Genomic DNA, 57,671 nt, shown 5'->3' on the forward strand with positions numbered 1-57,671 from the left:
GGATTTTCGGCGACGCCCAGGTTGACACCCAAGGAGGGAATGTCAAGGGCAGAGGAATTACCGGAAAAGCTTCCTTGTCCACCCTCGTTGGCGATATTACGCTGACGGAGGCGCAGGACGCGATTAAAACGAACACGAAAAACGGGAATATTCGCGTGGACGGCGTGCCGTCCGAGCTTCAGGCCGAATCCTTGAACGGCAAAGTGCATATTTCTTCCTCGTCGGTGGGGGGAGACTGGGACGTGTACAGCGCGGTCGGGGAAATACGCTTCGATCTTCCGGAGGTTGGCGACTACACTTTGGAAGGTTCCAGCGGATATGGGGATATTTTTACCGAAATGCCGTTTACCGTAGAGGATAAGGAAATTAAAGGAGCCGTCGGCACCGGCAAATACCGGGTGAAAGTCGATGGGAACAGCAATTTGATCGTGAACCGGAACTGAAGATTTTGCAAAATAGTTCTTTTGTTCGGGAAGGCCTGGTTTATACTGCGTTGACAAAAGTTTTATCCTAAACGTACAATAAAATTACAGATTCTTGGAAAGTTGCTTGATCTGGAATGAGCTTATTTAAAGGCGGTGGACCTATTGACAACGCGCGTACAGCATGCTTTGGAGCAGCTGAAAAATAACGGTGTCCGCATTACGCCGCAGCGTCACGCCATACTCACTTATCTTATGGAATCGCTGAGCCATCCTACTGCGGATGAAATCTACCGCTCCTTGGAACCCCGTTTTCCGAACATGAGCGTGGCGACGGTATATAATAATTTGAAAATGTTAATGGAAGCAGGTATGGTCCGCGAGCTGACCTATGGTGACAATTCGAGCCGCTTTGATGCCGATGTATCCGACCATTACCATGTGATTTGCGAACGATGCGGCAAAATCAAGGATTTCAGCTACCCTTCGCTGGAGGATGTGGAGCGCAAAGCGGAGGAAGCGACCGGGTTTCAAATCCGCGGCCATCGGCTGGAGCTGTACGGTGTTTGCAGCGAATGCCGGATGGAACATTGATATAGCGAGTTGTTTGCCTGCGGGTTTTGTATAACGTGCGGGATTCCTTGGGGAATTCTTCACGTTTTTATTTTTAGCAAGCAGCGGGGAAATCTAGTATGCGGAGGTAGGGCATTGAGGAGCAGGAAAAGCACTTATCGCAGAAAAAGACGCGGCGGCAAGCTGAAATGGTGGTTTGGACTTGTAATTGTGATTGCAGGCATCTATTGGGCGGCTACGGCATTGCTGCCTAACCGCAGCCATGTCAACCCGGAATGGTACGGGAAGGTGGAGAAACCGATATTCCTCGGCGGGGAGCTGTTGGACGGTTCGGCCTTGGGTGAGGGGGACGGTTTGAAGCTGCCGCTCCCTGTCATTCAATCGGCCATTGATCCGAATGTTAGGTATGAAGAGGGGACGAAATCCGTTATTCTGACCACGCCGCGGAAGCTGGTTTTCCTTAAGGCGAATGAAAAGATCGCCAAAATCAACAACAAGCCGACGGAGCTGCTGTTTGCTCCGGAGGAGAAGGACGGGGTTCTGTACCTGCCGGCTCATCTGCTTGCGGAGATTTACGGAGCCGAAGTGCAGGAAGACCCGGAATCGGGAGCCGTCTTGCTGGCCAAAGCGGGGGAGAGCGTGCAGCAGGCCAGCGTGCAGACGTCATCGCGGGACAAGGATGCCACGGTGCCGCTGCGCACGGGGCCGAACATTCAACAGCCGATCCTGGCGGATATGAAGCCGGATACCGAGCTGCGCATCCTGCAGTCGGCCGATGATTGGTATTATGTCCAGATGAACAACGGCTATACGGGATATGTACGCCATAAGAACGTGCTCGTCGGGGAGAAGAGGACGGTTCCGGAACTGAAGCTGGAGCTCTCTGCGGACAAGCAAAAGCGCATGTCCAAGAAGATCAGCATGACCTGGGAGGCCGTATATCAAGTCGCACCCAATCCCGCCTCCATCGGCAAGCTGCCGGGCGTGAATGTGGTGAGCCCGACCTGGTTTTCGCTGGCGGACAATGAAGGGAATGTGCAAAGCAAGGCCGACATCGCGTATGTGAAATGGGCTCATGCCCAAGGGATGCAGGTGTGGGGGCTGTTCAGCAACAGCTTTGATCCGGACCGGACGACGGAAGCGCTGGCGAATTTCGACCGGCGGCTGACGACCATTTTGCAAATGCTTCATTACGCCCAAATTTACGATCTGGACGGAATTAATATCGACTATGAAAACGTATATACCGAGGACAAGGAAAATCTGATCCAATTCGTTCGCGAGCTGCGCCCGCTCGCCGAGGAGCAGGGACTGATCGTCTCGATCGACGTCACCCCGAAATCGAACAGCGAGATGTGGTCTGCTTTTCTGGACCGCGCGAAGCTTGGGGAAGCCGTGGACTATATGATATTAATGGCTTATGACGAGCATTGGGCGGCCAGCCCGGTTTCCGGCTCGGTTGCTTCGCTCCCGTGGGCCGAATCCTCCGCGACCCGGATTTTGCAGGAGGATGGTGTTCCTCCAGAGAAGCTGATCCTCGGCGTTCCGCTCTATACGCGGATCTGGACGGAAACCGAAAAAGACGGCAAAACGGAAGTCAGCTCGAAAGCGATCGGCATGAAGCGGGCTCAGGAAATTATCGCCGAAAAGAAGCTGAAGCCTCGTCTGGCCGAAGAAACCGGGCAGAATTATGTGGAGTACAGCGATAAGGAAGGTCTGCACCGAATATGGCTGGAGGATGCAACGTCTCTGGCCCGGCGCGTGGAGCTGGCCAAATCGCTTGATCTGGCGGGCATCGCCGCCTGGAACCGAAGTTTTGCTTCGGATGAGGCCTGGGATGTGCTTAGTGGAATCATAGAATAGTTTATAGCAAAAAAGCGGATCGCTTGGGGGGGCGATCCGCTTTTTTGCACTTAATTCTATCCGTTTTTGGCCGTAGTGGCGGTTCCTTGCTGCTCAAGTTGGTCCGCCGTGATATTGGCCTTGGCCGGGTCAAGGGTAAGCATCGTTTTGCAGAACATACAGCGGTCGGTTTTCCCGAGCATTTTGGTTAATTTATGGCATTCCGGACATTCCAGTTGAACGGCCGAGGTCGACAGCATGCCGGCCCAAAAATAGACCGCCAGGCTGCCCAGCATCGAAATTAACCCGATGACCAGGCCGATGCCGGCGACGATTTTGCCGGATTGTCCCCAAAATACGATCCCCGCGGTCCCAAGCACCATCAAACCCATGCCAAGCATGGTCAGCAGCAAACCCCAAAGCCGGAATTCATTGATTTTACTTGATTTAAAAAACATCGGGCAAACCTCGATTCCTTATAAACTGCTCCGGTATCTGTGTCCGGCGCGCTCCTGTCCAAAACCTTCGCCAGCCAAAAAAATGCAAGAAGGAAACTTTAACTAGGCGTAGAACTATATTATAACGAATTGGCAGGAATACGCCAAGGTGGGAGGCTATTCGTGGAACCAACCATTTTTTCGATAATGGACGAAGAGAAGGCCGGCCGTCAGGCGATCGGAGCGATCGGATACCGCCAGGACAACGGAAGTTCTCACGACACGCTGCTGCACGATTTCGAGTTTCTGATCCTGGTGGTGCATCATGGATTGGAGGAGCGAGGGATTCGGGTCGAGCATTGCCTAAGCGGTGACGCTCATTATCAGCTTTTGCATCTCGATTGCGGCGACATTGAAGATTGGGTCATTGCCGGAGATAACCGGGAACTGGTCAAATCCTTTTTGCATGGGGAGATTATTTGGGACATTGCCGGGGAATTGGCGGCTTTCCGTTCATATATCAATCAGTTTGAAGACGGCATTAGGGAAAAGCGCAAATTGAAAGAGTTCGCGAAATTCCTTATGATGTACAGCGAAGCCAAGAAGCTCACCGCGGCCCAGGACTTGCTGGATGCGTATTACAGCGTGCTGCAGGCGCTCAAGCATTATGCCCGGATCGAGCTGATCGAGCAGGGGATACTGCCGGAGAGCCGGGTGTGGGAACAGGTGCGGTCCTTAAACTCGGTCGTTTACAAATTGTTCGACGAGCTGACGGATAATTCGGAGACGCTGGAGCAGCGCATCCAACTCGTTCTGCTAGCTTGCGAGTTCTCTTTGACAAGCAAAATGGAAAGCTGCTGTTCGCCGCTCTTGCGCATATTAGGCAGCCGCAAGGAAGCCTGGAGCATTCAGGAACTGATGCAGCTTCCCGAACTTGTTCATGTGAAGGACGAACTTCCCCTCGTGCTTCGAAGATTGGTGTATAGGGGGCTGATAAAGGAGTCCGCCAAGACCCAAAAAGAAAGCAAAGGGGAACAACGCGAATTGCGGTATTGGGTTTAAAAAGGCCGTTTGAAGTTCCTATATAATTCCTGCAACTTAGGGGGTTGACTCCTGGCTTGAATCTGTGATACATTATATCTCGCCCTTAAAAAGGCAACGAAGTTTTGAAGCGTCAATCGGCATTATGCCGAAGATTTCTTTAAAAAAACTTCTTGACTTAATAAAGGCTGATGTGATATATTAAAAAGGTCGCTGCTGAAATGAAATTAGCGACAAAATAAGATGAGATTGAGCTCGGCGTTATGCCGAATTGAATATCATCATGAATGGTTTGATCTTTGAAAACTGAACAACGAGTGAGTATTAAATGAGAATTAAAATTCTCGTCAGTTTTTCTAAATGAGCAAGTCAAACAACCTTTATTGGAGAGTTTGATCCTGGCTCAGGACGAACGCTGGCGGCGTGCCTAATACATGCAAGTCGAGCGGAGTTAATCGGGAGCTTGCTCCTGATTAACTTAGCGGCGGACGGGTGAGTAACACGTAGGCAACCTGCCCGTAAGACCGGGATAACTACCGGAAACGGTAGCTAATACCGGATAATCAAGCTTCTCGCATGAGAGGCTTGGGAAAGGCGGTTCTGAATTTATTCAGGGCTGTCACTTACGGATGGGCCTGCGGCGCATTAGCTAGTTGGTGGGGTAACGGCTCACCAAGGCGACGATGCGTAGCCGACCTGAGAGGGTGAACGGCCACACTGGGACTGAGACACGGCCCAGACTCCTACGGGAGGCAGCAGTAGGGAATCTTCCGCAATGGACGAAAGTCTGACGGAGCAACGCCGCGTGAGTGATGAAGGTTTTCGGATCGTAAAGCTCTGTTGCCAGGGAAGAACGTCTTCTGGAGTAACTGCCAGGAGAGTGACGGTACCTGAGAAGAAAGCCCCGGCTAACTACGTGCCAGCAGCCGCGGTAATACGTAGGGGGCAAGCGTTGTCCGGAATTATTGGGCGTAAAGCGCGCGCAGGCGGCTGTTTAAGTCTGGTGTATAATCCTGGGGCTCAACTCCGGGTCGCACTGGAAACTGGACGGCTTGAGTGCAGAAGAGGAGAGTGGAATTCCACGTGTAGCGGTGAAATGCGTAGAGATGTGGAGGAACACCAGTGGCGAAGGCGACTCTCTGGGCTGTAACTGACGCTGAGGCGCGAAAGCGTGGGGAGCAAACAGGATTAGATACCCTGGTAGTCCACGCCGTAAACGATGAGTGCTAGGTGTTAGGGGTTTCGATACCCTTGGTGCCGAAGTAAACACATTAAGCACTCCGCCTGGGGAGTACGGCCGCAAGGCTGAAACTCAAAGGAATTGACGGGGACCCGCACAAGCAGTGGAGTATGTGGTTTAATTCGAAGCAACGCGAAGAACCTTACCAGGTCTTGACATCCCTCTGACCGCTGTAGAGATATGGCTTTCCTTCGGGACAGAGGAGACAGGTGGTGCATGGTTGTCGTCAGCTCGTGTCGTGAGATGTTGGGTTAAGTCCCGCAACGAGCGCAACCCTTGACTTTAGTTGCCAGCAAGTGAAGTTGGGCACTCTAGAGTGACTGCCGGTGACAAACCGGAGGAAGGTGGGGATGACGTCAAATCATCATGCCCCTTATGACCTGGGCTACACACGTACTACAATGGCCGGTACAACGGGAAGCGAAGTCGTGAGATGGAGCGAATCCTAGAAAAGCCGGTCTCAGTTCGGATTGCAGGCTGCAACTCGCCTGCATGAAGTCGGAATTGCTAGTAATCGCGGATCAGCATGCCGCGGTGAATACGTTCCCGGGTCTTGTACACACCGCCCGTCACACCACGAGAGTTTACAACACCCGAAGTCGGTGAGGTAACCGCAAGGGGCCAGCCGCCGAAGGTGGGGTAGATGATTGGGGTGAAGTCGTAACAAGGTAGCCGTATCGGAAGGTGCGGCTGGATCACCTCCTTTCTATGGAGAATCGCTTCCTGCGATGGAAGCATTCAAATAGCTAACTTAGGTTAGCGAACTTACTCACTCGTTGGTCAGTTTTGAGAGTTCAAACTCTCATGCGTTTGGTGATGATGGCGGAGGGGTTCCACGCGTACCCATCCCGAACACGACCGTTAAGCCCTCCAGCGCCGATGGTACTTGGACCGAAGGGTCCTGGGAGAGTAGGACGTCGCCAAGCGCAGCCCATTTTTGGGTGCATAAATAAATATTGTTATGGGCCCTTAGCTCAGTTGGTTAGAGCGCACCCCTGATAAGGGTGAGGTCGGTGGTTCGAGTCCACTAGGGCCCACCATAAATCCCATAACATGTGCTGCATTTTTTGGTAGAAGTCGCCGATAATTCATTCGGAATCGCCTTCACAGCAGGTGTTAATTTTGGGATAAATCTATGGGGCCATAGCTCAGCTGGGAGAGCGCCTGCCTTGCAAGCAGGAGGTCAGGAGTTCGATCCTCCTTGGCTCCACCATACTTTATTGTTTCCAACACTTACCGGTTGAACGGTAAGGCAGGAGATGATAAGATATTCTTCCGCCGGTAAAACGGCGAAGAAACTTGATCCTTGAAAACTGGATAACGAAACGAAATTTGCGTTTTAGAACAATCCTTTTAGCTGAACTTGTGTCAACACAAGTGAAGATATTAGTGGTTTGATATTTTCCTTCGGGAAAAATCATGGTTAAGCTACTAAGAGCACACGGAGGATGCCTAGGCGCTAGGAGCCGAAGAAGGACGTGGCGAACAACGAAACTGCCTCGGGGAGCTGTAAGCAAGCATCGATCCGGGGATGTCCGAATGGGGAAACCCGGCTGGGGTAATACCTAGTCACTCATCACTGAATCCATAGGTGGTGAAGAGGCATACCAGGGGAACTGAAACATCTAAGTACCCTGAGGAAGAGAAAACAATAGTGATTCCGTCAGTAGCGGCGAGCGAACGCGGATTAGCCTAAACCGAAGAGCTTGCTCTTCGGGGTTGTGGGACGTCTCACATGGAGTTACAAAGGCGGAGGTTAGACGAACAGGTCTGGAAAGGCCGGCCAGAGAAGGTAAAAGCCCTGTAATCGAAAGTCTCCGCCCTCCGAGACGGATCCCGAGTAGTGCGGGGCACGTGAAACCCCGTATGAATCCGCCAGGACCATCTGGTAAGGCTAAATACTCCCTAGCGACCGATAGTGAAGCAGTACCGTGAGGGAAAGGTGAAAAGCACCCCGGAAGGGGAGTGAAAGAGAACCTGAAACCGTGTGCTTACAAGAAGTCAGAGCCCTCTATATGGGTGATGGCGTGCCTTTTGTAGAATGAACCGGCGAGTTACGTTTGCAAGCAAGGTTAAGCTGAGAAAGCGGAGCCGCAGCGAAAGCGAGTCTGAATAGGGCGAATTTAGTTTGCAGGCGTAGACCCGAAACCGTGTGATCTACCCCTGTCCAGGGTGAAGGTGCGGTAACACGCACTGGAGGCCCGAACCCACGTACGTTGAAAAGTGCGGGGATGAGGTGGGGGTAGCGGAGAAATTCCAATCGAACTCGGAGATAGCTGGTTCTCCCCGAAATAGCTTTAGGGCTAGCCTCGGTGTGACAGTCGTGGAGGTAGAGCACTGATTGGGTGCGGGGCCCGCAAGGGTTACCAAGCTCAGTCAAACTCCGAATGCCATAGACTGATTCACCGGGAGTCAGACAGTGAGTGCTAAGATCCATTGTCAAAAGGGAAACAGCCCAGACCATCAGCTAAGGTCCCCAAGTGTGTGTTAAGTGGGAAAGGATGTGGAGTTGCACAGACAACCAGGATGTTGGCTTAGAAGCAGCCACCATTTAAAGAGTGCGTAATAGCTCACTGGTCGAGTGACTCTGCGCCGAAAATGTAACGGGGCTAAACACACCACCGAAGCTATGGCTTGAATCGACTTCACTGCTTCTTTGAGGCGGTGATAACCAGGTACATTTTTGCCGAAAGCAACCGATGAATATTGTTCAAAGGTTTCGGCCAAATGCACCTCGGGGTTAAACACAGGACTTCGAAGCAGGAGTGAAGTCGATTCAGGGGTAGGGGAGCGTTGTGTATGCGTTGAAGGTGTACCGTAAGGAGCGCTGGAGAGTACACAAGTGAGAATGCCGGTATGAGTAACGAAAAGATCAGTGAGAATCTGATCCGCCGAAAGCCTAAGGGTTCCTGAGGAAGGTTCGTCCGCTCAGGGTAAGTCGGGACCTAAGGCGAGGCCGAAAGGCGTAGTCGAAGGACAACAGGTTGAAATTCCTGTACCACCGTAATCCGCTATGAGCGATGGGGTGACGCAGGAGGGTAGTGACGCGGGGCGATGGAATGCCCCGTCCAAGCAGTGAGGCTGGTGTGTAGGCAAATCCGCACACCGTAAGGCTGGGCTGTGATGGGGAGGGAAAATTTACAGTACCGAAGGTCATGATCTCACACTGCCGAGAAAAGCCTCTAGCCAGGAGAAGGTGCCCGTACCGCAAACCGACACAGGTAGGCGAGAAGAGAATTCTAAGGCGCGCGGAAGAACTCTCGTTAAGGAACTCGGCAAAATGACCCCGTAACTTCGGGAGAAGGGGTGCCCCGGTAGGGTTTATAGCCCGAGGGGGCCGCAGTGAAAAGGCCCAAGCGACTGTTTAGCAAAAACACAGGTCTGTGCGAAGCCGCAAGGCGAAGTATACGGGCTGACGCCTGCCCGGTGCTGGAAGGTTAAGGGGAGCGGTTAGGGGTTAAACCCGAAGCTGTGAACCGAAGCCCCAGTAAACGGCGGCCGTAACTATAACGGTCCTAAGGTAGCGAAATTCCTTGTCAGGTAAATTCTGACCCGCACGAATGGCGTAACGACTTGGGCGCTGTCTCAACGAGAGATCCGGTGAAATTTTAATACCTGTGAAGATGCAGGTTACCCGCGACAAGACGGAAAGACCCCATGGAGCTTTACTGCAGCTTGATATTGGACTTTGATACGATTTGTACAGGATAGGTGGGAGCCTAAGAAGTGGGAGCGCAAGCTTCCATGGAGGCGCCGTTGGGATACCACCCTGATCGTATCGGAGTTCTAACCCGGTACCGTAAGCCGGTACGGGGACCGTGTCAGGCGGGCAGTTTGACTGGGGCGGTCGCCTCCTAAAGAGTAACGGAGGCGCCCCAAGGTTCCCTCAGAATGGTTGGAAATCATTCGCAGAGTGCAAAGGCAAAAGGGAGCTTGACTGCGAGACTGACAAGTCGAGCAGGGACGAAAGTCGGGCTTAGTGATCCGGTGGTACCGCATGGAAGGGCCATCGCTCAACGGATAAAAGCTACCCTGGGGATAACAGGCTTATCTCCCCCAAGAGTCCACATCGACGGGGAGGTTTGGCACCTCGATGTCGGCTCATCGCATCCTGGGGCTGAAGTAGGTCCCAAGGGTTGGGCTGTTCGCCCATTAAAGCGGTACGCGAGCTGGGTTCAGAACGTCGTGAGACAGTTCGGTCCCTATCTGTCGTGGGCGCAGGAAATTTGAGAGGAGCTGTCCTTAGTACGAGAGGACCGGGATGGACGCACCGCTGGTGTACCAGTTGTTCCGCCAGGAGCACAGCTGGGTAGCTAAGTGCGGACGGGATAAGCGCTGAAAGCATCTAAGCGTGAAGCCCCCCTCAAGATGAGATTTCCCAATTAGTAAGACCCCTTGAAGACGACGAGGTTGATAGGCCTGAGGTGGAAGTGCAGCAATGCATGGAGCTGACAGGTACTAATCGGTCGAGGGCTTATCCAAAACTCTACCCACCAAAGTGACGTGAAGCTTCGAAGCTGAGTCCGAGTACTTTGGCGGGGCCCAAAAATATACCCCAAAAAGTGACGCGAGGCTTCGTAGGTAATTCCGATTACTTTTCGGGGACCCCGGGAACTGAATAGGGGCTAACACGCAAATCAAGTTTCGTATCCAGTTTTCAAGGATTAACGCCTTGAAAACTTAATTAATGTTCCCTGATAGCTCAGTCGGTAGAGCACTCGACTGTTAATCGAGTTGTCACAGGTTCGAGTCCTGTTCGGGGAGTCATAGTCCCCAGAAAGTGTGGGTTTGCTTCTAAACTTATACCGATTACTTTCTGGGGGCCCAAAAACACGTGGAGAGGTGTCCGAGTTGGCCGAAGGAGCACGATTGGAAATCGTGTAGGCGTCACAAGCGTCTCGAGGGTTCGAATCCCTCTCTCTCCGCCATAACACCCAAAAAGTGAAGTTATGGCTATGATGGAGTTTCCGATTACTTTTCGGGGGCCCGGCATAAATCATACGGCCCGTTGGTCAAGGGGTTAAGACACCTCCCTTTCACGGAGGTAACAGGGGTTCGAATCCCCTACGGGTCATTGCTTTCTTAATATGTTTCAAATGGGGTTAAGAACCCCTTGGGAAGAGGTTTATTTACAGAAGTACTTGATTTGTTGCTATGTTATCTGGTACAATAAGATTTGTCTTTTCCATGGAGGCTTAGCTCAGCTGGGAGAGCATCTGCCTTACAAGCAGAGGGTCGGGGGTTCGATCCCCTCAGCCTCCACCATATTGTATATAACGACGCGGGGTGGAGCAGCCCGGTAGCTCGTCGGGCTCATAACCCGAAGGCCGCAGGTTCAAATCCTGCCCCCGCAATTAACTCCATAATTAGTAATGAGGAGCTTAGGCTTGCTCGAATCGGTTTGTGGAGTTGGCAATTTATCAGTGTGGAGCCGTGGTGTAGAGGCCTAACATGCCTGCCTGTCACGCAGGAGACCGCGGGTTCGAATCCCGTCGGCTCCGCCATTTATAACTAATTGCAAGGCTCGGTAGCTCAGTCGGTAGAGCAGAGGACTGAAAATCCTCGTGTCGGCGGTTCGATTCCGTCCCGAGCCACCATTAAAAAACAAAAATTAAAAGCCGGTGTAGCTCAATTGGTAGAGCAACTGACTTGTAATCAGTAGGTTGGGGGTTCAAGTCCTCTCGCCGGCACCACGTGGAGGCTTAGCGAAGTGGCCAAACGCAGCAGACTGTAAATCTGTTCTCTGACGAGTTCGGTGGTTCGAATCCATCAGCCTCCACCAGTTTTATCTAATAGGGGCATAGTTTAAAGGTAGAACAGCGGTCTCCAAAACCGTTAGTGTGGGTTCAATTCCTGCTGCCCCTGCCAGTTTTGAAACTTGAATAATATGGCGGTCGTGGCGAAGTGGTTAACGCACCGGATTGTGGCTCCGGCATTCGTGGGTTCGATCCCCATCGATCGCCCCATATTTCAACTTTATTGGGGATTAGCCAAGCGGTAAGGCAACGGACTTTGACTCCGTCATGCATAGGTTCGAATCCTATATCCCCAGCCATTTATAAGCGGACGTGGCTCAGCGGTAGAGCATCGCCTTGCCAAGGCGAGGGTCGCGGGTTCGATTCCCGTCGTCCGCTCCATTTTTATCTTTGGCGCCATAGCCAAGTGGTAAGGCACAGCTCTGCAAAAGCTTTATCCCCAGTTCGAATCTGGGTGGCGCCTCCATATTTTTATTTGCGGGAGTGGCGGAATCGGCAGACGCACAGGACTTAAAATCCTGCGGTAGGTGACTACCGTACCAGTTCAAGTCTGGTCTTCCGCACTTTGTATATATTTTATATTTGCCGGTGTGGCGGAATTGGCAGACGCGCGCGACTCAAAATCGTGAGGGAAACCGTGGAGGTTCGAGTCCTCTCACCGGCATCAATAACGTATTGGAAGTCCTCTGGAGATTCATCCTGAGGACTTTTTGCATATCGAGACATTCACAGCATAAAGCTAAAGCCTCCAATGAGCGTCCATTCCTTGACAGGAATATTCTGTTTTATGTATATTTTAAGCGACTGATGCAATAAAATATTGGAGTTAGGAGGTAGCCATACAGTGCGATTTCGGGTCTTGAAAGAAGCCCGAGTCGGTGATAACTAGAGAAATGACCACCTTTTATTTTAAGAAAAGAAACGTGCTGTATGGGAAATAGAATCATATGGACACAGCGGTATTAAGCGCACTTGCCGAATCTAACCGTTTACACATTGTTGAATTACTGCGTGAAGGCCCCCTTACTGTCGGGGGAATAACCGATCGCCTTCAGCTGCGGCAGCCTCAAGTATCCAAGCATCTCCGCGTGCTTCTTGATGCAGGAATCGTGGATATGCAGGCAGACGCGAATCGCCGGATTTATCAGCTGCGGCCGGAGCCTTTTCAGGAAATGGACGAATGGCTGGATTCCTATCGTCATATATGGAACGAGAGGTTCGATCGCTTGGATGCTTACCTTCAAGATTTGATGAATCCCAATAATAAACATTAGTAAGAGTAGAACTGGCGGCATTAGGGGTCGTTCCCTTTGCGGCCAGTTTTCCTTTAAGATTAGAAGTTGACAAACACTGAAAATTACTGTAAGTTGCGGCGGACGAGCTTGATGAGCTGATTTCCTGCTATTTGTCGGTTCTTAAACGGATTGATGGTTTTAAATATCCAGCAAGCCGGAGGTTACCGCATTCCACAGGTCGGCATGTTACTGCGGCTCATCGTTCCGCACCAATGAACGCCCCAAGTCAGCAATTTGTGAGAAACGCTCGAACGAGAGAGATGATATAGTATTCCGCAGATATTACTTTAAGTTGGGGAGTTGATCGCAAGAGATCGGGAAGATCATTTTAACTATGCAGCTGTCGCTGGATAGCGTGGTATCGGATGAACACCTGTGGATGATGCTGAGCGAAGAGATTTTAGAGGATTATTTGGAGTATTACAATACGGTAGACACAATCATGGTGGGGAAAAATAGTTACGCCTCACTGGCCGAGTATTGGCAGCAGGCGGAAAATTCGTCCAATGATCTGGAACGGGCGATAGCGCGGCGGATGAACGAAATTCCCAAAGTGGTCATCTCTCATTCCGATGTGGATTTAGTATGGAGAAACTCGGAGCAAATCCTGGTCACAGACGAGGAAACGCTCGCCCGGGAACTGGAAGCGCTGTAATCGGATTGCATTATCAAAAATAATATCAAGTTCGATTGAAACTTCACAGGCTTATCGCTAAAAGATAAGCCTGTATTATTTGTGGCATGCCTGATTAAGTCCGATTGCATTCATTCAGTTTGGGCGCCGGTTTCCGCTCCGAAATATAGGAGCCAACCAAGGCCAGCAAAGTTCCGATGATCGTGGCCCAGGTGATTTCTTCGTGTAAAAAAAGCGCTGAAGCTGCCACGGTGATCACGGGAACGATATAAATGTATACGCTCGTTTTCACCGCCCCAAGAATGCCGACCGCCAAGTTCCAGGTGACGAAGCACAAAGCGGATGCCCCCAGACCCAAGAATAGAAAGTTGGCAAGTATCGACAGATCCAGAAAACGCTGCATCCCAAACTTGAATTCGAACGGTCTCAGCAAGGGCAGCATAAATAGCAGGCCGTAGAAAAAAACTTTACGCGTGGCGCCGATTGTGGGGTGCTTCAATTCGCTGATTTTCCGCATGATGACGGAATACACCGCCCAGACCGCCGAAGCGAGCAGAGCCAAAAGGTCGCCGATCGGATGTACCTGCAGCAGGAAACGGCCGTTGAACATGATGAATGCGATCCCCGTCAGGGCAATGCCGAAACCCGCTATAAATGGCCCGGTTAAGGGTTCGTCTTTTAACAAAAAGTGAGCCAATACCGCCGTAAAAAAAGGTACGATCGATACGATGACGCCGACATTGGCGGCCAGCGTATAGGTCAATGCGACGTTTTCCAGAAGGAAATATAATGTTACGCCGCAAAGTCCAGCCGCAACGAACAGCAGTTCCTCGCTCCAAGACTTGCTTTTGACGGGATACGGGTAGAGCAGGAGGAGAAAGACGAATCCAAGGGTAAAGCGGAAAAAAAGAATCTCTATGGGAAGAAAGTCGGTCAGCAAGATTTTAGTGGAGACAAAGGTGGTCCCCCAAATGATGATCGTTGCTGCCGACAGGAGATGTCCGAACGTCATCTTACGCTGACTCCTCATACCGGAACATCCTTTGCCTGCTGCGGTGCGGTTTCGTTGTCGAAGATACGCATATACTGCTTGGGCGTCAAACCGATCAGCCGTTTAAAGAATTTAGTGAAATGGCTCTGGTCGCTAAAACCGCATTTCAAGGCAGCTTCCATCGGAGATACTCCCCGCTCCAACAGCCGTTTTGCCTGGTTGATGCGAATCGTCTCCAGGTAGCTGTATGGGGAAATCCCTTTTTGTTTGGTAAAAGATCGCAGCAAATGGTATTTGCTTAGTCCGGTCAGTTCACTGAGCCGATTTAGCGTGATGTTTTCAGGGAAGTGAGACTCCATATATTCGCATACCGTTCTGATTTCGGCACTCGGTTCATTGGCGGACAAACGGGGCGTGGCGTCCGAGTTATCCCGAAGCAGTTGCTCGATCAGAAGCAGGAGCATTTCTTCTTTATGAAAACCCGTCTCCCCTTCCATTAACAGTTGGTGCAAATCGTGCAGGTATCCGGCAAGTTCGCTGCGATAAAGAACCGTTTGGGAAAAGCGGGGCAAGTAGGCCGTTCCCGTAATTTCCTGCACGTACTGGCGCATGACTTCCGGATCAATATTAATGCAACGGTAGTCCAGCGATCTTCCGTCGACCTGTTCGCAGGCGTGGGGTTCGCGAAGGTTAAAAATAACGACATCCCCGCTATTGATGATATACTCCTTCCGATTGCACGAGAGCAGACGTTTGCCCTGTTCTATAAAGCCGATAACGTAATAATCGTGAAAATGGTTAGGAAATTTCTGCATTATTCCCACAAAGCGGTAAGCTTCCACGTTTAAATCAGGATCGAAAACAACCGTCCTGATTTCGCGCACATTGCGTGTCAACTACGTTGCACCTTCTCTCTTTACGAATGATGTTGTCATTATAATACATGAATTGAAACGATTCTTGTATGATATTGCTGCAACAGCCCCGCTAAGAAAAGCCCTTTCTTCATCCCATACGAGCAGGAAGAGAAAGGGCCTTGCTATCTCCATGTTGGTTTATGTTATTCGCTTGCTTCCATTTGCAAGCTTTCGCTTTCCAACACCCGTGGCTTGGCGGGCAGATCATACGCTTCGCGGATCAGCGAGAAGTAATGATCGCCGCGGACGGCTTCATATTCCGGCCCCAGCGCTTCGCTCATCCGGACGACGTCCGACGGCGTCATGCTCCAGGCGAGCAGGCCCAGGGAGACGAACAGCGGGGATTCGCCGTCCCAGCCGGCCTTGGCCTCCTCCAGGCTGCGCAGGCCGTCCTGGACCGTGCTGATGCCCTGGATCGTCGACACCGGCAGCGAATCGTTTAAGATCTCGACGCCGTGGCGATCTTCCCAGCTCAGGAACAGGCCGGGCGCTTTGTAATAGCGCTCGTAGGCGCGGGCGTAGGATTCGCCTAAAGGGACGTTTTCGCCGTCAATCCGGTTCAGCACGTAAGGCAGGCCCATGCCGGTTTTTTGCAGATACTTGTAGGACCGCTTCAAATAATCGGCGAAGGTCGATTCCGGCCAGGCTTCCGGATAAAAGTAGCCTGCGCCGGAAGGCCCGGCGATAATCAGGTCGTTCTCCGTCGCTGTTTTCCGGTAATAGTTCAGCATCGCCGGCGCCGCATCATACAGCAGCGGGCTCGAAGTCCAGTTGATCGGCACCTCGCCGCGGGCCGGATCGTCCCACAGATTCCGCATCTTGTGCTGGTTGTACTGGAAGTTGTCGCCCTCGCTGAACGTATAGGTGACGTAGATTTTGTTCTCCAGCTTGGGCGCCCGGGGAGCTTTCGCTTTGACCGGTTGGACTTTGGTGCCGGAAAAAACGGTCAGATTGCTGAACCAGTCGGCGGCCAGCACGTAAACCCCATAATTCGACGTCACTTCCACCGAGCTGAATTCGCCGGCAACGTCGTTGCTGAACCAGCCAAGGTAAGGCGTGCCCGGCTCGACCTCGGACAGAATTCGCTCAAACAGCGCTCTCTGCTGCGGATCGTTCACTTCGAGCCAGAACACCATCGCCTTATTGGCAACGGCATAGTCGCGCAGGTAGCCGTAAGGCTCCTTCTGCTCGGAGGACGGCGGATCAACGTTCCCGGCGGATACCTTGTATTGGTTCCACATGACAACGGAGGCGGTCAGCTCGCGCGTGCCCTCCGGGGGAGTAAAGCGGTAGACGAAATAACGCCCGTTATCGGCAAAACGGTGCCCGCCGTCTCCGGCGGAAACCTGCGAGTCCTGCCGGTCGAACAGGAACGGCTCTTCCTCCGGCGTGCCCGGAATGAACTGCGCGATCATCTCTCCGTCCGCTTTAACGACAACCTCGTGAACGGCAGAACCCCAGCCGTCCTGGGGAAAGGCGTCATCGAAACGCAGATAAACCGATTCATCCCCCAAAAATCCCGATAAATCCAAATCATACGTTCCTTTGTTGCTGGCGTCGCGGATCTGCTCGGCCTCCTCCGCGATCACTTCAAACGATTCGGGCAGCCCCGGCGGGATGCTGATCGAGGTGTTTGGGCTGAGCCCGATCAGCATGCGGTGCGTCGTTTTGCTCCATAAATTTTCGTATTGCCATGTATAGGCATCCATACGGTCCTTGAATTTGCCGCGAAGATCGTCGGCCACCTTCAAGTTATAAGGGGCCGCCTTAAGCAGCTCCGCTAGCTCGGGGCTGGCGACGACGGCGTCCTTCATCCCGGCCAAGGTTGTGGCAACGTTAATCGAGTCGGGCAGTTTAGGGTCGTAGATGATCATGCCTGTTATTTCGTTTTTGTATTTCCGAACAAGCTTCCAGTAATCGTCGTGCAGGGTATAGGGGACCTGAAGATCGTTCAGCCAGGTCAGCTTGCCTTCTTCCTGGTTCTCCAGCAGGTAAATCCTCGGTTCCGTGCGGTTAACGACCCCTTGCAAAGTGGCCAGCAGCAACCGGATGTCGCCGGGGATCTGGTACACGTCAGCGACATCGAGCCGCTTTGCCTTCGCAAAGGTTGGAAGCGCTTGCGATTTGGGCCAGCTGATGGTGTTTTTTTGCGGCTGCGCTGAGGATTGTGCGTTCGTTGAGGTGGTGCCTAGGGTTAAGGACAACGTGCATAACAATACGATACAAGTCATCGACAGCTTTCGAATCAAGCTCGTTCACCTCGGATCCTCATAATGTGGAGCCATCGTTGGCGGCCGGCCGCTCCTTCCCTCCTTCTTCGGCTTGTTCGCAAATCAAACGATAACACCTGAACAATATATTAAATATGTCTAATATTATTTGTCAAGCAAATAAAAGGGGAACGTTCACAGACGATCCAGGGCTTAACTGGCACCTCATGCGACGTTCCCCGATGTTCTTTTCGTTAGCTCGGCTTACTCTTTAACCGTTAACGTTTCGGCGGCGACAATCCGGTAAAGCTCCTCCATGCTGTTTACGACGATATCGGGATGGATTCCCGTTATCCGTTCACTAGAGGGGGTGTAAGGATTATCTACACTGCAATTTGTTATCCATACGGATTTCAAACCTGCCCGGATGCTGCCCAATATATCGGTATCCAAATTATCGCCGACCATAACGCAGTTCTCGGGAGAGACACCGCATTGCTTCATTCCGTAATGAAACATATATGGCTCCGGTTTACCGATGCACTCCACCGTGACGCCGGTTACAGCCTCAATAGCGGCCAACAGCGAGCCGGTCTCGGGAATTCGTTCCCCCGATACTCCGGGATGGTAAAGATCCCCGTTCGTGGCGATCAGACACGCTCCTTGCATAATATCCGCTGCGATTTGTTGAAGCTTCCCATAGTGGAACTCGGTATCCCGGCCAATGACCACAACATCGGCCCCCGCATCGTTCCAGGACACCGTTCGATGCCCTGCTTGTTCAACACTGCGTGCCAGACTCGCGCTTCCAATGGTTTTCACAGAGACATTTCCATACTTTTCTTTGATGTACGTTCCGGCGATATCCGTTACTGTGAAGATAGAGTCAGGGAGGACATCCATCCCCATGACCGCCAGTCGCTCCTTAATTTCTAATCCGTTCAAACGGGAATTGTTTGTCAAGAACGCATAGGAGATGCCCCTCTGCCGCAGCTGATGGAGCAGCGGGACAATCCCTTGAGATAGCCGATCGCCATGGTAAACGCAGCCATCCAGATCGAAAAAGCATACTTTGGTGTGAAAAAGAAAGCCCTGCTCCAAAACCAATCTCCTCCGCTTCTAGTTCAGCAAAGCATTTGACTGAGTCGCTGCGTCTTTGACGGCCTGGTCTACTGATTTTTGCTGCAGCAGCGCGGCCTGAATGTTATCCTGGACAATTTTGTACACTTTCGAGCCCGATGATCCCGGGAAATTATACCAAGGCACCATATCTTCGATTTGCTCATAGGTCACTTTGGCTGCCGGGTTTTCTTGCAGGAAATGGCCCATCAGCTGCTGATCTTCCAGTGCGCTATTGCGCGTTACCATGTAGCCGAAGCCCTGTGCGATCATCGAAGTCGCTTTGGGGGAAGTCGCGAATTTCACAAAATCCCAGGCCGCTTCCTGCTTTTTCGGATCTTGCGCCAAGATGACAAGGTTATTTCCACCCGCAGGAACAACGCGTTTGCCGTCCAGTGAAGGGAAGGTCGCCGTGCGGATGTCAAATTGCGATTGCTCGCGAAAGCTTGCGAGATATGCCGTCGTGGACACATACATGGAAATGTTGCCGGATTGAAAGCTTTGATTCGCTTGCTGGGTATCCAAGACCGGCATAGATTTATCCGTATTCACCAAATCAACCCAATACTCCAGCGCCTTGCGGCCGGCGTCAGAGTCGAACCCGACGGTTTTCAAATCTTTGGACATCATTTGGCCGCCGGCTGTTTCTGTCATCGCTTGATAGATCCAGTTGCCGGTAATATTATAATCGAAGTAGACACCGTATCGTCCGTTTACCGTCAGCTTCTTCGCGGCATCGCGAACATCCTGCCACGTTTTTGGCGGATTCTCGGGATCGAGTCCGGCCTCTTTGAAATGATCGGCATTGTAAAACAGAATCGGCGTGCTCACGGCAAAAGGCATGGCGTACTGCTTGCCATCATCGCCCTTGCCCAAATTCAGCATCGTTGGAAAAAAGTCGGACAAATCGGTTTTGTCCTTCTCGACAAAGGAGGAAGCGGGAACGACCGGCAGTGTGTCCAAAGCGAAACGGGTATACACGAATCCGTTCGTGAATACGTCGGGAAGCTGCTTGGCCGCTGCTTGCGTCTGAATTTTTTCAATGATGCCTTCGTAATTACCCTGTACAAATACCGGTTTGACCCTAACCTTATTCTGACTTTTGTGATATTCTTCTACCATCTTGTCGATGATGTCGCCGGCATGCATATGCAAAAATTCGATTTCCACAACCTCGTTGGACGCTTCGGAATCGTCTTGTTCACCGCTTAAGGGTTGTCCCGTTCCCGCTTCGCCGCAGGCGGACAATAGCATGATCACTGCGAACAAACAAATAATCCATTGCTTTTTCAATGTTGTCATTTTTATTTTCCTCCCTGGATTTGGAAAAAATGAGACTAGCCTTTCAACCCGCTATTCATAAAGCCTTGGATAAAATTTTTCTGCGCTGCAAGATACAGAAACAGGATCGGCAGCATGGACAAGGTTGCAACAGCCATTGTCGGCACCCATTCGAGAGCTTCTTCTTCTCGAAACTGCACGAAAGCAATCGGGAGTGTCTGCATCATTTTGTCGGTGAGCACAAGCAAGGGCCAATTGTATTCATTCCAGTTGCCTACGAAAAGAATAACCGCCAGTGCACTGATCACGGTCACCGACAGGCGCAAATACACGTGCCACATCATTCCAAGCGGAGTGCATCCGTCAATAACAGCGGCCTCCCCCAGCTCATACGGAACTGTCATGAACGATTGACGGAGCAGGAAAATGGCATAGCCGCTGGCAAGATGCGGCACGATCACGCCTGCAAAGCTGTTTAGCCATTCCAACTCGTTGACGATCATGTAAGTCGGCACCATCGTAACCTGATGCGGAATCATCATCGTAATAAGCACGAAGAAAAACAGGGCATCCCGGCCGGGGAAGCGATATCGGGCGAAGGCAAAAGCGGCCGCTACGCCTACGATAAGCTGTCCCAGCGTCTGCAAGCTGGCGGTAACCGCGCTGTTCCACGCCCAAAGTCCGATAGGGATTTCCCGCAGCACACGCAGATAGCCGTTCACATTAAACTGGTTCGCCCAGAATAAATGGCCGCTGAACACCTCCTCCGGCGCCTTAAACGAAGTGGCCAGCATCCAAATAATCGGAATTAAGCTGATTAGTGCAACGACAATCAGAAAAAGATGCTTAAACCCTTCTTCCACCAAACGCAAGGTATGGTTCATTCCACAATCCTCCTTTATTTAAAAACAAACGTTTTACTGGTAGTGGACCGTTTTTCGCGACAAGCGAAGCTGAATGACCGTAAGAGTACCGACAAGCAGAAGTAGAATGGTGGAAGAAGCCGAGGCCACCCCGATGTTGAAAAATTGGAAGGCTTCTTGATAAATCTGATATACCAACACATTGGTTGCATTGTTAGGACCGCCGCGTGTCATAATTTGGATCGTCGTGAAGACTTGGAATGACGAAATGATGCTCATGACAAGAATGAAGAAGGTAACCGGCGACAGCATAGGCAGAGTTACATGGCGGAACTGTTTCCAGCGCCCCGCACCGTCCATGGAAGCCGCTTCGTAAAGAGTGCGGTCTACGGACTTGAGTCCGGAAATATAGAGCACCATATTGTAGCCGAATCCCTTCCAGATTCCGACAATCGCAAGAGACCAAAGCGCCGTCGCCGGATCGTTCATCCAATTGGGGCCCTGAATGCCGAACATCCTGAGCAGCACGTTGATGGCGCCGACTTGCTCATTGTACATCAAGCTCCATACGATACTGATGATGCTAATAGAGGAGACAACCGGCAGGAAGAAGATCATCCGATACAGCCGCTTGCCTCTCCACAAGCTTTCCACGGCCAATGCAAGCGCAAGTCCAATCCCCATGGCAAAAGGTACCGTTAACAATACATAGAGGGCTGAGTTTTTGAGTGAAATCCAGAATACCTCATCGTGCAAGAGGCGCCTATAGTTGTCAAGTCCGACGAATTCCTTGTTAGGGCTAATCAGGTTCCACTTTTGAAAGCTCAAAATAAAGGCGAAGATAAACGGGTAGATGAAAAATACGACATAGAGGCCAAGCGCCGGCAGCAAAAAAGCGAAAGGCACCCATGACTGAAGCAGCTTGCTGCGTACGCGAACCGAAGCCTTGCTAGGCTTGTTGGCAAACGGCACCGATGATTCCAAGCTTTAATTCCTCCTTCCAAATATCATCCAACGCGCAACCATCCGTATCCGCAAGCTCTGTACGGAGAAGCCGGGCAATGGTTGGGGCGATGTCCACGATACGAATTTCCGGCAAAGTCAAACCGGAACGGATCGAGGGGCCCGCAGCCGTAAACACGGCTTTCAATTGTTCATGCTGCGGCAGATAGCCGTGCATCCCTTTAAATTTGGTTGTGTATTCGACAATTCCATCTCCACGGTGGTCGGAGTCTCCGTTGTAGTCGAAATGGACAAAGCAGTCCAGCTCGGCCTCGAAGGCAAAGTCCGGGCTGTGATCATCCAACTCGCCTTCAGCCGGAAGACCGAGGGAAGGGAAATCTTCCCGTTCAAACAGCCGGCCAACTCCCTCGCTTTCTGCAAGAACGCGGCGAACCTCGTCAATGAGTTGGGTTTTTCGGGCAGGTTCGTTCTCCAGCACATATACATATCCCGATCCTCCATTGGATACAGCGATCACCTGGCTATCCTTCGCCCCGGTATTCAGCCAGCCCTTCTGTTTGAACAGCCTGTTCGGATAGAACGTCTTGGCAGTGTTGACGAATCCATGGTCGGATACGATGAAAACGTCGGTTTGGTGCAAGATTCCCTTCTCATCTAATGCCTTCAACACCTCGCCGATTCGCTCATCTACATATTCAAGCGACCAGTAAGCTTCTTTGGAACGAACGCCGTAATCGTGTTGCATGCTGTCCGGCAGTAAATAGTGCATCTGGATCAAGTTTGGGCTGTGGCGATCGATCAAGTATTTGGCGATTTCAGTCGTCAGCCAGTCCTGCATGGGTCCGCGGGCATGATCCTTGCTCCAGTCACCATAACACTCCACCGGCAATCCGGCTGCTTTCAACTCCTTCCAAAGCGAGGCCGTACAGCAGGTCTCGAACAATTCCTGCTCGAAAAATTCAGGGATATTGAAATCGATCGTTTCTGCTCCGCGTGTAACCGGCCAACAGATGGATGCGGTAGTCCAGCCCATTCGCTTTGCAGCGTCATACCAGGTTTCTCTGCGCAGTACCTCCGTTTTGTTCCAGGTGCGGTCGGCGAAATGCTCGCCCACCCGGCGATTCGGGCGGTCTATCACCCAGTTTCCGAGCACGCCTTGCTTTCGAGGATATGTCCCGGTAACCATGCTGGCATGAATCGCCCAAGTCGCCGTCGGAAATACACTCTCCATGCCGGCCGCTGATACGCCTTCACGAATAATCCGACGTAAAGTAGGCATGCGGACATACGGATCATGCAAATAGGAATTAGCCATGCCGTCAATGCTAATAACAAGTACAAAACGTTCATTGCAATTGGATAATCGCGCCATCAGATTCATTCCTCCTTATGCATGTTGTTATATATAAGAAAAGAGAAAGCACCCAACAATAAACAAAGGGTACAAAACCCTGTTCAATGTTTGGAGCTTTCTCTCATTCTTCACTCGAAACTGGATTTATTAAATTGTTACGTTCTTAAACAGTGTAGTGCAGGTCTTGAAACGTCAGGTTCCAAAGCTCTGTATCGCTGGTTGCCAGCGATGTCGCACCGGCATACAAGCTTTCATTCGCTTCTTTTTTTGTATGAATCAAACCGCTTGCGATAATCGGGGTATCCGTCAGCGTCTCGGAGAAAGTATGAATGATTTTTGCAATAACTCCCGGCATGAGATCAATGCCATCCGGTTGAATGCTTTGAGCCAAACTTAGCCCATTCTTCAAAACCTGAGAATCAAGCACAAACAGGTGAAGAATCGCGTATAGACCCGCCCGTTTTGCTTCCTTGATCAAATGGCTTTTGGGTGTGATGATTCCGTCTGCGCCGACGTAATCCGAAATGAAATCCACACTTTCCTTGTCGGTGCTTGATAGCCCTTTAATCAAATCGAGATGGATAAAGGCACCCTTGTCCCTTTCCTTCGTCAGGCGGACGCCGCGGATGACTTCCTTTATTGTTCCGCCCATGAAGAAAATATTTTCCACCCGGCTGTCCAGCGCCAGTTCGATATCCTCCGGCTTGCGTACCGCAGCGATGATAGGGTTGTTGCCAATCTTGTGCAGTAAAGACATAGAAGTCGAATTCCTTTCCTTCCCGTTCCTGTATTCATTGTAACGACTGAATGTAAACGCTGAATTAAAAAGATGTACAAGTATTGTAAAGAGCGTCTCGCCAGTATCAATTGACTAAATGACATAAATGATATATCGTAAATGTAAAAAGAGAAAAAAATAGGAGAATCCAAGCATGCAAAACGAGCGAAAACCGTTATATATGCAGATTCAAGAGCATTTCAAAAATCAGATTTTGAGAGGCGAACTGCGGGAAAACGAAAAAATCCCCTCCGAAAAAGAGCTGATGGAGCAGTTTGACGTCAGCCGGATCACCGTCGCCAACGCGCTGACGCAGCTGGCCAAGGACAGATGGATTTATCGCATCCCGGGCAGGGGGAGCTTCGTCGGCGAGAACATTAAGGAGCTGATGGGCGGCTCCCATGTCCATGAATCGGGTTCGGGGATGCGCACGGAGAACGGCGGAGGCAGCGTCGGCGGTACGAGCGGTACGAGCGGTACGAGCGGTATGGGCGGTGCGGCAAATACGAGCCCGGTGACCGCAGCGGCGGCCACAGGGGCGGACAAAATGCCCTATCCCCCGGATACCGCGCCGCCTGGAGGCGAAGGAAGAAAGACGATCGGCCTTGTCATGCCGCTTCTCGTCGACTATTTTGGCATCCGCCTGATCCAGGGCATCAACAACGTCATCGAAAACAGCGGGTACAGCCTGCACATCGTGCTGACGTACAACTCGATCGAACGGGAAAAAGAGGCGATTCAAGACCTGCTCCGCAAAGGGGCGGCGGGGCTGATCATTTTCCCATGTGACGCGGAGACGTACAATGAGGAAATCCTGGCGTTGAAGCTCAGCGGTTTCCCGTTTGTGCTGCTCGACCGGTATTTGCCGGGGATCGCCACGAATGTGGCGCGCAGCGACGGCCTGATCGGCGGGCAGCTCGCCGTCGATTATTTGTGGAGCCTCGGGCACCGCGATATCGCCATCTGCTCCGATTCGCCGCTGCCGACGATTACGGTCGAGGACCGGATTAACGGCTATATGGAGGCTTTGAAGCAAAAAGAGGCGATGATTAATCCGGCGCTTATTCTGACCGATTTCAACGTCGACTACAGCGGCATCGACAAAACGCATCCCCTGTACCGGTTTATCAAAAACCGGATCGCCACGGCCTACATTACGCTGAACGGACGGCTGGGGCTGCATATTTATTCGATTTGCAAAGAACTCGGCCTTCAAGTTCCGGAGGACGTGTCGATTCTTACCTTTGACGATCCTTCGCCGGGCCTGCATGAGTGGGGATACTTTTCGCATATTTCCCAATCCGAAGTCGACATGGGGGAGGCGGCCGCCAACATTTTGCTGCAAATTTTCGAAAATTCCGACAATAAAGAGCCGGGTTATGCCAAGGTCATTTTGCAGCCGAAACTGATTGAAAGCCAGTCCACCGGCCCGTTGATCCACGAGAAGCGATAATCCAAGCAGCCTGCAAAGAATCCGGGCGTCTGCATGAATCACCATTGCAGGCGTCTTTTTTTACGCGAAAATTAGCGATAAATGATATATCTAATATCTTGACATAAATGACATAGTAAAATATATTTAATAACACAAACGACTAGTCAGATGTAAGCGCATACGTGCAGGTGGAATTGGGGTAAGGAGGTCAGAAGCAGGTATGGAAAAAACGGCAGAACGGGGGGGAAGTCCTTCTTTCCGGCGGGGGCGTCGGCAGGTATTCGGCAGGCATAAGGATGCTTGGATCGCTGCGGTCATCCTTGTGCCGATGTTTTTGTTTTGGCTAATAGTCTCCGGTTTTCCGACGTTGTTCGGCTTTGGGCTCGGTTTTTTTGAATGGATTGGTCTGGCGTCCTCGCCGAAATTCATCGGGTTCGATAATTTCATTAGCTTCTTTAACAACCCGGTTTATACCGGAGCTTTGTGGAGGTCGGTGTGGCTGGGCGGACTGGTCACGGTCATTACGCTGGCGGCGGGCTTTGGGGCGGCGCTGCTGATGAATATGCCGCTCATGGGCAAAGGCTTTTACCGCTCGATTTGGTATATTCCCGCCGTTACGGCGACTGTAGCGACGACGCAGGTATTCAACATTTTTTTGGATTCGAATAACGGGGTCATCAACAATTTGCTGAAAGCGCTGGGCAAGGAACCGATCGTATGGCAGTATTCCGTGTCCTGGGGCATTTTCTGGATCGTCGTTTATTCCGTCTGGAAAGGCGTCGGAGGAGCGGCGCTCATCTGGCTCGCCGGGCTCCAATCGGTCGACGTGTCGCTGTACGAGGCGGCGGAGATCGACGGGGCGGGACGCTGGGGGAAGCTGCGATATGTCACACTCCCCGGCCTGAAGCCGATCGCGACCTATATCGTGATCACCAATCTGATCGCGGCGATTCAAATCTACGAACAGGTGCTGTTCATTACGAACGGGGGGCCGTACGGGCAAACCGAAGTGCTCGTCTTCCGCATTTACCGCGACGGTTTCTGGGACTTCAATTTGGGCATGGCCGGCGCTTCGTCTTTGATTATGGCGGTCATCGTGATCGTCATCACCGTGCTGTATTACAACTGGTCAACCCGTACGGACAAACGGACGACGATTCCGATCAAACCGGTTAAAAAGGGGGCGGGAAACCATGCCGGAAACGTTAAGCGCGAAGTTTAAAAAGCAATGGAAGCCCGTATACCTGTTAGGCCATATCCTATTGCTCGGCATCGGCCTGATTTTGCTTTATCCGCTGATTTTCATGGTGCTCGCCGGATTTTTCACGAAAACGGAGTTTACCTCCACGGTGCTGGGGATTTTCCCGATTCCGAAAGCGCCGACGCTGGAAAATTTCAAGGCTCTGATCGTCGGATCGACCGACGCCGCCGTCACCACCTATTTGAAAAACTCAATCATCCGCACGGCCTACAACACGTTTTGGGCGATTCTGACTTCTTTTTTGGCCGGTTATGTATTTGCGCGGCTCCGGTTTAAAGGAAGGGATACGCTGTTTCTAATCCTGCTGGCGACGCAGATGATTCCGGGCACGCTGGCGATCATTCCGACGTACCTGGAATTTGCCCGCTTTCCTTTTGCCGGGGGCAACCATATTTTCACCGGAGGAACCGGCATTTTGGACTCGTGGTGGATTTATTTGATCGGCGGGCCCGCTATCAACATTATGGGCACGTTTTTGGTCAAGCAATCGCTCGAAAAAGTTCCGTTGGAAATCGATGAAGCGGCGATCGTCGACGGCGCCGGGACGGTCCGCCTGATTTTTCAAATCCTATTCCCGCTGCAGCTTCCTATTATGGCTTTTATCGCTATTACGACGGCACTCGGTACGTGGAACGATTTCATTACACCGTTTTTCTATACGACCAGCGACCATTTGCAAACGCTTCCGGCGGCGATTACGAGATTGTCCTCCGTCGGGGCCAGTCCGGGCGCGGTAATCAACTACCCGATGATCATCACGCTGAGCCTTGGCATTACGCTGCCCGCGCTGCTGATTTTTGCCTTCTTCCAGAAGTACATCGTCCAGGGGTTGGCCAACACGGGGATCAAAGGGTAGGTACATGCGGCCTGTCTGCTTTTTGGAGTGTATATCGATACACATGATTTCTTATAAATGGAGGGGTACGAATGCGGCTTAAAAAGATGAGCGCCATCGCGCTTACGCTTATGTTATCCATCGGTTTGGCGGCTTGTTCGTCAGGGGGGAGCGGGACGGCCGGAGGCAACGCGGGGACGGGCGAACCCGGCACGGCGCAGTCGGAAGGCGGTGGCGCAAACACGTCGGAAACGGCGGGCGGCACGACGATCACTGTACTCAATGAAGGTGCGGTCGGTATCGGCGTTGGGGTGCTGAACGATTTGCTGGAGAAAAAGAAGCAGTCCCTCATTAAGGATGAAACGCAAAATCCGCGCATTGCGGAGGAGGACTTCTCGTATACTCCCGGCCAACCTTTGAAAAAAGCCGGCGTATTCCCGTATTACTACCAATCGATCATCATCGATAAGCTCAAGAGCAAGAACATTACCGCCAAAACGGAGGATTGGGGCTGGGGCGAGCCGCTGATCCAGAAACAAACGGCCGGGTTCCTGGCGAAAAACATGCCCGACATCATCGTCGGCGAAACGCAAATGCCGGGTTTTGCCCAGCAGGGCCTGCTGGAGCCGTTCCCGGAGGAGATGGCCAAGGAGATTCGCGAAAAAACCGCCCCGGCGGCTTGGAAGCCGATGGAATACGACGGGAAAATTTACGGCTTCGCTTCCCAACCGGGCGTCAGCAGCTTGTTTTGGAACAAGAAGCTGGTGCAGGAGGCCGGCCTCGATCCGAACCAAGCGCCGGCGACCTGGGAGGAGTTTGCCGCCAATGTGCAGAAGGTGACGGAAGCCGGGGGCGGCAAGTTTTACGGGGGCGGGGTGTACGCCGGGCCGAACGCGGGCGGATATTTGCGGTACGGCACGCTGCTTGTCATTAACGGCGGCGGTTTTGCCGACGATCGGGGCCAGCCGGTGTTCAACTCGGACGCCAACGTAGAAACGGTGCAGTTCCTGAAGCGGCTGAATGCGGGCCATCCGGCCGGGCTGATGGTCAATACGAACGAAGGCACCTATTTTGACGCCTTCAAGAAAGGCCAGATCGCCTACCTGATCGATGGACCCTGGCGCGCGATCGAAAGCGCGCAGATCGGCATCGACTACGGGATGGCGCAAATTCCGCTGTCGCCGGACGGCCAGCCCGGCAACATTACGATCGGCGCGGCGTTCCACGCGGTGCCTAAAGACGCGAAAAACAAAGAGGCGGCGTTCGAATACATCCGCGCGATGTACAGCGGGGGAATTCAACAGCTGATCGCCGATACCGGAGTCCGCTCGCCGGTGCTGAAATCGATCGCCGAATCGGAAGGCTACAAGTCCGCCCATCCGGAGATGTACCAGCATTATCTGGCCATGTCCGGCAATGTGCAGGGGCTGCCGACGTTCGCGAAGGAAGATTCGAAGGTGTGGCAAATGTTCGGCGACGCGGTCACCAAATCGCTGATGACAAACGGGGACATCAAGGCGATTTTGGACGAAGCGCAGAAAAAAGCGGAGGCGGTTACGAAGTAAAACGGCGGTTAGGCGGATAGGCGGATAGGAGGACTGCAAGAGGCCAGTCCTCTTCTTTTGTAAATTTAAAGGAGAGAGTGATGCAGCATGCCGTATGAAACAAATCAGATCATGACGCAAAAGGCCAAACAGCGGCTTACCAAGCTGGAGAGCTACATATATCGTCCTGTGGAAACCTTGGCCGTGACGGCTTGGGTCACGCGGGAGCCGGTCCCTTACGCGGAGCGGAAAAGCGGAAAGCAGACGGAGCTCAAGACCGGCGGCAAATGGGGAGAACTGTGGGATTGCGCCTGGTTTCATTTTCGCGGGGAGGTACCGAAGACGCTTGCCGGCAGTAAGGTGGTGCTGCTGATCGACATTAGCGGAGAGCTATGCTTGGTGGATAAGAAGGGAGTTCCTTATCAGGGATTAACGAACGTCAGTTCCGGGTTCGACTACAGCTTGGGGCGTCCCGGCAAGCGGGTGGTGGACGTCAGTCCCGCGGCTAAAGGCGGGGAAACGATCGATTTGTGGGGCGACGGCGGCTGCAACGACCTGTTCGGAGAGTTTCGGAGCGGTACGTTGCAGGAAGCTTGCATCGCCGTCTGCAACGAGGAAGCCCGGAGTTTGTATTACGACCTGGAGGTGCTGATCGAACTGGCCGAGCAATTGCCGGAAACGAGCGCGAGAAAAGCGCGGGTGCTTCAAGCCGTATACGATGCGGCGAACCTGCTGGCCGAAATCAACGACGAGACGGTGCGCCTGGCGAAGGAGCGGGTATCCGGCGAGCTGGCGATGCGGGGCGGCGATCCCGTATTGACAGTCAGCGCGATCGGGCACGCGCATATCGATCTGGCCTGGCTGTGGCCGATCCGGGAAACGATCCGCAAAGGCGCGCGGACGTTTTCGACGGCGCTGCGCAATATGGAAAAATACCCGGACTATGTGTTTGGCGCCAGCCAGCCCCAGCTGTACCAGTGGATGAAGGAGCATTATCCGCAGCTGTACGAGCGGGTGAAGGAGCGCGTGCGGGAAGGCCGCTGGGAGGCCCAGGGAGCGATGTGGGTCGAGCCGGACACGAATATTTCCGGGGGTGAGGCGCTGGTGCGGCAAATCCTGTACGGAAAACGGTTTTTCCGCGAGGAGTTCGGCCAGGAGATGAAGGTGCTGTGGCTGCCCGACGTGTTCGGCTATACGGGAAGTCTGCCGCAGCTGCTGAAGAAATCCGGTGTCGATTACATGATGACGCAAAAATTGTCTTGGAGCACGTACAACACGCATCCGCATCACAGTTTTATGTGGGAGGGAATTGACGGGACGAAGGTGCTGACGCATCTTCCGCCGGAGGATACGTACAACAGCCCGGCCGCGCCGCGGTCGCTGGCGAAAATTGAGCGGAGCTACCTCGACCGGAACGTATCCGGGCACGCGCTGATGCTGTTCGGGATCGGCGACGGGGGCGGCGGCCCGGGCGAGGAGCATCTGGAGCGGCTGGCGCGGGAGAAGAACCTGCTCGGCCTGCCGCCGGTCGTTCAGGAGCCTGCGCTCGCGTTCTTCCGCCGGCTGGAGCAGGAGGCTGCACGTTTCCACACCTACCGCGGCGAATTGTACCTGGAAAAACATCAGGGGACGCTGACGACGCAGGCCCGGAACAAATGGTACAACCGCAAGCTGGAGAAAGCGCTGCGCGAGCTGGAGTTTGCGGCTTCGCTGCTGTGGGCGCTGGGCGGCGGGGCGTATCCGGCGGGACGGCTGGAGGCGATTTGGAAGGAAGTGCTGCTGTACCAGTTCCATGATATTTTGCCGGGGTCTTCGATCACGAGAGTTTACGACGAGTCTTTGGCGCGTTATGAGACGCTGTTTGGCGAGGTTCGGCCGATGATCGAGGAAACGTACGGCAGGGTTGCCGTTTTGGCAGGGTTGGCGAATGAGCCGGTGTTGTTTAATTCGCTGCCGTGGGAGCGGCGGGAATGGGTGGAATACGGCGGCCGGTGGCATTTTGTGAGCGTGCCGGGGATGGGCTGGCGGCCATTGCGGGAGGCGAGTTCGGAAATGCTTGAGGTTCGCCCGGAACCGGGGGCGGGGGGCGAAGTGCTCGTAGCCGAGGAGCGGCGGCTGGAAAACGGGCGGCTGGCGATTTGCTTCCATGAGGACGGCAGCATCGCTTCGGTGTACGATAAGGCGGCCGCGCGGGAGGTGCTTCGAGACGGCGCCAGGGCCAATGTGTTTACGGTGTACCACGACGACGGCGATGCCTGGGATTTCCCGCGCGATTACCGCGAGACGGTCGCGGGGGCGATGAAGCTTGTGAAGGTGTCTGCTTTCGTGCAAGGCCCGAAGGCGGTCGTCAAGCAGGAATACCGGTTTGGAGACTCCGTGCTGACGCAAAAAATCAGCCTGTTTCAAGGCGGCGGCACGCTGCAGTTTGAAACGGAGGCCGATTGGCGGGAGTCGGCGAAAATGCTGCGGGTGGCTTTTCCGGTGGACGTCGTCAGCGAGCAGGCGATCTGCGAGATTCAATTCGGCGTCATCAAGCGGCCGACGAGCCGAAACAACCGGATCGAATTCGCGCGGGACGAAATTTGCGCCCACCATTACATCGATCTGTCGCAGCCCGATTACGGCGCGGCGCTGCTGAACGACAGCAAATACGGGCACAGCGTGGACGGAAACGTGATCGATTTGAACCTGCTGCGCAGCCCGGGATATCCGGACCCGGCGGCGGACCGGGCGCACCACAAGTTTACGTATGCCTTGTACCCGCATGCGGGCGACTTTATCGAGGCCGGAGTCTACCGCAAAGGCTACGAACTGAACGTTCCGCTAACGGTGGTGGGGCCGGGGACGGTTGTGGACGGGGAGAATGCTGGGGAGAGCGGTGTCCGGACCGGCGCTGGAAATGCCGGCAACACCGGTGGCGAGACCGTCGGCAAGCACGCCGATAAGACCGCCGGCGGGCACGACGGCAAGATCGTTGGCGAGCATGACGGCAAGATCATTGGCGAGCATGAAGGCAAGATCGTCGGCGCGCACGGTGGCAAGATCAATGGCGAACTGGTCCGGCTGCGGCAATTTGTGCAAATCGATCACCCGAACGTGATGGTGGAAGCCGTCAAAAAAGCGGAAGACAGCGACCATTTGATCGTCCGCTTGTACGAGACGGCCGGAGCCGGAGCGCGGGCCGGGCTGGCGTTTGGGTTCGAGTGCTCCGCCATTGAAGAGGCCGACTTGCTGGAAAATCCGCTCCGCTTGCTGGCGGAGGGGGAAAGTCATATTAACCTGCAATTTACTCCTTTTGAAATCAAAACGATCCGCGTCCGTTTATAACGGGCGTTAAAAGAGGAGCGAAGGAGGAGCGGTGAATGCAGAGACAGGGACGGGAAGAACCGCGGACGCAAGGGCTTGAGGAAGAACGGCTAGTGCACGCCCGGGGCCGCGAGGAGGAACGGCTGGCGAACACCCGAGGGCGTGAGGAGGAGCGCACCGGGTTTCAGGAGGGGAGTTCGTACGGTCCCTCCTACGATCTCCAGACGGACTTTGTCATGGTCTACGGGATCGATGAATCGACGCCGCGGCGGATTCGCGAATGGGCGGACCGGGGCTACCGGGTGCATTTGATGACCGGCGTGTCGTGGGGCGGCTATCAGGATTATTTGAACGGCAAGGTCGACGGGCGGTCCCATTGGGATGAAGCGCAAAAATACGAGGACGGCGAAACGATCATCCACGGCACTTCGGCCGACATCCCTTACATGGTGCCGACGATCGCCTATGCCGATTTCCTGGCCGGCCGAATTCGCCCGGCCGTTGATGCCGGGGTGGACGCAATCCATCTGGAGGAACCGGAATTTTGGGTCGAAGGCGGCTACTCCGAGGCGTTTAAGCGGGAGTGGCAAAACTTTTACAACGAGCCGTGGATCGCTCCGCATGCGTCGGAGGACGCGCAGTACCGCGCCTCCAAGCTGAAGGCGTATTTGTACGCCCGCTGTCTGGACCGGATCTGCTCGGCGCTCAAGGAATATTCGCTCGTTCGCTGCAACCGGCCGCTGCGGTTTTTCGTGCCGACGCACAGCCTGATCAACTATGCGCAGTGGCGCATCGTCAGCCCGGAATCGAAGCTGCTGGATCTGCCCTCGATCAACGGCTATATCGCCCAGATTTGGACGGGAACCTCCCGCACGGCCAACGTGTACGAGGGAAAGCGGGCGGAACGCACATTTGAGACGGCGTTTCTGGAGTACGGCATCATGCAGGAGCTTGTTCGGGGAACGGACCGCCGCATGTGGTTTTTGCACGATCCGATTGAGGACGATCCGAAGCGGACCTGGGCCGATTACCGTGAAAATTACATCAAAACGCTGACCGCGTCGCTGCTTCATCCGGAGGTGTCGCGCTATGAGGCGGCTCCTTGGCCAAAGCGCGTTTTCGAGGGGCGTTATCCTTCCGAAGACGGCAGCGGGAAAGAGGGGATTCCGCGCGACTATGCCACGGTGCTGCTTACGGCGATGCATACGCTGCGCGACATGGAGCAGGCCGATGTAGAGGTGGACGGACCCGGCGTCTTGGCCGGCGTTTTGCTGGCGGATTCGGCCATGTATCAGCGCAAGCGCATCGGCGTGAAAACGGCCGGATTCCTGATGAAATACGACGGGACCAACGAAGTGGAGCTGACCGACGAGGACGCGGTGGAGCTGCTCAACTTCTCCGCTTTTTACGGCCTGACGCTGCCGCTGGTCAAGCACGGACTGCCGGTAAGGCCGGTGCAGCTCGACAACGTCCGGCGGTTTCCGGGGTATCTGGACGGGTATCGGCTGCTGGTGCTAAGCTACGAGTTTATGAAGCCGGAGTATCCGGATTTGCACAGCGCGCTGGCGCAGTGGGTTCGGGAAGGCGGGGCGCTCGTCTACGTCGGCGACGACAGCGATCCGTACTATCGGGTGCGGGAATGGTGGAACCGCGGCAAGCGGAAATATGCTTCCCCGCGCGAGCATCTGTTCGAATGCCTCGGCCTGCCCGCCGATGCGCCGGAAGGGCTGACGCCGGTTGGGGAAGGCTGCGTTTCCTATTTGCGCGTGCGTCCGGAGCGGTTTGCGGAAAGCGCCGAAGGGGCGGAACAGCTGCGGCGTGCCGTGAGGGAGGCGCTCGCGGCTCTGGATGGCGGCGAGTCCAGGGTTCGCTGGGAATCGGCGAATTATTTTAAAATCCGCCGCGGTCCGTACGTGATCGCATCCGTAATGACTGAATCCGTGAGCGATTCGCCGCTGGAGCTGAAAGGGCGGTTTGTGGATTTGCTGGATTCGGGGCTGCGCATCGCGGATCGAGTTATCGTACCACCGGGGAAACAGGCGCTGCTATACGATTTGGAATATGCGGGGGCGCCGATCAGTGAAAGGGGGGTGTCGATCGGTGAATTGAGGTTGCCGATCAGCGAAACGAGGTTGCCGATCGGCAAAGCGAGAGTGCCGGACGGCGGGGAGGGAGCGACGGCTAACGAGGCGGTAAACCCGGCTGACGGAGCACGCGCGCCAAGCAGCGAAGCAGGAACGCCGCGTTGCGGAGTAATCGCCGCTTCCTCGCGGATTGAAGATTACACCGAAGACGGCCGGACGATTTCGTTTACGGTCCGGGGGCCGCGGCCGCTGCAAGCGGTGGCCCGCGTTCGCTGCAAAGTGAAACCTGCGGCGGTGACCATGCAGGCGGGGGGCGGCGGAGATCAAGCGCCGGCGCAAGCCGGCATCCGGCTTCCCTTCGATTGGGATACGGCGTCCCAAACGCTCCTGGTGCGTTATGAGCACGGCGAAGAGAAAACACGCATTACAATCCATAAAAGTGAGTGATCAAAAGCGGCCTTTTTGAACTACCTCTAAAAAACGGATTCTACGCAGGGAGGCAGATGACTATGAATAACGTTTTACGCCCGCCGGCCGTTCCATTGGTGACGATCGATCCTTACTTCAGCGTATGGTCGATGGCGGACCGTCTCACCGATGATTTTACGCGGCACTGGACCGGCAAACGAAACGCGCTTACCGGAATCATCCGGATCGACGGCGTCCCCTGGCGCTTCGCCGGGCTGCTTGAGCCAAACGCGGAAAACTACTACACTGAGCCGGAGGCGATCCCGCAAACCGGGCTTGAAGTGACTCCGCTCTCCAGCATTTATCGTTTTGAGGCGGCGGGAGTCCGGCTTGAGGTGAAATTTACGAGCCCGCTGCTTTTGGATGATCTTGAGCTGCTGTCGCGGCCCGCTTCCTACGTGCATTTCCGCGTATGTTCCGTGGACGGCCGGCCGCATTCCGTGCGGATCTATTTTGACGCGACCGGGGAATGGTGCGTAAACACCAGCGATCAAAGCATCGTGTGGCGGCAGGAAAAAACGGACGGCTTGACGCTGCTGCAGGCCGGCCATGCCGAGCAGAACTGCCTGAACGCTTCAGGAGACGACCGGCGGATCGATTGGGGCTACTTTTATTTGGCGGCGAGAGAAGGAGCCGATACCCGCACCTTTATGGACACCGCCGCTGTCCGCAAGGCATTTGCGAGAACCGGGGAAGCGGAGCTGGAGCCCGGCGGCATCGGAAAGAACCTGTCGCGAATGCCCCAGCCGCAGCCGGTGAGGGACAGTCAGTTCGTCATGGCCTGCTTGTGGGACTGCGGGGAAGTAGCCGAAGCGGAGAAGACGAATTTGATCGTGCTCGCTTACGACGATGTTTACGCGATCGAATATTTCGGCCAGAAGCTGGAGGCTTATTGGAAAAAAGACGGCCAAACCGCTCCGGCGATGCTGGCGGAGGCGTACCGGGAGTATGCCGAAATCATGGAACGCTGCGGCTCATTCGACCGGCAGCTCCGGGCGGACGCGACTGCCGCCGGCGGTGATAAATACGCCGACATTCTGGCTTTGTCCTACCGCCAGGCCATCGCCGCGCACAAACTGGTCACAGGCCCGGAAGGCGAGTTGCTTTTCATGTCCAAGGAATGTTTCAGCAACGGCTGCATCGCGACGGTGGACGTAAGTTATCCTTCGATCCCGCTGTTTTTGCTGTACCGGCCTGAACTCGTGCGGGGAATGATGCGGCCGATTTTCCGATATGCGGCAAGTGAAGCTTGGCCGTTTGATTTCGCGCCGCATGACGTCGGACAGTACCCGCTGGCGAACGGCCAGGTGTACGGGGGAAACGCCCTGGACGGACAAATGCCGGTCGAGGAATGCGGCAACATGCTCATCATGGCCGCCGCGGTCAGCTTGGCCGACCGGAACATGGAGTTCGTGCGGAAGCATCGGGAGCTGTTGAAAGGGTGGGCGGACTATTTGCTGGAACATGGGCTGGACCCGGAAAACCAGCTTTGCACGGATGATTTTGCCGGGCATTTGGCCCGCAACGCCAATCTTTCGGCGAAGGCGGTCATGGGGGTGGCCGGCTATTCGCTGCTGCTCGGTCTGCTTGACCAGCCGGAAGAAGCAGAGCGCTATAAGGCCGCGGCCAAAGAGATGGCCGTACGCTGGGCGGAACTGGCCGAGGAGCGGAGCGGCGGAAAAAATGGAGACAGCGGAGCTCGCAGCCATACCGTGCTGGCGTTTGGCCAAGAGGGCACGTGGAGCCTGAAATACAATTTGATCTGGGACTTTTTGTTTGGCACCCGCTTATTTGACGAGGAGATCGTCCGGCGGGAAGCGGCCTGGTATGTGTCGCAGGGGGACCGGTACGGCGTGCCGCTGGATAGCCGCGAGCATTACACGAAGGCCGATTGGCTCGTTTGGGCCGCCTCGCTGGCGGAGAACCGGGACGATTTCCTCCGGTTGATCGAGCCGCTTTGGGATTTCCTGAACGAAACGCGCGATCGCGTGCCCTTTTCGGATTGGTATGACACCCGGACGGCCCGGCAGATGAACTTTCAGCACCGCAGTGTGGTCGGCGGGATGTTTATCAAGCTGCTGCAGGAGAAAGGCTTAGGTTCGGCCGTTTCTCAAGTGACCCAATAGCCTGATTGGAAATATCCAATAGAATTGGAAATCTAATGGTAAATACAGCTGCTAGATTGGATATTTCCAATAGATTGGGGTCGGCGGGGCCCCAAACGGGCGATTTGAGTGAAATCTATTGGTTTTTTTCCAATGAGAGCTCAAAATTCCGTTCGATTACCGCCGATCGATTGGAATTTTTCCAATGAGCCTTGAATGGTGGCGTACCTCCCCCTAATGGCACGCCGGCAGGGATACCGCCTCGACCCGGAGATCGCCGTACAGGCTGGTCTGCGCGGTTGAGCAGGAATAGGCCGTGCCGCCGGTGAGGTCGAGCAGGGTCAGCCGCTCGCCGTGTTTGGCCCCGGTGTCGATGCCGAGGCGTCCGGCGGCCTGCCAGATTGCGCCGGGTTTGGCGCCCAGTTTGTAGGTCGGCGTGTGGCCGAATACGACGGTGTATCCGCAGTCCGGCGCGGCGTTCCAAAAGTCTTCGCGAATCCCGGTAAGGTCTTCGGGGGATTGGCGTTCCAGGGAGCGGCCCGGACGGATACCCGCGTGCACGAACAGCCAAGGGCCTACGGTCGTATAAAAAGGCAGCCCGCTTAACCAATCCAGCCGGGCATGCGGGACAAGCGCCTCGGGAATTGGGCCGGCCTGTTTCAACAGGTTCATTTCCAAATTCCCGAGCAGAGCCGTCGCCCCGTCCAAGGCGAGCTGCTGAATCTGCTCCAGCGTTCCCCAGGTATCCGGGTCCGCGTTAATGTAATCGCCCAGCAGAATCAGGCGATCCCGCCGGGCATCGTAAGCGGAAGCGGCCAGCAGCAGCTTCAGTCCTTCCCCGTGGCCGTGAATGTCGGAGATCGCCAGCAAGCGCGATCGATGGGTGAGTGGGTTCATTTTGCCGTAACCTTTCGTTCTTCGTTTTGACGCGCAGCATAAATATACGCGTTTGCCTTGGGCAGCATGACGGTGTGCCGGGTGTTCACCGGAAGCGGCGACGCGCTTAGCACGTACAGCTTGTGCCCTGTGTCCGTTTCGGCCATGACCCGCCAGCGCGTCCCTTCGAAGGTGCAGTGAACCACGTTTACGGGCAGAAGGTTTTCTCCTTCCCGGCTCTCCGCGGCAACGCCGCCTTCGATCAGCCGCAATTGCTCCGGCCGGAACAGCAGCTCGGCTGCGGCGCCGTCCGGCAGACCGGAGCACTCCGGCCCCGCGGCGCCTTCGATACGGGTTGCACCTTCCATGCGGGGAACGTCATTTCCGCTCCCCGCGCCGCCGATGCGGATCGCGTACCCGCCGCTTCGCTCCAGCAGCCCGGGCAGGCGGTTGATGGCGCCGAGCAGGGAGGCGACCCACGGGCTGGCCGGGCGGGTAAAGCACTCCTGCGGCGTTCCGATCTGGTCGATAGCGCCGCCGCGCAAAATGAGCAGCCTGTCGGCCATCGAAAAAGCTTCCTCCGGGTCGTGCGTGACATGGAAAACGCTCATGCCCAGCTTGCGGAACAAATAGGCCATCTCCGCGCGCATTTCGATGCGCAGGCGCATGTCGAGATTGGATAAGGGCTCGTCCAGCAAAATCAGCTTTGGACGGGTGGCCAGGGCGCGGGCGATGGCCACGCGCTGCTGTTGTCCGCCCGACAGCTGCGGAGGCAAGCGGCGCTCCAGACCGCCCAGATGCAGCAGTTCCAGCAGCTCGCCGACCCGCGCGGCCTTTTCCTCGCGCCCCAGCTTCCTCAGCCCGTAGGCCACATTGTCGAACACGTTCATATGCGGCCAGAGGGCGTAATCCTGAAACACCATGTTGACGTTTCGTCTCTCGGGCGGGACCATCCCGCCGGGAGAAGCGATCGTTTCGCCCTTCAGGCGGATTTCCCCGTCATCGGGGCGGGACAATCCGGCGATCAGCTGCAGCAGCGTCGACTTTCCGCACCCGGAGGGGCCCAGCACACTGATAATTTCGCCTTCCTTCATATCGAAAGAGACGCCGCCGAGCGCCTGAAACGAACCGTACCGTTTCGTCAGCCCGCGAATTTCCAGCAACGTGCCGGCCGAGGGAGTTTCGGTCGAAAAAGTTCCGGCTGAGGACGTCCCGATTGAGGACGTTCCAGCCGTAGACGTTCTAACCAAGGACATGCCGGCCGAGGACGTGCCCGTCGCGGGCATGCCGATTGTGGACGTGCCCGCAGTTGTCACTCTAGTAGTCATGACTTAACCTCCTTGCGCCGCAGAAGCACTTCCAGCAGCAGAATAATCAGGACGACAATGGTTCCGCCAAAAACGGTGGCGGCCGAGGCGTACCCGAACTTCATGTCTTCAAAAGCTTTGTTGACGGATACCGGAAACGTGATGAAATTCGGCGGGAACAAAATCGAGTTGACCGCCAAATCGAACACGCCGGACCCGAACGCCGCCAGTCCGGCGGACAGCAACGCACCGTGGATCAGCGGAGCCAGCACGCGGCGGATCCGGCCCAGCCAGGTGTCCCCGTTCAACTGAGCGGCATGCAGCAGGCTGCCCGGCACCTTGGCCATCGCCCCGATCAGCACCCTCGTGATGACCGGGATCGCCCCGGCGATCGCCGCCAGCACGAGAATGGACGGTTTGCCGTAAAGCAGCAGCCCGATATTGTCCAACCAGCGCTGATTCCACACGAAGATGTAACCGATACCCAGCACGACGCCGGGCACGGCGAGCGTGACGAGCGATAAAACCTCAATGCCGCGTTTGAGGCGGAACTGGGAATAGTTCAGCACGTAAGCCGCCATCAAGCCGATCAGCAGGCCAAGCGCGGCGGCAAGCAGCGCGATCGCAAGCGAACGCTCAAGCCCGACGAGCAGTTCGGAGCCGCTGTGAAACAGGGAGCGGTAGTGCTCCAGAGTCAGGTTCCCGGGCTGCAGCCCGCCGGTCTGCGTTTTTAAAAAAGACAGCAGTACATTGGAACCGATCGGAATGCCGATGACAACCAGCAAAAAGGCCAGATTCAACGCGGCGAGCGGCCATTTGAGGCGCCCGGCCGGTTTCGGCACCGCAGGCACGGCGCGGGCCGACAAGAAGTCGAATCTGGAGCGGCGCAGCGCGTAAAACTGCACCAGCATCGCCGCGCCGATCAGCAGCACGAGGTAAAAGGACAACACCCCGGCCATGTCAAAACGGATCGGCGACGTATACAGCGCCGAGTAGATCGAATAAGGCAGCGTCGGGAAGCGGTACACGGCCGCGATCGAAGCCGGAAGCCCGAAATCGCCGACCGTGTCCATAAACACGAGCGCCGCTCCGGCTAGGAAGGCCGGAAGCAGCAGCGGGGCCTGAATCGTGCGCCAGACCCGCCACGGGGAGGCGCCGCTGAGCCTCGCCGCCTCCGCCAGCTGCTCCACCTTCCACTCCATCGCCGAGCGCACGCTTAAATAAGCGAGCGGAAATTTGCTGAGCGTCATGACCGCGATCAGGCCGGCCGGCTGAAACACCGCCGGGGTGATCCAGGTCCAGCCCAGCAGCTTCGCGGCCAGGCCGCCGCCTGCCGAAAACATCACCCAGCCCTGGGCCAAAATGAAGGAGGGCATGATCAGCAAAATCCAGACGGCGGCGTCCAGCAGCCGGGCGGTCGGGAACTGCCGGCTGGAGCGGACCATCGCCAGTCCCCCGCCGAGCAGCGTAGCCAGAACGGTCGTTCCGCTGGCGAGAACGACCGAATTTTCCAATGATTTTTGCCATAACGGGCGGCGGAAGATTTCCAGCAGCAGGCTGAGATCCCCCCGTTCCCAGTTGCCTTAAAACACGCCGGGCAGCAGCACCTGGATGAACACGGCCAGCAGGGGATACAGCACGAGCACGAACAGGATCAGGCTGACGGACCACCCGAGACGGTCTTGCGTTTGTCGCAGCATAGGCCGGTTATTTTACCGCTTTATCGGCGAACCATTGTTTGATTTCCGCCTCATGCTCCGCGGCCCAGACGGCGTCGGCGGCGACCAGCTTGGCGTTTGGATCGCGGTCTTCCTTCGGTTTGGCCCCTGCGGCGGACGGCTCGAAATAAGCTTCATCGCCGCGGTCGACCAGTTCCTGCTGCGTTTTCGGATCGAGCAAAAACTCGATGAATGCTTTGGCGGCGTTCAGGTTTTTTGTATCCTTCTGAATCGCGGCCACCCGCACGGATGCCGGCGCGCCTTCTTCCGGCCAGACGATGCCGATCGGCTCGCCGGAGGCCAACATGCTGTAGGCGTTCGATTCCTGCAGGGCGGCGATTTTCACTTCGCCCGCAGTCAGGGCTTGTACGACCTGCGGATTTTTCGGATATACGCGAAGGCCGTTGTTAAACCAGGAGTCAAAAAACGCCTTTCCCCCGTCCATGCCTTCCTGCTCAAAGAAACGGGCGACGAACGGATAGGCCGGAGCGGCGATCGCCGGGTCCGCCGTGGCGATGATGTCCTTATATTCCGGTTTGGCGAAGTCCGCCCATGATTTTGGGGCCAGGTCTTCCGTAAAGCTGTTTTTGTTGTACACGATCACCCCGGCCGCGTGGGCGCCCGTCGGGTAGTAAGCTTGGTTTTCAGGCACATAGCCGCGGTAGGTTTCCGTCAAGTTGGCGACGTTGTCGGGCGTCCAGCCCGTAAGCAGCTGCCCCTGCTGGCCGAGCCCGTTGATCGACGGCATCATGTCCGCCCAAACGACGTCCCAATGCGGATTGCCTTTCTCCGCCTCGATGCGCGACATGATTTCCGCCCCGTTCCCGGTGACGAGATTCACCTTGTACCGGGTGCTCTTCTCAAACATTTCGGCGATAATATCGTCAAAATCGTTCAAGTAGACGGTAAGCGTTCCTTCGTCCTTGACAGGTTCTTCAGTGGAACCGGCGTTGCCGCCGTCTGCGCCTTGCGCGGCTCCCGATCCATTTCCGGCGGCTTCCGCACCGGCGCCACCGGCCGTATTTTGCGCGCCGCCGCTTCCGTTTCCGCCCGCTCCTCCGCAGGCGGTCAACGCCAGCGACAACAGCAGCGTCAACAACAGTAAACCGATTCCCCGATTTCGTTTATTTTTCATCTTCATACTCCCTTCAAGGCGTATATTTCACGTCGGGGCCATTGACGCACTTGCCCTTCGGCCTCCTCGCTGCTTCAAATTTAACAACCAACAATCAGCAACATGTTAACGCAGCGTACAATTTATGTTAAATAATGTTTATATATATTGATATTAGTATAGATTTAATCTATATTTCTGTTCAGAAGGGGGAATCGCGACATGAACATTCAACAGTTAAAAGTGCTGCAGGAGATCGGCTCGGGAAAAACGCTGCGGGAGGCGGCGGAAAAGTTAGGGTTAAAGCAGCCGACGGTAAGCTTTCATTTGCGGAAGCTGGAGGAGGAGCTCGGCCTGGAACTGACCCGCAAGTCGGCCCGCAAGCTGCGTCCGAGCGAGGCTGCCGCCGATCTGCTGCCTTATGTGCGGCGCATCGTGGCCCTGACCGCAGAGATGGAGGAGCGCGCCGCCGAACATCGGGAAGGAAGGGGAGGCAAGCTGCGGCTCGGGGCGAGTTATACGCCGGCCACCTATTTCCTGCCTCCTTACTTCGCGGGATTTCAGAAGCTTCACCCGGACGTCAGGCTGCTGCTGTCGGTCAAAAAAGCCGACACCGTGCTGGCGATGCTGCGCAATTACGAAGTCGACGCGGCGATCGTCTCCTTGCCGGATACGGACCCGCAGGACATGATCATCGTCCCGCTTGTCGCCGATGAGCTGCAGTTGGTGCTTGCGCCGGCGCACCCGCTCGCCAATCAAACGGGACTGACGGCCCGCGATCTGCGGCTGGAGACGTTTTTGCTGCACGAACCGGGATCGACTTCCCGCCGGCTAACCGAAGCTTGGGCGGCGGGGATCGGCCTTCGTTTCCATGCGGTGATGGAGCTCGGAGCGATCGAAACGATGAAGGAAGCGGTGAAATGCAACATCGGGATCGCCGTGCTGCCCCGGCGGAGCGTGGTGCGGGAAACCGCGTCCGGCGAGCTGATCCGCCGCGATCTGCCGGGGTACAGCAACAGCCGGCGGATATGCCTTGTGTACCGGGAAGAAAAATCGCTGTCCCCCAGCGTCCGCAAATTTAACGAATATCTTCTGGAGCAGCTGCCGAAGCATTGATCGAAAAAAAGGATAGCCCCTCCTCTGCAAAGAGGAGGGGCTATTGCAGCCGTATAAGGCGTCAGAAGCGAAACGTAATTTTACCGTCCGCATCGTGGTCCCTGACGATCGCCCTTAAACGGAAAAGCTCCAGGCGATTGCATTCGCACTCAAGTATGCCGTGTTCTTCCCCGTTGTCCGCAGAGAAGGTCCGAAAGGCGGCGCTGAGGTTTAAATACCGCTGCAAATCCGCCTGAATTTCCCGGTAATTCCGGGTTTGGATCAGGACGGTATAGGTGAATCTAAAGCCTTGAACCGGTATCTTTACGGCCTCAAAGGCGAGTATATATGCGATCACGGAATAGATCGCCTGATTGAAACCAAAATGGAAGCCGGCTGCAATCAGGATCGTACAATTGAAGATCAGAATGATCCATTCCGGCGATATTATTCCAAAGCGCATAAACTCTGCGGCCTGTTCCGCGGTATCCAGGGCGCCGCCGAAACGAAGCGCCAGGCCGATGCCCATGCCGAGCGACAGCCCGCCGAGCAGTGCGGCAGGAAGCTGTTCGCCGGTCAGGGACGGGTAAGGGTGCAGTATGACCGTTCCCAGCGAGAAAACGAGCAGGCCCAACACGGTGAAAATTCCGAACGTGAAGTCGATTCTGTTACGTTGAAGCAGCAGAAAAGGGACGTTAAACAAGAAAAGAAACAATCCCAACCTCATTTCCGTTTTGAAAGCAAATAAAGCGGACAATCCGGTCATTCCGCCCACGACAATGCCATGGGGCATCAGGAATAATTCCAGCCCGATGGAAGCGAGCAAGGCTCCGGCGATCACGCCCAAACAGCGTATTGCCGCATGGCTCTGATGCCGCACGATGTTCATAGGGGAGCCGACGCTGCCCTTTTGTTTCAAATGAGCCCCTCCTTTCGACTAGCGTATTTTTATACGGTCTTAGGGTGGTGGCGGTCCGAAGTTATTAGGCAGTTGACAATATGATTTAATTCAACTGCTTCCACTCAATAGAATCTGTTTAATTTGCTGTTGGTGCAGCCGTTCGCCGAGAACGACAACCATCGCTTCCGCGGTCAGAAGCAAATCGGCGCCGGGGTTGACGTGTTTCGTATGGTTTTTCTCGATCACCGCGATAATGGTCGCCCCGGAGCGCTGCCGGATCCGCAGTTCGCCGATCGTTTTGCCGATCGCTTTATAGTGGGGTTCGAGTTTGTACCATTCAATGATGAGATCGCCCAGGGCCACTTCGATATTTTCCAGCGCCGTCGGCTGGTACGTTACCCCTCCGATGATGGATGACACGTATCTCGCTTCGTCGTCGTCGAGCGAAACCTTAGAGATGCTGGTATCGGGATCGTCATTGTCAAAATGATAAAGCTCGCGCCGGCCATCGTCATGGATAATAATGGTCAGTTTTTCACCGCTACGGGTTTGGATCGCAAATTTTTTACCGATTCCCGGGAGAATTGTTTCTTTGAGATTCATTTGAGTCAAGCCTCCAGTTTTATGGTCGCTTTCTGATTTTGGGTATTGCAAAACAAGCCTGAAGCTGCGGGCCGTTTGGACCGGCTTAAGGACTTTGTAAAACCGAAAAAAATGTCAAGCCGTAAACATACTTGTGAATTTAATGGGCATTAGCAGCAGCCGTTTCAAAAACAGGCAAAACAACGGGCGGAATTGAACCCAGGCGGCGATCAATACCAGCACCGCTTCGGCAGGCACTTTGAAGAAACTCTGCGCGGTTCTGTCGATGAAAAGCTTGCCGTAAGGCGAGGAAGCGTTGAGACGCAAAGGTGTTTTGTGAGAATTGTGGTAATCCGTTTCAAACGCCTCCCTTTCCGTGGTCTCCGGAACGACCGGAGCCCAGGAGAAGGAAGGGAGGAATAAGGTCAACAACAACGAGAACAGAAGCAGCGGGGAAACCGCAAGTTTGCCCAGCCCATCGATCCGCGTTTTCATGATGCCCCCTCCTCTTCGTGCAAAATGGATTATTTTAAGGATAGCATATAAAGCGTATTTAATGAAAGGAAACAGCCCGTTTTAGATCAGGAAGTAACGGATCAGCACATATGCGGCGGAAAGCGCCACCGATAAAATCATAAGCGGAAAACCGTATTTCAAAAATTTCATAAACGTAATCGGTTCGCCCTCCTTGGCGGACATGCCGGCCGCGATGAGGTTCGCGCTGGCGCCGATCAGCGTGCCGTTGCCGCCCAGGCAGGCGCCCAGCGCCAAACTCCACCAGAGCGGCTCCAGGTTGGCGATACCCATGCTCCCCATATCCTGGATCATCGGAATCATCGTGGCGACAAACGGAATGTTGTCGAGGAACGAGGAAGCGGCAGCGCTAAGCCAGAGAATCAGCATGGACGTCAGCAGCGTATCCCCTCCGGTCAGACCTATGGCCCATTCCGCAAGCCGTTTGATGGTGCCGGTATCGATCAGCCCCCCCACAAGCACGAACAGTCCGATAAAGAAAAAGATCGTCGGCCATTCTACGGTTTGGAACGCCCGTTCCATCACGTGCTCTCCGGTGATCAACAGCAGCAGGAACGCGCCGGCTAGGGCCACCGTGGCCGATTCCAGATGAAACGTCTGATGCGTAAAGAACCCCAGCAGGGTTAACCCCAAGACGACGAGGCATTTGACGAGCAGCTTTTGATCCGTGATCAGGCCGTGCAGGCTGATGTTCATAATGCTCTGTTGATGTTCCGGCGCCGTTTGCAGACTTTTGCGGAACATTAGGATGAAGATCGGCAGCGTCACGGCCATGATCAAAATCGCGATCGGTGCCAGGTTTTGCAGGAAAGCGGTGAAGGTCAGCTCTTTCACGGCGCTGCCAATCATAATGTTCGGCGGATCTCCGATCAGGGTGGCCGTGCCGCCGATATTCGAGGCGATGACCAGCGAAAACACATAAGGAAACGCCTTGACCTTCAGCTGGCGGGTAATGCTGAAGGCGACCGGAACCATCAGAATGATGGTCGTCACGTTGTCGAGAAACGCGGAGCCGATCGCCGTGATCAAAGCGAGCAGCCACAGGATCGTAACCGGGTTCCCTTTGGCCTTGCGGGCCGTCCAGATGCCGATATATTTGAAAAGCCCCGTTTCCGCAGTCGTGTTCACGATGATCATCATGCCGATGAGCAGTCCCAGCGTGTTGAAGTCGATGTGATGAACCGCCGATTCCTGATCGACGATGCCGAGCGTGATCATCAGGACCGCACCGGCCATGGCCAGCAAGGTCCGATGGATTTTTTCCGAAATAATGAGTGCGTACGTCAGCAAAAAGATGCCGATCGCCCAGATGGCTTGTTGCTCCATAAAAACCCCTCCCAGACAGTTTGCCATGATCCGAGATACCCTTAGATTTCCATGCAGGGGCCGAATTATGCCTTACAGGTCCGAAAAAAGGCAAAAAGAGCCGCAACGTGGCAGGCTCCTCCGATAACTGTCATTTTCTTTTGTATAGTTGTGCTTTTCCATTATATTATCTGCCTTTTGAATTGTAAAGACAAAACCGCCGCCGTTTGCCGGGCCGCTTTCTGCCCTATAGGCCGAAGCCTACCTCGACTTAGGTCCAGGATGAAAAACCGTCCCCGGTCCGTTTTGAAAAACCCCGGTTCCTCCTAGAATAGAGACATAAGGTTGATCAAATGAGAGGCGGTGATAATCAAATGAGAACAAATCGACCGAACGGTTTCGCACTTTTACTGATTGCCCTGGGGGTTCTGATCTTGCTTGGGAAGCTTCCGCAAATTTTCGGATTCCTGACTCCCGTTCTGGGCAGCCTTTTCGGGCTTGTGATCGCGGCGCTGATGGTAGGGCTTGGGATTTACGGCATCCGCCAAGGGAACGCGTTTTTCGGATGGATCGTACTGATCATCGGCGTCATTTCCCTGATCTCCAAGCTGGCTTGGTTGATCGTCCCGGTGCTCGGCATCGGATTAATCGTATACGGCATTTCCTCCTTGCGGGGAAGAAGGGGTTACTGATACAGGGAATAAGCATTGTCACTTGAAAAACGGATGAACCGAAAGGTTAGGAGGGAAGGCAAGCATGAGTGTATTTCGTCGGGTACGGGATATCACGGTAGCCACATTAAACGAAAGATTGGAGCAATCTCAAGATCCGGTGCGGTTGATCGACCAGTTTCTGATTGAAACCCGCCAGGAAATCGCCGAGGCGGAGAAGCTGCATTATCAATACTCCGGACACGCCAAACAGCTCAAGCAGCAGGTGGATCAGGCGAAGGTGATGCGTGACAAGCGCGAGGAACAGGCGCTGCTCGCCCTTAAAGCAGGGGAGGAGCACCTGGCCAAGCTGGCGCTTCAGGAGAAACTGCTGTATGAGGAGAAGATCGAACAGTATTCCGATTTGTATACGCAAAGCCTGGAGTCGCTGCAGGAGCTGGAAAGCCAACTTCATGAGCTGAAAACCGAATATCAGGTTGTTTACAGCAAACGCCAGTATTATTTTGCCAGAATGGAGACGCTCCGTTTGCAGCAGCGGATGAACCAGCGGATGAGCGGGTACGGCGCGGCGGATGTGCCGAAAATGTTCAACCGTTTGGAGGACCGGGTTTCCGATATGGAATGGGAGGCCCGCAGCCTTCGCGAGCTGCGCAAAGCCGGCGAGGATTTTGCCAACCAGGCCGGGTCCATGATTCAGTCGACTCTGGAACAGGAGCTCTCCCGATTGAAGCAGAAGCTGAATAAGCCAAAAGGAGAGTAAGGCTATGAACAAATTGTACCGTTCCAGAAGAGACCGTTGGATCAGCGGTTTGCTCGGCGGGCTCGGCGAGTATTTGGGCGTCAGTTCCTGGGTGCTTCGTCTGCTGATGCTGATCAGTATTCCGATTACGGGCGGAACGACGGTATTCATCTATTTTATCGCGGCGCTGGTTGTTTCCAAAGAGCCTTATGCACCGTACGATCCGTATTATAACGGCGGATGGCCGGGCGGAGGGTTCGGACCGTCTTACGGCCCCAGACGTCCCGATGATTTTAGAGATCCGCGTTTCCATGACCGTCCTCCCTATGGCGGAGGAAACGGAGGCCCCTACGGCAACCGGCCGCCGCAGTACGGTTCGGGAGCGCCGGGGGCGGGCTTTTCGGCCGGCGGGGCGTCCAACCTGGATTCGATGATGGAAGATATCGAGAAGAAAGCGATGCAAAAAGAACTGGAAGAGCTGCGCAAAAAGCTCTCCAACTACGAGAAGGGAGAAGTGTAAAACATGGGAGTATTTAAAAGAATTAAAGATATCACGAAAGCGTCGGTTAACGATTTGCTCGATAAGGTAGAAGATCCGATTGTGATGCTCAACCAATACTTGCGCGATATGGAGGCGGAAATCCGCGACGCCGAGGTGACGGTGGCGAAGCAGATGGCCAACGAGCGCAGAATGAAACAGCGTTTGGATGAGGCCGCGCGCATTTCCGCCCAGCGCGAAGCGCAGGCTGAACTGGCCCTCCGCAACGGCCAAGAGGAAGTGGCCCGCAAAATGCTGGAGGAGAAAATCCATTACGATCAAAAGCAGACCGAATTCGCCGAGCTGCACGCGGGGGCTGAAGCGCATGCCGCTGAACTGAAACAGCAATTGCACGATATGAAGGATGAATTCTACAAGCTGCGCAACAAACGCAACGAGCTGGTCAGCCGCGCGCAAATGGCCAAGGCCAGAAAGCAGATGTCGCAAATCAGCACCCTGCATTCGATCGAAAGCGGCAATGCCTCGCTTGGCTTCCACCGTATGGAGGAGAAGATCATGCAGATGGAAGCGGAGGCCGAAGTAGCCGGCGTCGCCTACCGGGGAACAACGCCTTCTACGTACATCAACCCGGCCGATGCCGAAAAACAGCTGAAGGTCGATGCCCAGCTTGATGCGCTGAAAGCCAAATTGAATGGCCTCGCAAAACCGGAGGAAAATAAGGAATAAGCTACACGTCGTTTGGGACTTGTGGTATGCTAAGTCATGGTAAAGCCATACGGCACGGATTCATGCCGTTATGGCTTTTCCGATTCTTTGAACCTGCGAAGGAGGTGCGGCATGGAAAAGCGGAAAAGGTTCTTGGCCATCGGACTTATTGGACTTGGGGTTCTGCTGATATTTGGAAAGTGGCTGAGCTTTTTTACCATCGCCGCCCTCTTCTTTTTGGTCTTTGGGATTTATTCAGTGCGCCGTGGTGAACGAGTGAAGACGGGGTATATATTCCTGGCGATCGGCGGCGGCATCATCCTGCTGGACAATTTTATGCTGGTTCTGGCGATTCTGATGATTTCGCTCGGCTTCTATTATGCCAAAATCCGCAAAACCCAGCCCCAGGGCAATTACGTGCAAAAGCAAAACATTACGTCCAGCGTTCATTGGGACCGCGATCCTTGGAGTTTGCGGAACACCAGCATGTGGCATGTGCTCGGGGAGCTGGATATCGACTTGTCGCTCGCCATCGTGGAGGGACAAAGCAATATTTTGATGTTCCAGGGGATCGTCGGCGACGTGGACCTGGTGGTGCCGGAAGATTACGGCGTCGAAATCGAAGCGTTTGTCCTGTTCGGACAAATCGACTTTGGTCCGGACAAAGAGACGGGGATGTTGAATCGGCTGTACTGGAAGTCGCCGAATTACGACGCCCGCGAACAAAAAGTTAAAATTATGATTTCCTACCTTGTAGGAGACGTTGATATACGGTTAACTTGAGACAGGAGGATCGCCCCGCATGAGAAAAAGAAAACCGAGCAATATGGTGTCCCGCGGCATGCGCGGAGGAATTCTCCTGTCCGTTATTATTGTGGCAGCCACTTTTTACGTGCTGTATACATACGGATATTTCAGGCCGCAAGCGTCCTGGCCGACGGGAATCCGGGCGGGCCTCACGCTGTTCTCGCTGCTGGTCGTGATCGGTGCCGCCTATGGCTTCTTTCAGGGGTACCGGCCGAAGCGGAAGATCGATGAGCTGCGCGACGCGCTGCTGCAATGGGAAAAGGGCAGCCAGGTCGGCATGGTTCCCCGGCTGGGCGAGGATGAAATAGGCAGGCTGGGGGAACAGCTGGAGCGTATCGGCAAACGTTGGGAAGAGCAGGTGTCTTCCCTGCAGCGGTTGTCGACGCATAACGCCCAGCTCGCCGAGCAGGCGCGGGTGTCGGCGATTGTCGAGGAGCGGCAGCGGCTGGCGCGGGAGCTGCATGACGCGGTGTCCCAGCAGCTGTTCGCCATATCGATGACCGCCACGGCCGTGAGCCGGACGCTGGAGAAGGATTTCGACAAGGCGCAGCGCCAGGTGGAGCTGATCGAGGAGATGGCCTCCGTGGCCCAATCCGAGATGCGCGCGCTGCTGCTGCATTTGCGCCCGGTTTATTTGGAGGGCAAGGAGTTGTCCCAAGGCTTGCGCGACCTTGTGCGGGAGCTGAAAACAAAGGTGCCGATGGACCTGACTCTGGAAATGGACGAAGATCTGAACCTGGGGAAAGGGATCGAAAACCACTTGTTCCGGATCATCCAGGAGGCCATGTCCAATACGCTCCGCCATGCCAAAGCGGATAAGATGGAGATTCGGATTCACCGGCGGGGCGAGGCGGTTAAGGTGACTTTGCGGGACAACGGGGTCGGTTTCCAAATGGACGGCAAAAAGCAGGCTTCGTACGGTTTGTCGACGATGCAGGAGCGCGTGCACGAGGTCGGCGGCTCGATTCAGTTCATCACCGCGCCCGGCAAGGGAACGCGGATTGAGATCACGATACCTTTAATCCATGAAGAAAGCGGGGGGACGGACAGCGATGGAGCTGGACAATGAACAGGAAATCAAAGTGCTGCTGGTCGACGATCACGAGATGGTGAGAATCGGCCTGGCGGCGGTGCTGGGAACCGAAGAAGGGATTGAGGTCGTCGGAGAGGCGAGCAGCGGGGAAGAAGGCATCCGGCTGGCGCAGGAATACAAGCCTGACGTCGTGCTGATGGATTTGGTCATGGAAGGGATGGACGGCATCGAGGCGACCCGGGAGCTGCTGAAAATGCACCCGGAATGCAAGGTGATCGTGCTGACCAGCTACCTTGACGACGAGAAGATGTATCCGGTGATCGAGGCGGGCGCGTTCAGCTATCTGCTTAAAACGTCGCGCGCGTCCGAAATCGCCGAAGCGATCCGCGCCGCGGCCCGCGGCCAATCCGTGCTCGAATCGCAAGTGGCCTCGAAAATGATGAACCGGTTCCGCCAGCCCAAGGTGGAGGCGCCGGCCCACGAGGAACTGACCGAGCGGGAGATGGACGTGCTGCGTCTGCTGGCCCAGGGCAAATCCAACCAGGATATCGCCGACGAGCTGATCATCGGCGTCAAAACGGTGAAATTCCACGTGACGAACATATTGGCGAAGCTGGGGGTCGAGGACCGCACCCAAGCGGCCATTTACGCATACAAAAACGGCTTGGCGGAGTGATGGACTTCGCCGGGCCGTTTTTGCGGTTTGCCGGGGATCGATCTGGCCGATGGGGGAACACAATGCTGCAATACGCCGTGCTATTACAGTTCGTAATACTGTACTGTAATACTGAAATAATGCAATATGCAATGCTGTACCACGGGTGTTGTATCCACGGGTGTTGTACCATATAATGCTGCAACACGGTGCAATGCCCGGCTAACGGAACCAGGGGACCTTATTGTCTAATAAAACGGCTGTGGAGTCCTTTAGAGCGGGAAATAGTCGGGAAATAACACTAGCGTTGCATTAACTTTTGCTAAAGATTTCCCAAAAAAGCTACCTGGAAATTTAACGGTTGCAGCAGCGGCTATTTTCCGAAAAAAGACCTTTTCTAATTTCTAACGGTTGTAAGCGTCGTTATTTGCCTGAATCTAAGCAAACTAAGACGGATTTCAGTGAAATAAGCGTTATGGCAACCGTTACAATTTGAAATCAACGTTTTTGGCACAAATAACGCTTGTGGCAACCGTTAGAATAATGGTGTGGCTAGAAAATGTATCTTGTCAGATTTAATGCAACGATAGTGGGGAATTAAGCAAATAGCGTCATCTGGGTCCGCTAGAAAAAAGAGGACAGGGTATGGCAGGATAAACGGCTGAGGGCTGGCGAATCTGTATATTACTAGAAATGTGTGTGCCATTCGATGGCTAGGGAGGCGAAAATGATGCAGAACCGCAAGTTGTGGAGCTATAGCCTGGTCGTTATCGTTTGCGCGCTGCTGCTGCTTGGATTACAGCGGTTTAAAAACGAACAATCCGATTTGGCCGGAGTAGGTGATCCGGTGTCTGCCGGCGATTCGCTGGAAGCCGCAGGCGGGCAATTGGAGAAGCTGCTTGCGATCGGGACGGCGTTGACGCCGGACCCTTACCTGGTTACGGTCAAGTGGCAGGGAAAGTGGAAGACGCAGCTTGCGGAGGAGGAAGCGGCCGGCGCGCTGGCCACTCGGCTGGGCCTTTCCGAACCTCAGACGGAAAATGTTCAGGGTCATAGCGTATACAAAGCGAACGGTTCCAGCGAAGGCGTTCGCCTGACGCTGGATGTTACGGCGCAGAGCGAGGGGCAGTATTACGTCGTGCTGCGGCTTGAAGGCGCCGGCGGCACGGCGGGGAGCGCGGAGCGTATGCTGGACGTTCAGCAGCTTGCCGGCGAATCCCTGGCCGATGAAGGCGTGCAAATCGCTTGGAACGCGGCCGTTCAGGGCATCGGCCTGGCAAGGGCGGGTGCGAGTACAAGGACGGAAAGCGAACCGGCAGAGAGGGAGCAGGCAGAGAACGAATCGAGCGAATCGAAGCTGGGTGCGGCAAGCGAGTCTCCGCCGGAGGTAATGGACGATTTGCCGTCGGGCGCAATGGGCAATTCCCCACCGGGCGTATCGGGCAATTCCCCGCCGGGCGTAACGAGCGATTCGCCGCAGGATGCGCCAAGCGAACCTGCACCTGCACCGGCGGGGCGGACCGTTTCCGCGGTACTTGCGGGATTGGAACAGCAGATCGAGGATGAGTTGGGCCAGAAGCTGGAACGCGTGGAAGGCTTTGAAGACGAGCTGACGGCAAGCCAATCTTACGCTGTGCCGGGGTTTCCGATTACGGCGCAAAGCGGCAAACGCCAGGTTGCGCTGCAGTTGGCCGTCCACCGCAATGCGGACACGGGCATGGACGAGATTGCGGTCGGGTCGCCGTTGTTGACGGTGGAGTATTAACGGCGGATAGGCCCGCATTGGTGATTGAGTATAAAACAACTTAGATGGCTGGAATCCGTTGTTAAGGCGGGTTCTTTTTCAAATATAGAGGGGCAAAGGATCATGAAAGAACTAAGCGGCAAGCATACAGACAACTCGAAACTGGTTCAGCGGGAAAGTGAATCTAGTCATTTCCCGGCCGACATTCCGGGCGATATTTCAGTTTATGAAACGGCGGAGCTGTATGGTGAGCGGGGGCGCTTTCGGGTGCTGCAGTTTGGCGACGGGGCTGTGCAGGGGGCGATGGATATAAATCGGCCGGAACGGATCATACTAGAATATCCGCGGGCGATGCTTCATTTGCTGGAGCATAATGTGCCGGATTGCGACAAAGTGTTTATGATCGGCCTCGGTGCGGGGACATTGGCGGCGCATTTGGAGGCAGCGGGCAAGCAGCTGCTCGTCGCGGAGATCGATGAGCGCGTTGTCGCCATAAGCCGCAGCCATTTTGGATATGCCGGGAGTTCCGTGCGGATCGGTGACGGGCGGCGGATTTTGGAGGAGCAGCAGGCCGCCGGTTTTGACGGAATGATTATTGACGCTTTTACGGAAAAAGGGACGCCGCGGCATCTTATTTCCTCGCCGTTTTTCAGGCTGTTGGCGGAGAAGCTTCGCCCCGAGGGAATCGTTCTGCTTAACGTGTTTGGCAGAGGGAAACGCGATGAACTGACGGCGGCGATCGCGGCGACGCTGCGGGAATATTTTGCTTATGTCCGAGTTTTTTCTCTGCCGGCGGAGCATACTCATGCTAAGCGGAACATGGTCATTGCGGCCAGCTGCCAGCCGATAGGTTATGACCGCCGCTATCTGGCCGGGTTTGATGAGATCGAGCTTCAAGAAGGTTATATCATTGAGGATCGAAGCTGGTAATCGGTTATCATAATCGGTTACGGTATCGGATATGTTATAGGGCAGTTACAATGGATAAATGAAAATTAGATAAAAATTAGATGAAGTTTTCTGAAAACTTAACAACTTTTGAAGCTTTTTGAGATTAAGGTGATGGCAACATTTTGCCGAATGTGCTAAAATAGCATCACATCTCGTGATGCCTTGTAAAGAGATATCCTTGATTGGGAATTGAATAAACATACACTATATTACATAGAAAGAATGAGGAGCCATGGCTGAAAATCAACATCAACAATCACCTCAGGCACCTGGGGCGGTATTTTTTATTTTCGGGGCAACCGGCGACTTGGCGCGCCGCAAGCTGTTCCCGGCGATTTATTCGCTGTATCGCGAAGGCCGGCTCGCCGAGGATTTTGCCGTGATCGGCGTCGCCCGGCGTCCGCGTTCACCGGAGGAGTTCCGCGAAGACCTGCACGCTTCGATCCAGGAGTTCTGCCGTTACAAGATCGAAGACACCGAGCAGTGGGCGCGGTTTGCCGATCATTTTGCGTATAAATCGCTGGACATCAACAACGTGGACGGCTACCACGAGCTGCGCGAACTGACCGAATCGATGGAATCCCGGTTCGGCATTCCCGGCAACCGTCTGTTCTACTTGGCGCTGGCTCCGGAGCTGTTCGGCAGCGTATCTTTAAACTTGAAAAAAGGCGGCATGCTGGACACCCGGGGCTGGTATCGCCTCGTCATCGAGAAGCCTTTCGGCTACGACTTGGAGTCGGCTCATAAGCTGAACGAAGAGCTGAACCAGGTGTTTAAGGAAGAGGAAATTTACCGGATCGACCACTACCTGGGCAAAGAGATGGTGCAAAATATAGAAGTGATCCGCTTCGCCAACGCCTTTTTCGAGCCGCTGTGGAACAACAAGCATATCGCCAACGTCCAAATTACGCTGAGCGAAACGGTCGGCGTTGAAGAGCGCGGCGGTTATTACGACCATGCGGGCGCGCTGCGCGATATGGGACAAAACCATATGCTGCAAATGCTCACGATGATCGCCATGGAGCCGCCGAGCCGGCTTTACGCGGAGGATATCCGCGACGAGAAAGTGAAGGTGCTGCGTTCCCTGCGTCCTTACGAAACGGCGGAGGAAGTCAAGGCCCATGTCGTGCGCGGCCAATATACCGCCGGAGAAGCGAGCGGGAAGAAATTGCCGGGATACCGCGAGGAAGACAAAGTCGATCCGAACTCCAACACGGAAACGTATTTTGCGGCAAAAGTATTTGTCGACAACTTCCGCTGGGCCGGCGTTCCGTTCTATATCCGGACCGGCAAGCGGCTGCCCGTCAAAACGACGGAGGTGGTCGTCGAATTCAAGCAGATGCCGACGAACGTATATCTCGGCCAAAAGCATTCGCTGGAGCCGAATCTGCTGGTTATCCGCGTCAATCCGATGGAAGGCATCTACATCAAAATCAACGCCAAAAAGCCGGGTTCGGAATCGCAAATCGAACCGCTGGCGATGGAATTTTGCCAAAGCTGCCTGGTCGGCATCAACTCGCCGGAGGCTTATGAGCGCTTGCTGCACGATGCGGCGCAAGGCGATTCCACATACTTCACCCGTTGGGACGAAGTCGCCGCCGCTTGGGCGTTCATCGACCATATCGCCGCAGCCTGGGCGCAAAACCCTGCCGACGTCAGCCCTTATCCCGCCGGTTCCTGGGGACCGAAGGAAGCGGAAGAGCTGTTGGCTAAAGACGGCTTCCACTGGTGGCCGGTCAACGGTCAAGAGGAAGACAACGTCGTTTGGATCGCTCCCGATCAGAAGTAACCCTTTTGTAACGGCGGCGCATGTTTGCGGAATATGATATATTAACCTAAAACACCTTTATGTCCCTTGATGGGGTAAAGGTGTTTTTGCGTAAACAAGGAACAAAATATGTTACAATAAAAAACGTGAATTTGTGGACGAGAGGAATGTGAGCATGAGCAAAGCATTGGAACAAGTGCTGCAGCAGGAGGTCGACAAACGGCGCACGTTTGCGATCATCTCCCACCCGGACGCCGGGAAAACAACCTTAACGGAAAAACTGCTGCTGTTCGGCGGCGCGATTCGCCTTGCCGGTTCGGTCAAAGCGCGCAAAGCGAGCAAACACGCCACCAGCGACTGGATGGAAATCGAAAAGCAGCGGGGGATTTCCGTAACTTCCTCCGTCATGCAGTTTGATTATAACGGGCACCGGGTCAACATTTTGGATACGCCGGGCCACCAGGACTTCAGTGAAGACACGTACCGCACGCTGACCGCGGCGGACAGCGCCGTGATGCTGATCGACGTCGCCAAAGGCGTCGAGGCGCAGACGATCAAGCTGTTCCAGGTATGCGCCAAGCGGGGAATTCCGATTTTTACGTTTATCAACAAGCTCGACCGCGAAGGGCGGAATCCGTTTGAATTGATGGAAGAGATCGAGCAGGTGCTGGGTATCCGCTCCGTGCCGATGAACTGGCCGATCGGGATGGGCCGGGAGCTGTCCGGGGTATACGACCGGATGAAAAACCAGGTGGAGCTGTTCCAGGGGGACGATCATTCCACCATTCAGGTGAAAAAAGTCGAGGACTACCGCGACCCGGTCATTCGTGAAATGGCTGGCGAATACCTCCATGAACAGCTGTGCCAGGACCTGGAGCTGCTGGACGTGGCGGGTGATCCGTTTGATCTGGAGAAGGTGAGACGGGGCGAATTGACCCCGGTATTTTTCGGCAGCGCGGTCAACAACTTCGGGGTGCAGACATTTCTGGAAAACTTCCTGCAGCTGGCGCCAAAGCCGGAGCCGCGCCGCAGCACGGCGGGGCTGGTCGAACCGACGAACGAGAAGTTCAGCGGATATGTTTTCAAAATCCAGGCGAACATGAACCCGGCGCACCGCGACCGGATCGCCTTCCTGCGCATCGTGTCGGGCAAATTTGAACGCGGGATGTCCGTGAAGCATGTACGGGCGGGCAAGGAGATCAAGCTGTCCCAGCCGCAGCAGTTTTTGGCGCAAGACCGGGACATTGTTACGGAAGCGTACCCGGGGGACATTATCGGGTTGTTTGACCCGGGCATTTTCCGGATCGGCGATTCACTCAGCCAAGGCAGCGAAATTGTGTTTGACGAGCTGCCGACGTTTTCACCGGAAATTTTCGCGAAGGTCACGGTCAAAAACGCGCTCAAGCACAAGCAATATCAGAAAGGCATCGATCAGTTGACCGAAGAAGGCACGATTCAGGTATTTACGACGGTTGGCTTTGAGGATACGCTGCTTGGCGTGGTCGGCCAGCTGCAGTTCGAGGTGTTCGAATACCGGATGAAAGGGGAATACGGCGTCGACGTGATGCTGCAGCGGATGCCGTTCCAGTTCGCGCGCTGGATCGTGGCGGACAAAATCGATCCGTCCAAATTCCGCATCAACTCGACGCTGGTTAAGGACAAAAAGGGTAATTATGTCGCCTTGTTCGAAAACGAATATGCGATGCGGACGGCGATGGAGAAAAATCCGGATGCGCAGTTTCTTGAGACAGCGCCTTAATCCGTCCCGGACATTTACTGCAAACAAGCCTTCTTTCGGCCGGCATGGGCCAGAAGAAGGCTTGTTTGCTTCACCCCGCGGGCCTCGTTATCTCAAAGGCTTCAGATTCAAGGCGTCGACCTGTTGCTTTAGAACGGAAACGAGCTCGTTTTGC

The 57,671-nt window shown here is 54.7% G+C and carries 44 protein-coding genes, 18 tRNA genes and 3 rRNA genes (2 of these 65 cut by a window edge); 46 read left to right on the forward strand and 19 right to left on the reverse strand.

What is annotated here, in order from left to right; translation table 11 throughout:
- From NYE74_RS08945 to NYE74_RS08955, 3 genes are all read left to right on the forward strand, one after another.
- On the forward strand, positions 1-443 hold the final stretch of the coding sequence (locus NYE74_RS08945) for a DUF4097 family beta strand repeat-containing protein (RefSeq protein ID WP_341004748.1). Its footprint begins 1,381 nt before the window's first position; 443 of the gene's 1,824 nt are visible here — the last part of the coding sequence; its start codon lies beyond the left edge, outside the window; the stop codon is at positions 441-443.
- 144 nt (positions 444-587) lie between these two features.
- Positions 588-1,016, forward strand: coding sequence for a peroxide-responsive transcriptional repressor PerR (gene perR / locus NYE74_RS08950; RefSeq protein WP_036619751.1), 429 nt, complete (start codon positions 588-590; stop codon positions 1,014-1,016).
- Positions 1,017-1,130: 114 nt separating this feature from the next.
- Positions 1,131-2,858 (forward strand): glycosyl hydrolase family 18 protein, encoded by a 1,728-nt coding sequence (locus tag NYE74_RS08955; protein WP_155621581.1) that lies wholly within the window; start codon positions 1,131-1,133, stop codon positions 2,856-2,858.
- A 56-nt stretch (positions 2,859-2,914) separates the two neighbouring features.
- Here the strand turns inward: NYE74_RS08955 and NYE74_RS08960 are convergent, their stop codons facing one another.
- Positions 2,915-3,295: a DUF2614 family zinc ribbon-containing protein gene (locus NYE74_RS08960; protein ID WP_036619754.1), complete on the reverse strand. Its 381-nt coding sequence runs from the start codon at positions 3,293-3,295 to the stop codon at positions 2,915-2,917.
- A gap of 162 nt (positions 3,296-3,457) precedes the next feature.
- Here NYE74_RS08960 and NYE74_RS08965 point away from each other — a divergent pair, with 162 nt between their 5' ends.
- The 24 genes from NYE74_RS08965 (at position 3,458) to NYE74_RS09080 (ending at position 13,261) form a co-directional block, all read left to right on the forward strand.
- Positions 3,458-4,336, forward strand: a complete 879-nt coding sequence (locus NYE74_RS08965; RefSeq protein WP_051985256.1) for a nucleotidyltransferase-like protein — start codon at positions 3,458-3,460, stop codon at positions 4,334-4,336.
- Between the two features lie 359 nt (positions 4,337-4,695).
- Positions 4,696-6,261, forward strand: a 16S ribosomal RNA gene (locus NYE74_RS08970).
- Between the two features lie 103 nt (positions 6,262-6,364).
- Positions 6,365-6,481, forward strand: a 5S ribosomal RNA gene (rrf, locus tag NYE74_RS08975).
- Between the two features lie 37 nt (positions 6,482-6,518).
- Positions 6,519-6,595 (forward strand) — tRNA-Ile (locus NYE74_RS08980).
- 97 nt (positions 6,596-6,692) lie between these two features.
- Positions 6,693-6,768, forward strand: a tRNA-Ala gene (locus NYE74_RS08985).
- Positions 6,769-6,976: 208 nt separating this feature from the next.
- Positions 6,977-10,037: ribosomal RNA gene (locus NYE74_RS08990) — 23S ribosomal RNA — on the forward strand.
- Together the 16S, 23S and 5S rRNA genes with 18 tRNA genes alongside form the textbook arrangement of a ribosomal RNA operon.
- Before the next feature lie 209 nt (positions 10,038-10,246).
- Positions 10,247-10,319: transfer RNA gene (locus NYE74_RS08995), tRNA-Asn, on the forward strand.
- Positions 10,320-10,391: 72 nt separating this feature from the next.
- Positions 10,392-10,483 (forward strand) — tRNA-Ser (locus NYE74_RS09000).
- A 74-nt stretch (positions 10,484-10,557) separates the two neighbouring features.
- Positions 10,558-10,629: transfer RNA gene (locus NYE74_RS09005), tRNA-Glu, on the forward strand.
- Between the two features lie 115 nt (positions 10,630-10,744).
- Positions 10,745-10,820: transfer RNA gene (locus tag NYE74_RS09010), tRNA-Val, on the forward strand.
- 15 nt (positions 10,821-10,835) lie between these two features.
- Positions 10,836-10,909, forward strand: a tRNA-Met gene (locus NYE74_RS09015).
- 73 nt (positions 10,910-10,982) lie between these two features.
- Positions 10,983-11,059: transfer RNA gene (locus NYE74_RS09020), tRNA-Asp, on the forward strand.
- A gap of 17 nt (positions 11,060-11,076) precedes the next feature.
- Positions 11,077-11,152, forward strand: a tRNA-Phe gene (locus tag NYE74_RS09025).
- Positions 11,153-11,172: 20 nt separating this feature from the next.
- A tRNA-Thr gene (locus NYE74_RS09030) sits at positions 11,173-11,248 on the forward strand.
- Positions 11,249-11,251: 3 nt separating this feature from the next.
- Positions 11,252-11,337: transfer RNA gene (locus tag NYE74_RS09035), tRNA-Tyr, on the forward strand.
- Between the two features lie 12 nt (positions 11,338-11,349).
- Positions 11,350-11,423, forward strand: a tRNA-Trp gene (locus tag NYE74_RS09040).
- 22 nt (positions 11,424-11,445) lie between these two features.
- A tRNA-His gene (locus tag NYE74_RS09045) sits at positions 11,446-11,521 on the forward strand.
- Between the two features lie 14 nt (positions 11,522-11,535).
- A tRNA-Gln gene (locus tag NYE74_RS09050) sits at positions 11,536-11,610 on the forward strand.
- A 7-nt stretch (positions 11,611-11,617) separates the two neighbouring features.
- A tRNA-Gly gene (locus tag NYE74_RS09055) sits at positions 11,618-11,692 on the forward strand.
- A gap of 11 nt (positions 11,693-11,703) precedes the next feature.
- A tRNA-Cys gene (locus NYE74_RS09060) sits at positions 11,704-11,777 on the forward strand.
- Positions 11,778-11,788: 11 nt separating this feature from the next.
- Positions 11,789-11,874 (forward strand) — tRNA-Leu (locus tag NYE74_RS09065).
- 21 nt (positions 11,875-11,895) lie between these two features.
- Positions 11,896-11,975 (forward strand) — tRNA-Leu (locus tag NYE74_RS09070).
- A 283-nt stretch (positions 11,976-12,258) separates the two neighbouring features.
- Positions 12,259-12,585 (forward strand): ArsR/SmtB family transcription factor, encoded by a 327-nt coding sequence (locus NYE74_RS09075; protein WP_082207673.1) that lies wholly within the window; start codon positions 12,259-12,261, stop codon positions 12,583-12,585.
- A 355-nt stretch (positions 12,586-12,940) separates the two neighbouring features.
- A complete protein-coding gene (locus NYE74_RS09080) occupies positions 12,941-13,261 on the forward strand; it encodes a hypothetical protein (protein ID WP_051985257.1) in 321 nt (106 codons plus the stop codon).
- A 94-nt stretch (positions 13,262-13,355) separates the two neighbouring features.
- Here NYE74_RS09080 and NYE74_RS09085 read toward each other — a convergent pair whose 3' ends face one another.
- The 9 genes from NYE74_RS09085 to NYE74_RS09125 all read right to left on the reverse strand — a co-directional run bounded on the left by NYE74_RS09085 (position 13,356) and on the right by NYE74_RS09125 (position 23,695).
- Complete coding sequence (locus NYE74_RS09085; protein WP_371861020.1) at positions 13,356-14,252, reverse strand: DMT family transporter; 897 nt, start codon at positions 14,250-14,252, stop codon at positions 13,356-13,358.
- Between the two features lie 14 nt (positions 14,253-14,266).
- A complete protein-coding gene (locus tag NYE74_RS09090) occupies positions 14,267-15,127 on the reverse strand; it encodes an AraC family ligand binding domain-containing protein (protein WP_051985258.1) in 861 nt (286 codons plus the stop codon).
- Between the two features lie 164 nt (positions 15,128-15,291).
- A complete protein-coding gene (locus NYE74_RS09095; protein WP_051985259.1) occupies positions 15,292-17,397 on the reverse strand; it encodes a GxGYxYP domain-containing protein in 2,106 nt (701 codons plus the stop codon).
- A 225-nt stretch (positions 17,398-17,622) separates the two neighbouring features.
- The gene (locus NYE74_RS09100; protein WP_036619758.1) at positions 17,623-18,459 is read right to left on the reverse strand and encodes an HAD-IIA family hydrolase; all 837 of its coding nucleotides are present in this window, start codon (positions 18,457-18,459) and stop codon (positions 17,623-17,625) included.
- A gap of 18 nt (positions 18,460-18,477) precedes the next feature.
- A complete protein-coding gene (locus tag NYE74_RS09105; RefSeq protein WP_213510570.1) occupies positions 18,478-19,779 on the reverse strand; it encodes an ABC transporter substrate-binding protein in 1,302 nt (433 codons plus the stop codon).
- 35 nt (positions 19,780-19,814) lie between these two features.
- A complete protein-coding gene (locus NYE74_RS09110) occupies positions 19,815-20,642 on the reverse strand; it encodes a carbohydrate ABC transporter permease (RefSeq protein ID WP_036619759.1) in 828 nt (275 codons plus the stop codon).
- Positions 20,643-20,675: 33 nt separating this feature from the next.
- Positions 20,676-21,605 carry a carbohydrate ABC transporter permease gene (locus NYE74_RS09115; protein WP_051985260.1) on the reverse strand — a complete coding sequence of 310 codons (930 nt, stop codon included), beginning with the start codon at positions 21,603-21,605 and terminating at the stop codon, positions 20,676-20,678.
- Positions 21,571-22,956 carry an alkaline phosphatase family protein gene (locus NYE74_RS09120; protein ID WP_213510571.1) on the reverse strand — a complete coding sequence of 462 codons (1,386 nt, stop codon included), beginning with the start codon at positions 22,954-22,956 and terminating at the stop codon, positions 21,571-21,573. The genes NYE74_RS09115 and NYE74_RS09120 overlap by 35 nt, the downstream gene beginning before the upstream one ends.
- 145 nt (positions 22,957-23,101) lie before the next feature.
- Positions 23,102-23,695 (reverse strand): glycerol-3-phosphate responsive antiterminator, encoded by a 594-nt coding sequence (locus tag NYE74_RS09125; RefSeq protein ID WP_036619763.1) that lies wholly within the window; start codon positions 23,693-23,695, stop codon positions 23,102-23,104.
- A gap of 175 nt (positions 23,696-23,870) precedes the next feature.
- Between NYE74_RS09125 and NYE74_RS09130 the strand changes: the two genes are divergently transcribed.
- The 7 genes from NYE74_RS09130 (at position 23,871) to NYE74_RS09160 (ending at position 36,775) form a co-directional block, all read left to right on the forward strand.
- Positions 23,871-25,169, forward strand: a complete 1,299-nt coding sequence (locus NYE74_RS09130; protein ID WP_213510572.1) for a GntR family transcriptional regulator — start codon at positions 23,871-23,873, stop codon at positions 25,167-25,169.
- A 202-nt stretch (positions 25,170-25,371) separates the two neighbouring features.
- Positions 25,372-26,373, forward strand: coding sequence for a carbohydrate ABC transporter permease (locus NYE74_RS09135; protein ID WP_240752072.1), 1,002 nt, complete (start codon positions 25,372-25,374; stop codon positions 26,371-26,373).
- Positions 26,345-27,268, forward strand: a complete 924-nt coding sequence (locus NYE74_RS09140) for a carbohydrate ABC transporter permease (protein ID WP_036619768.1) — start codon at positions 26,345-26,347, stop codon at positions 27,266-27,268. Before NYE74_RS09135 ends, NYE74_RS09140 begins: the two co-directional genes overlap by 29 nt.
- 71 nt (positions 27,269-27,339) lie before the next feature.
- Positions 27,340-28,812: an extracellular solute-binding protein gene (locus NYE74_RS09145; protein ID WP_036619770.1), complete on the forward strand. Its 1,473-nt coding sequence runs from the start codon at positions 27,340-27,342 to the stop codon at positions 28,810-28,812.
- Positions 28,813-28,899: 87 nt separating this feature from the next.
- Positions 28,900-32,118 carry an alpha-mannosidase gene (locus NYE74_RS09150; RefSeq protein ID WP_213510574.1) on the forward strand — a complete coding sequence of 1,073 codons (3,219 nt, stop codon included), beginning with the start codon at positions 28,900-28,902 and terminating at the stop codon, positions 32,116-32,118.
- 35 nt (positions 32,119-32,153) lie between these two features.
- Complete coding sequence (locus tag NYE74_RS09155) at positions 32,154-34,628, forward strand: hypothetical protein (RefSeq protein WP_249732595.1); 2,475 nt, start codon at positions 32,154-32,156, stop codon at positions 34,626-34,628.
- Between the two features lie 62 nt (positions 34,629-34,690).
- The gene (locus NYE74_RS09160; protein WP_124333219.1) at positions 34,691-36,775 is read left to right on the forward strand and encodes a glutaminase family protein; all 2,085 of its coding nucleotides are present in this window, start codon (positions 34,691-34,693) and stop codon (positions 36,773-36,775) included.
- A gap of 213 nt (positions 36,776-36,988) precedes the next feature.
- Here NYE74_RS09160 and NYE74_RS09165 read toward each other — a convergent pair whose 3' ends face one another.
- From NYE74_RS09165 to NYE74_RS09180, 4 genes are all read right to left on the reverse strand, one after another.
- On the reverse strand, positions 36,989-37,651 hold the full coding sequence (locus NYE74_RS09165; RefSeq protein WP_341004749.1) for a metallophosphoesterase: 663 nt from the start codon (positions 37,649-37,651) through the stop codon (positions 36,989-36,991).
- Entirely contained in the window at positions 37,648-38,958 is a 1,311-nt protein-coding gene (locus NYE74_RS09170; RefSeq protein ID WP_341004750.1) for an ABC transporter ATP-binding protein, read from the reverse strand. Before NYE74_RS09170 ends, NYE74_RS09165 begins: the two co-directional genes overlap by 4 nt.
- Complete coding sequence (locus tag NYE74_RS09175) at positions 38,955-40,451, reverse strand: ABC transporter permease (protein ID WP_341004751.1); 1,497 nt, start codon at positions 40,449-40,451, stop codon at positions 38,955-38,957. Before NYE74_RS09175 ends, NYE74_RS09170 begins: the two co-directional genes overlap by 4 nt.
- A gap of 193 nt (positions 40,452-40,644) precedes the next feature.
- A complete protein-coding gene (locus NYE74_RS09180; protein ID WP_341004752.1) occupies positions 40,645-41,790 on the reverse strand; it encodes an extracellular solute-binding protein in 1,146 nt (381 codons plus the stop codon).
- Positions 41,791-41,991: 201 nt separating this feature from the next.
- Between NYE74_RS09180 and NYE74_RS09185 the strand changes: the two genes are divergently transcribed.
- Positions 41,992-42,885 (forward strand): LysR substrate-binding domain-containing protein, encoded by an 894-nt coding sequence (locus tag NYE74_RS09185; protein ID WP_036619777.1) that lies wholly within the window; start codon positions 41,992-41,994, stop codon positions 42,883-42,885.
- A 61-nt stretch (positions 42,886-42,946) separates the two neighbouring features.
- On the opposite strand, the gene NYE74_RS09190 is transcribed toward NYE74_RS09185, so the two are convergent.
- From NYE74_RS09190 to NYE74_RS09205, 4 genes are all read right to left on the reverse strand, one after another.
- The gene (locus tag NYE74_RS09190) at positions 42,947-43,783 is read right to left on the reverse strand and encodes a YitT family protein (protein WP_051985263.1); all 837 of its coding nucleotides are present in this window, start codon (positions 43,781-43,783) and stop codon (positions 42,947-42,949) included.
- A 90-nt stretch (positions 43,784-43,873) separates the two neighbouring features.
- A complete protein-coding gene (locus NYE74_RS09195; RefSeq protein ID WP_036619779.1) occupies positions 43,874-44,368 on the reverse strand; it encodes a cation:proton antiporter regulatory subunit in 495 nt (164 codons plus the stop codon).
- A gap of 114 nt (positions 44,369-44,482) precedes the next feature.
- On the reverse strand, positions 44,483-44,842 hold the full coding sequence (locus NYE74_RS09200) for a hypothetical protein (protein WP_341004753.1): 360 nt from the start codon (positions 44,840-44,842) through the stop codon (positions 44,483-44,485).
- 81 nt (positions 44,843-44,923) lie between these two features.
- Positions 44,924-46,207, reverse strand: coding sequence for an ArsB/NhaD family transporter (locus tag NYE74_RS09205; protein WP_036619783.1), 1,284 nt, complete (start codon positions 46,205-46,207; stop codon positions 44,924-44,926).
- 353 nt (positions 46,208-46,560) lie between these two features.
- On the opposite strand from NYE74_RS09205, the gene NYE74_RS09210 reads away from it, so the two are divergent.
- From NYE74_RS09210 to NYE74_RS09260, 11 genes are all read left to right on the forward strand, one after another.
- Positions 46,561-46,878, forward strand: a complete 318-nt coding sequence (locus NYE74_RS09210) for a hypothetical protein (RefSeq protein ID WP_036619784.1) — start codon at positions 46,561-46,563, stop codon at positions 46,876-46,878.
- Positions 46,879-46,942: 64 nt separating this feature from the next.
- Complete coding sequence (locus NYE74_RS09215) at positions 46,943-47,617, forward strand: PspA/IM30 family protein (RefSeq protein ID WP_036619785.1); 675 nt, start codon at positions 46,943-46,945, stop codon at positions 47,615-47,617.
- A gap of 4 nt (positions 47,618-47,621) precedes the next feature.
- The gene (locus NYE74_RS09220; protein WP_036619786.1) at positions 47,622-48,116 is read left to right on the forward strand and encodes a PspC domain-containing protein; all 495 of its coding nucleotides are present in this window, start codon (positions 47,622-47,624) and stop codon (positions 48,114-48,116) included.
- A gap of 3 nt (positions 48,117-48,119) precedes the next feature.
- A complete protein-coding gene (locus tag NYE74_RS09225) occupies positions 48,120-48,821 on the forward strand; it encodes a PspA/IM30 family protein (protein WP_036619788.1) in 702 nt (233 codons plus the stop codon).
- A gap of 111 nt (positions 48,822-48,932) precedes the next feature.
- Positions 48,933-49,583, forward strand: a complete 651-nt coding sequence (liaF, locus tag NYE74_RS09230; RefSeq protein WP_036619790.1) for a cell wall-active antibiotics response protein LiaF — start codon at positions 48,933-48,935, stop codon at positions 49,581-49,583.
- A 19-nt stretch (positions 49,584-49,602) separates the two neighbouring features.
- Positions 49,603-50,676, forward strand: coding sequence for a sensor histidine kinase (locus NYE74_RS09235; RefSeq protein ID WP_036619792.1), 1,074 nt, complete (start codon positions 49,603-49,605; stop codon positions 50,674-50,676).
- Positions 50,660-51,316, forward strand: coding sequence for a response regulator transcription factor (locus NYE74_RS09240; RefSeq protein ID WP_036619793.1), 657 nt, complete (start codon positions 50,660-50,662; stop codon positions 51,314-51,316). The genes NYE74_RS09235 and NYE74_RS09240 overlap by 17 nt, the downstream gene beginning before the upstream one ends.
- Before the next feature lie 709 nt (positions 51,317-52,025).
- Positions 52,026-53,060: a hypothetical protein gene (locus tag NYE74_RS09245; protein WP_036619794.1), complete on the forward strand. Its 1,035-nt coding sequence runs from the start codon at positions 52,026-52,028 to the stop codon at positions 53,058-53,060.
- 102 nt (positions 53,061-53,162) lie between these two features.
- Entirely contained in the window at positions 53,163-53,969 is an 807-nt protein-coding gene (locus tag NYE74_RS09250; RefSeq protein ID WP_082207677.1) for a spermidine synthase, read from the forward strand.
- Positions 53,970-54,222: 253 nt separating this feature from the next.
- A complete protein-coding gene (gene zwf, locus NYE74_RS09255) occupies positions 54,223-55,779 on the forward strand; it encodes a glucose-6-phosphate dehydrogenase (protein ID WP_036619795.1) in 1,557 nt (518 codons plus the stop codon).
- A 154-nt stretch (positions 55,780-55,933) separates the two neighbouring features.
- Positions 55,934-57,517 (forward strand): peptide chain release factor 3, encoded by a 1,584-nt coding sequence (locus NYE74_RS09260; RefSeq protein ID WP_036619796.1) that lies wholly within the window; start codon positions 55,934-55,936, stop codon positions 57,515-57,517.
- A gap of 87 nt (positions 57,518-57,604) precedes the next feature.
- Here the strand turns inward: NYE74_RS09260 and sspI are convergent, their stop codons facing one another.
- Positions 57,605-57,671 carry the 3' end of a small acid-soluble spore protein SspI gene (gene sspI / locus NYE74_RS09265; RefSeq protein ID WP_036619797.1) on the reverse strand. It continues 170 nt past the right edge of the window, so only the last 67 of its 237 coding nucleotides appear in the window; its start codon lies beyond the right edge, outside the window — the gene reads right to left on this strand; the stop codon is at positions 57,605-57,607.

Source organism: Paenibacillus sp. FSL P4-0127, assembly GCF_038007325.1.
Lineage (GTDB): Bacteria > Bacillota > Bacilli > Paenibacillales > Paenibacillaceae > Fontibacillus > Fontibacillus macerans.

What these genes read in the sequence shown, in the direction of transcription:
- liaF (WP_036619790.1), top strand. Translation starts at nt 48,933, where the DNA reads ATGGAAAAGCGGAAAAGGTTCTTGGCCATCGGACTTATTGGACTTGGG.
- NYE74_RS09235 (WP_036619792.1), top strand. Translation starts at nt 49,603, where the DNA reads ATGAGAAAAAGAAAACCGAGCAATATGGTGTCCCGCGGCATGCGCGGA.
- NYE74_RS09140 (WP_036619768.1), top strand. Translation starts at nt 26,345, where the DNA reads ATGCCGGAAACGTTAAGCGCGAAGTTTAAAAAGCAATGGAAGCCCGTA.
- NYE74_RS09245 (WP_036619794.1), top strand. Translation starts at nt 52,026, where the DNA reads ATGCAGAACCGCAAGTTGTGGAGCTATAGCCTGGTCGTTATCGTTTGC.
- NYE74_RS09200 (WP_341004753.1), bottom strand. Translation starts at nt 44,842, where the DNA reads ATGAAAACGCGGATCGATGGGCTGGGCAAACTTGCGGTTTCCCCGCTG.
- NYE74_RS09195 (WP_036619779.1), bottom strand. Translation starts at nt 44,368, where the DNA reads ATGAATCTCAAAGAAACAATTCTCCCGGGAATCGGTAAAAAATTTGCG.
- NYE74_RS09250 (WP_082207677.1), top strand. Translation starts at nt 53,163, where the DNA reads ATGAAAGAACTAAGCGGCAAGCATACAGACAACTCGAAACTGGTTCAG.
- NYE74_RS09215 (WP_036619785.1), top strand. Translation starts at nt 46,943, where the DNA reads ATGAGTGTATTTCGTCGGGTACGGGATATCACGGTAGCCACATTAAAC.
- NYE74_RS09155 (WP_249732595.1), top strand. Translation starts at nt 32,154, where the DNA reads ATGCAGAGACAGGGACGGGAAGAACCGCGGACGCAAGGGCTTGAGGAA.
- NYE74_RS09225 (WP_036619788.1), top strand. Translation starts at nt 48,120, where the DNA reads ATGGGAGTATTTAAAAGAATTAAAGATATCACGAAAGCGTCGGTTAAC.
- NYE74_RS09120 (WP_213510571.1), bottom strand. Translation starts at nt 22,956, where the DNA reads ATGGCGCGATTATCCAATTGCAATGAACGTTTTGTACTTGTTATTAGC.
- NYE74_RS09165 (WP_341004749.1), bottom strand. Translation starts at nt 37,651, where the DNA reads ATGAACCCACTCACCCATCGATCGCGCTTGCTGGCGATCTCCGACATT.
- NYE74_RS09080 (WP_051985257.1), top strand. Translation starts at nt 12,941, where the DNA reads ATGCAGCTGTCGCTGGATAGCGTGGTATCGGATGAACACCTGTGGATG.
- NYE74_RS09075 (WP_082207673.1), top strand. Translation starts at nt 12,259, where the DNA reads ATGGACACAGCGGTATTAAGCGCACTTGCCGAATCTAACCGTTTACAC.
- NYE74_RS09210 (WP_036619784.1), top strand. Translation starts at nt 46,561, where the DNA reads ATGAGAACAAATCGACCGAACGGTTTCGCACTTTTACTGATTGCCCTG.
- NYE74_RS09220 (WP_036619786.1), top strand. Translation starts at nt 47,622, where the DNA reads ATGAACAAATTGTACCGTTCCAGAAGAGACCGTTGGATCAGCGGTTTG.
- zwf (WP_036619795.1), top strand. Translation starts at nt 54,223, where the DNA reads ATGGCTGAAAATCAACATCAACAATCACCTCAGGCACCTGGGGCGGTA.
- NYE74_RS08960 (WP_036619754.1), bottom strand. Translation starts at nt 3,295, where the DNA reads ATGTTTTTTAAATCAAGTAAAATCAATGAATTCCGGCTTTGGGGTTTG.
- NYE74_RS09185 (WP_036619777.1), top strand. Translation starts at nt 41,992, where the DNA reads ATGAACATTCAACAGTTAAAAGTGCTGCAGGAGATCGGCTCGGGAAAA.
- NYE74_RS09180 (WP_341004752.1), bottom strand. Translation starts at nt 41,790, where the DNA reads ATGAAAAATAAACGAAATCGGGGAATCGGTTTACTGTTGTTGACGCTG.
- NYE74_RS09160 (WP_124333219.1), top strand. Translation starts at nt 34,691, where the DNA reads ATGAATAACGTTTTACGCCCGCCGGCCGTTCCATTGGTGACGATCGAT.
- NYE74_RS09170 (WP_341004750.1), bottom strand. Translation starts at nt 38,958, where the DNA reads ATGACTACTAGAGTGACAACTGCGGGCACGTCCACAATCGGCATGCCC.
- NYE74_RS09110 (WP_036619759.1), bottom strand. Translation starts at nt 20,642, where the DNA reads ATGAACCATACCTTGCGTTTGGTGGAAGAAGGGTTTAAGCATCTTTTT.
- NYE74_RS09150 (WP_213510574.1), top strand. Translation starts at nt 28,900, where the DNA reads ATGCCGTATGAAACAAATCAGATCATGACGCAAAAGGCCAAACAGCGG.
- NYE74_RS09260 (WP_036619796.1), top strand. Translation starts at nt 55,934, where the DNA reads ATGAGCAAAGCATTGGAACAAGTGCTGCAGCAGGAGGTCGACAAACGG.
- NYE74_RS09125 (WP_036619763.1), bottom strand. Translation starts at nt 23,695, where the DNA reads ATGTCTTTACTGCACAAGATTGGCAACAACCCTATCATCGCTGCGGTA.
- NYE74_RS09135 (WP_240752072.1), top strand. Translation starts at nt 25,372, where the DNA reads ATGGAAAAAACGGCAGAACGGGGGGGAAGTCCTTCTTTCCGGCGGGGG.
- NYE74_RS09145 (WP_036619770.1), top strand. Translation starts at nt 27,340, where the DNA reads ATGCGGCTTAAAAAGATGAGCGCCATCGCGCTTACGCTTATGTTATCC.
- NYE74_RS09085 (WP_371861020.1), bottom strand. Translation starts at nt 14,252, where the DNA reads ATGACGTTCGGACATCTCCTGTCGGCAGCAACGATCATCATTTGGGGG.
- NYE74_RS09205 (WP_036619783.1), bottom strand. Translation starts at nt 46,207, where the DNA reads ATGGAGCAACAAGCCATCTGGGCGATCGGCATCTTTTTGCTGACGTAC.
- NYE74_RS09240 (WP_036619793.1), top strand. Translation starts at nt 50,660, where the DNA reads ATGGAGCTGGACAATGAACAGGAAATCAAAGTGCTGCTGGTCGACGAT.
- NYE74_RS09105 (WP_213510570.1), bottom strand. Translation starts at nt 19,779, where the DNA reads ATGACAACATTGAAAAAGCAATGGATTATTTGTTTGTTCGCAGTGATC.
- NYE74_RS09130 (WP_213510572.1), top strand. Translation starts at nt 23,871, where the DNA reads ATGCAAAACGAGCGAAAACCGTTATATATGCAGATTCAAGAGCATTTC.